Here is a 52,816-nt window from a genome sequence, read left to right on the forward strand (position 1 = left end):
TCTCATAAAAGGAGTTCCTGATTCTACAATGTCTTTTTTAGAATAGCCTTTCCCTTTCGAAAAATTCACCATTTCATGTAACTCTCGCTGCTCCCAATCTTCACTGAATCCTTTGAATCTTAGCTTAGGCACTAGTCTCTGCTCGTTTTGTTTTTTCATTATTTGAACATCTCCCTTGTCGCCTCGATGATTTCTCTTGATTCATCTGTCACTTCTAACTCATCAAGCATTGCAAGGAATTCTTTTTCCGCTTCAGCGATTTCTTTATTTATCTCCTGCATTTCTTTTGATAATTCTTTAATATCGATTGGTTCTGGCTCTTCGAATGTATCGACGTATCTCGGGATGTTTAAGTTAAAGTCGTTTTCTTTTATTTCTTCAAATTCTGCAACGTAAGCATATTTGTCTACGAATTCTCTGTTTCTATATGTTTCTAGAATTTTTTCGATATTTTCTTCTGTTAAATGGTTCTGATTCCTCTTCTTCTCGAATTCCGCTGACGCATCTATGAATAGAACGTCACGGTTCGGACGGTCTTTTTTCAGGATTACGATTGTCGTTGGAATAGATGTGTTAAAGAATAGGTTCGAAGGTAATCCAATTACCGCGTCTATTGATCCATCTTCTAATAATTTTTTACGGATTGCTTCTTCTGCACCACCACGGAATAGTACACCGTGTGGGAGTACGATTGCCATCGTTCCTGTATCTTTTAAGTGATAGAATCCGTGTAATAGAAATGCGAAATCCGCTTTTGATTTTGGCGCAAGTCGGCCATATCTAGAATATCTGTTATCCATTAGGAAGCCTTTTTCTGCAGACCATTTTGCTGAATATGGTGGGTTCATAAGTACCATATCAAAGTTTGTAGGTTCTTCTGTTGGCCAGTCAGCATCTAACGTATCTGCGTTATGTAGGTGTTGCTGCGCAATTGGTACACCGTGTAAAATCATATTCATTCGTGCTAAGTTATATGTCGTATTGTTTAGTTCTTGACCGAAATATGAGATTTTTCCTGGATGATTTGAATATTTTTTCGCGTTTAGCATTAAAGAACCCGACCCCATCGTTGGGTCATATACAGTAAGCCCTTCTTTATCTTCCTTACCTTCAATAGCGATACGAGTCATTAATTCTGATACAGGTTGAGGTGTATAGAACTCCCCTGCTTTTTTACCAGATTCAGACGCAAATTGTCCGATTAAGTATTCATAAGCATCACCAAGCACATCACCGGCGTGACCTGTTAAGTTTAATGTAGACAGTTCTTTCATCACTGATGCGATTAATTCGTTTTTCTTATGATCTGTTGTTCCAAGTCGACGTGCATATAAATCAATGTCTTCAAACAGATCTTCAAATGCTTCAGATGACTGCTCGATATCTTTAAACCCTCTCGCAAGAGATTCTAATTCAAACGTACCATCGTTAATTTGTGACATTAGTTTTGTGAAAGTTAACTCAGGTTTAATTGTATATGAGAATGTATCTTGTACATCATATAATAAGTCTTCACGGTCTTCATCGTCACCGTATATTTCTTCATAAATTTGCTGTGCTTCATTTAAATCTTGAGTTGGTGACTCCATTAATTCAGATATGTAATATAACATTTTGTCAGATAAGTATTTGTAGAAAACAAGTCCTAGAAGATAGTCTTTATATTCGTTCGCATCCATTCTAGAACGTAAAATATCAGCTGAATTCCATAATGTTTGGTACAACGTTTTTGTATTTATTTTTTCTGCCATTGTAAGATCTCCCTATATTAAATTTTAATAGAAAAATAGCCCCTCCTAAGCAATAGTCATATTTACTTAAGAAAGGCTAATAAACAAACGAAAACAAGTCAATTTTTAGTATAATATATTTAATTATGTCTAGATATAAAAAAAGCCCTGCCATAAATGACAAGGTCAGTCTGCTATCTATATTATATAATATAGATATAGTTTGTCAAATCTGGTTATTTTACTTTTACACTTTTTAGGTTAGGAGTGAGGTGTTGATTAAGCAAGACAAAGTTTTTAAAACTTATGCGCAACAATTAAAATTACTTAAGTCCAGAGGACTAGATGTTTTTCCGATTTATTATAATTTAAACATAATTAAAAGAGTAATTATTATAATTTAATCAATGGATATTCCGACTTGTTTTTATCAAACAAAAGTAAGGGAACCTATATAAAAGGTAGCTCTTTGCAAGAAATATACGCATTATATATGTTCGATAAAAGACTACGAAGTCTTTATCTTAATGAAGTTTTACGAATAGAAGAACTAGTTAAATCATCTATTGCTTATAATTTCTCTATGAATTTTGGTTATAAAGACTATGAATATTTACATAGGAATAACTTCACACCCTATAGTGATGGCATCAAAAATACAGATGTAAACTATTTAATCAGCAAACTAACAAATAATATTTGGAAATCTAAGAATGTACAACCATATATTAAACATTATAGAGAAGAACATAACTATGTACCGTTATGGGTCTTGGTTAATTCGATGACTTTTGGAGAAACAAGTAAGTTCTACTCACATATGAAACATCGTGAAAGAAAGTCTGTGTCAGATAATTTTGACCATAATCATCCTATATCACCGAAAAACTTTAATAATTATTTAAAGACATTAGGTATTTTTAGAAACATACTTGCTCATGACGAGAGATTCTATAACTTTAAGAAAAGAAATAGATATGGAAAACCCTATGTCATTAAGTTTGATGGGTATTTGAACTTAACTGAGATTGACTCTTCTGTTGCAAGTTTAACTTTTATTCTGAAATTATTATTAGAACCAAAAGATTTTAATACTTTTGCAGATCAACTTACGAAAGAATTTATGAACTTGAGCGAAGAATTAGTAACTATAGATTTCCAAGCAGTTTTAAATCAAATGGGATTCATATGTCCATCTTCAAACATCAATAATTTAGATGATATTGTACGTATATTAAAAATCTGACCTATTTTAGATTGATATTAGTTATAAAAATATTCGAGCGCCCTATCGTCGGCGAACTGAAATCTTCACCGTCGCGTACAGGGATATCGTCGGCGAGTTTTTAAAATACCGACGGTAAATCGAGTATCGTCGGTGAAAAAGTGGTTCCCTGAGAATTCGCCGACGATTCGATGATTCCCGTCGGTGAATAGAAATTTGGCCGACGATAAGTCTCATAGCGTCGGCGGGAAGTTCGTTTCACCGACGATTCGCGACGGACAATTGTTTTTCATCGAGTTATCAAGCATTGATCCTAATTTTTTCGATTTACTTTCACAAAATGAAATACCCGTTTAATGATATACGGCCCTCTACTTTTTCAAATAAAAAAGACGATAGAATTTTCATTTCTATCGTCTCGCATTATATTTTCGTTTAGAACCAGTGATTGTGCATTTTCTCTAATGATTCTTTTGTAAGTGGATATCCAACCGATTCTCCTATGACAGCGTCGATACCACAGTATGGACAAATGGCTGTCTTATCTCGATAATCTATGCTCCATTCAGTTATTTCTCTCGGTGAGAAGATACTAACACAATGGAAACATCCACATCGTTCTTCACTTTCTAGCATCGTTTTATTGGCAGTACTATACTTATGAGCGGTTATATGATCCATAATATCTCCTTACAGTACATAGTTTTTATTATTATATCACTAAGTTTAAACCTAGAGAAGGAAGACTTTTAGTCATTTCATTAAGGTTACTTCCAGAGATATCCTCTAGAATTTTTTTCATATCTACTGTAAAATTAAGTTGAGTCATTTGTATTCTCTCCCTGTTAATTTTTGTTGGTAACTAAATTATAACAGAGAATACGATGGCTCTTTTTTCTATTTTACACAATTATATGAACGTAACTTGTAAATCCCCCTATCGTCGGCGAACTGAGATCTTCACCGTCGCTAACGGGGTTATCGTCGGCGAGTTTTTAAAATACCGACGGTAAACCGAGTATCGTCGGCGAAAAAGTGGTTTCTCGATAATTCGCCGACGATTCGGCAATTCCCGTCGGCGAATAGAAATTTGGCCGACGGTAAGTCTCATAGCGTCGGCGGGAAGTTCGTTTCACCGACGATTCGCGCCAGCCCCGTAGGTTTTCATCGATTTGCGATAGTTTGTCCCATATTGTCATGCAACCCTAGTTTTTCATCGATTTAAAAAGAATAAAAGCCCGCTCCCCCACTCATCAATCGCCTAAACACACTCAAAAATTCTAACTTCTCACAAAATCGCCGAATTTTTTCTTCTTATTATGCATAATAATGAACGTTCACTTGGTATAATAGATATATAAATATAAAAGGAGTGTTTTTGAAGAAAGCAGTAGTTTACTATGACACGAAAGACGTCCGTATTGAAGAGGTCGAAGAGCCTAAGGTTCAAGATGGTCTTGTGAAAGTTAAGGTTGCTTGGACGGGTATTTGTGGTACGGACTTACACGAATATCTTGGTGGCCCGATCTTCATCCCTGGTGATGAACCGAACCCAATCACTGGTCAAGAGCGTCCGGTCGTTATGGGGCACGAGTTTTCTGGTGTCATTGAGGAGTTAGGTGAAGGTGTTGAAGGGTTAAACGTTGGAGATAAAGTATGTGTAAACCCAGCGTTAACGAATAACTTACACCCGAATCCGTTATATGACTTCTATAAAGAAGGTACTTTCATCGGTCTTGGTTGTGATGGTGCGTTCGCTGATTATGTCGTTGTTCCAAAAGAGAATATCGTTAAATTACAAGATTCAACTTCACTTAAAATCGGTGCACTTGTAACGCAACAGCTGTTGCGTTACAAGCGATTCGCGAATCTGAAATGGAATTTGCAGAGTCTGTTGCGATTTACGGTGCAGGCCCTATTGGTTTAGTGACTGTACTTGCTGCACGTGCGGCTGGTGCGAGAGATATCTTCGTATTCGACTTATCAGACGAGCGTTTAGAAAAGGCGAAAGAATTCGGTGCAACTCACACATTAAATAGTGGTAAAGAAGACCCTATCGAGTATATCCACCAGTTCTATCCAGACGGCGTAGATCGTACATTTGAAGTTGCTGGTGTACCGATTACGTTAGAACAATCTATTAAATCAACTCGCCCAAGAGGTATGGTAACAATCGTTTCTATCTTTGAAAGAGCAATCGACTTCAACCCAATGTTACTCACAACAAGTGGTGTAAGAATTTCTTCTACACTTGGATACGAGCCAGACATTTTTGAAGCAACTGTGAAAATGATTGAATCAGGTCAAATCGACCCAAGCCCAATGATCACAAGTGAAATCGAGCTTGATGAAATTATCGACAAAGGTTTCAACACTCTAATTGAAGATAAAAGCCAAGCGAAAATCTTAGTCAAACTTAGCGGCGAAGAATAAGATTAGTTTCAAACATCGTATCCGAATCGGATACGGTGTTTTTTTGTATGCAATTTGGAGGAGTTCATATAAAATCAAATTAGAGATAAAGTTGGGAGGATTTTAATGGAACAGTTAGAAATGCTAAATTTTACTAAAGATGAATTACAAAAACTCGCGGACAACAAGCAGTTAATCGATGTGCGTTCAAAAGAAGAATACGATGAAGTACACATTCCAGGTGCGCTTCTATATCCACTTGACGAAATCGAGACGTTTGATTTACCGAAAGACCGCGAATATTATGCATATTGCCGCTCTGGAAAACGCAGTGAAATGGCATCACAGTACTTAGAACAACTCGGTTACGAATTTAAAAACTTAAACGGCGGAATAATCGCATACGTCAATGAAGTGAAATAAAGATGAGGAGACTCATCTTTTTTTATTTTGCAAACAGATTTTAAAAATCTGCTCTAGGAATTACTTAAAAACCGCGAATGTTTTTTTAAATACTACGTATTTTAAGAACGGAAACTAGAAAATTGCTTTTAGACTGATTGTACTTTATCAGCTAATATAAGCGTAAAACAGCTGGAGGTTTTATATGTTGGAAAGAAGTTTTGCGCATCAGCAGTTGCGTGCGTTAAAGTGGCGCTTGCCGCTCAATGATGATGCTAAATATTACTTAGAGCGATTAGAGCGTGGGTTTGAAGGTGAAAATGAGTTTTCTGAGATTTTAGCTTCGTATAATACGTGTACAAGTATCCATGATTTTACGTTTGAAATTGATGGCTCTACACGTCAAATCGATACTGTTTTTTTATCTAATAATGAATGTATACTGTTTGAAGTGAAAAACTACATTGGTGATTTTATTTATAAAGAAGATGAGTTTTATGTATATCATAATATGCAAAAAATCCCGTCACCTGTTCGTCAACTGGATGATGCGACGGAAAAATTTCGTGAATTACTTTATAGATTAGATATAAGACGATCGGTTCGTAAGTTTGTCGTGTTTATAAACGAAGAATTCCATTTGTATAATGCACCGGATCACCTATCGATTATTACGCGTGCACAGCTGAGGCGCGTTCTAGACAATTTGGCTAGAAACCGAGATGCTGTGAGTGATACCACTCTTCAGTTAAAGGAAAAGTTACTCGCGCATAATATAAAAGACACTCGCCCCGCACAAGTCATCTATCAATATGATAATTTAAAGAAAAATGTATTTTGCTTTAACGACGGTTCTCCGCTTCACCTATCTGGGCGAAATTCTTTTACTTGCGAGACATGCGATTTGAAAACCTCAGTAAAAGAAATAGTTCTTGAAACCGCTCGGGACTTCTCTGTCCTTTTTCCGACAGAGAAAATTACTGTACCCGCACTCATCGACTTCTCAGGCGGGGTTCTCACAAAACACAATTTACAAAAAGTATTAACTGAAGAATGCGTGCGTCACAACAAAGGTCGCGGTACGCATTATACATTACGATGAAGAAGAAAAGCCCCGTAGTATTTTATCTTGTAAAGTAGCGGTGCGTGCGGACGGTGAATTTGAATGAGAGTGCTCGGCTAGCGGCTGGAAATTGGTTCGAATCGTCGGTGAATAGGATTATTCGCCGGCGACTCTTTGATTTCGGCCGAATCGTCGGTGAAATGAGATTTCCACCGACGCTATGGGACTTATCGTCGGCCAAATTTCTATTCGCCGTCGGAAATTGCCGAATCGTCGGCGAATTATTGAGAAGCCCATTTTTCGCCGACGATACTGTTGTTACCGTCGGTGAAATAAAAACTCGCCGACGATAATGCTGGCTGCGTCGGTGAGAGTTCATTTTCGCAGGCGATAACCAGAATCGGCGGCGAATCCGGCACTCCACCGACGATTCTCAGTTAAATTACTCCCCTCCCCACAAAAAAAGATTCCCCCGAACTACCCTATATCTTTAGGGGGAATCTAGGAATAGTTCAGGGGAATCTGCGGGAGTTCAATAAATAAATTTATTTCTATGCGCTTTCTTTATCTTGTATTTTTTCTTCTTGTAACTTGCCGCCTTTTAAGACGTATAGGCGATCTGCGTATTTAAAGATGCGCTGGTCGTGAGTAATCATGATGCATGCTGCGCCGTTTTCTTTGACGCGCTGTTGGATAACTTCGACGACTTGTACTGCGCGCTCGAAGTCGAGTGATGCGGTTGGTTCGTCTGCCAATATGAGTGACGGGTTGTTCATAAACGCGCGAGCAATCGCGACGCGTTGTTGTTCACCACCAGATAGTGATTTTTGGTAATGGTCGAGGCGGTGATCGAGTCCAAATAATTTAAGGATTTCTTCGGCACGTGCTTTTGCTTCTTTTTTACTCATACCCGCTTCACGTCCGACAAACTCGAGTTGCTCGCGGACTTTTAAGTACGGCAGTAAGTGAGACTCTTGAAATATAAATCCAATTTCTCCGAGTCGTAAGTCTGTCATTTCGCTATCTTTATAAGACGTCCAGTCGTCTCCATCCATAATAATCTTTCCATCTGTTGGGGATAAAAGAGCACCGATAATCGATAGTAGCGTACTTTTCCCTGAACCGGACGGTCCATATAATACGACGAGTTCTCCACTGTCGACTTTTAAGTTGATATCTTCTAGCACTTCAGTTTGAGTATCACCTTTACCGTAAGTTTTTGATATATTCTCTAGCTTTAACACATTAATCTCCTCCTATCGCAGTTAACGGATCGATTTTTACGACTTTTATTACTGATAATAGTGCGCCAATTAATGACACGACCATAAATAATCCAAATAATAACACGACTAATTTATTGTTTACGAAAAACGGCATCGTTACTGGTAATAAAGTACTCAGTAAGTACGTGAGGCCAATCGCAATTAGTGTACTTAATATAACGATGACGAACACTTCAGTGACGATCATCGATACCATGCGCATGTTTTTTGTGCCGATTGCTTTTAAAATACCGTATTCTTTCGTTTTTTGTATCGTTATAACGTAGAAGAATGCACTAATCACAATCGCAGAAATGACGAATAAAAACACGATCATTAAATTGAGTGGTAACTGCTCTGCTTGATAGCTCGGGATGCCGTTCATTAAATCTTTTTTCGTAATCGTCGTGACACCTTCTGCTTTAAACTCATCGCTACCGACCATAATATTTACGTCCGCTTCTTTAATTTTTTCAAAGCCATTTTTTGTTGTAAAAGCGATTGGTGTGTGCGCGTACATTTGACGCTTAACAAATCCACTAATCTTATACGTGATATCTGAGTCCTTTACTTCTACTGTATCGCCAACGTTATAGCTTTCTGCCATCGTACTGTCAACGAGTATTTCATCTTGTCCGTTTGGCTTACTTCCTTCAACAATATTTAAATTCACAGCATTTGTATAAACGAGCTGTACGCTATCGTTGTTTTCAAATCTTAGAGGTGTCATCGACAGACTTTTATAGCCATTGTCGCGTGCGTCATTTACGACATCTTCACTTAACACCGACTGCTGAATCTCGTTGTTTGAATCGTCTTCAATTAGAATTTCTTCACCAGACAATGACTCGATCATTGATATATTATCTTTTCCAAGCCCTTGTGCTAAACTTGAAACAAACATGACTAAAAATGCGAGTAAAAATAAAATTATGCCGATCATTAAGTATTTGAATTTATAGTATTTGAGTTCTTTAAAAGCGATTTTCATTGGCTATCCCTTCCTTCACTGTGTATATTACACCGCTACTATGAACTCAATATGAACAAATTATTTTAGGAGGAAATTATGGTTAACATTTTAATTGTAGACGACGAAGCGTCCCTTCGTGATATGGTCGCATCAAAGTTACAGCCTGACTACACACCTTTTCTAGCTGAAGACGCTATGCAAGCTTTCGATATTTTACAAGATGAAAACATACACCTCGCTGTTGTCGACGTTATGATGCCGTATATGAACGGATTTGAACTATGTAAACATATAAAAAATGATTACGATATACCGGTCATTATGCTTACAGCGAGAAGTGAATTATACGATAAACGTGAAGCGTATCAAGCGGGAACGGATGATTATATGACGAAACCATTTGAACCAGAAGAGTTAAAATTTAGAATTGAAGCGGTCCTTTCAAGATACGGTCAATCATCAAGTACGACGATTGGGAATGTCACTTTAGATAGTAATGCGTACTTAATTGAAGTCGATTCTGAAACACTATATTTCCCGAGAAAAGAATTCGAGTTGCTCGAGAAGCTTTTCATCAATTATCCGAATGTATGTAGTAGAGATATGCTCATTGAAGAAATTTGGGGATATGACTTTGAAGGTGACGAACGTACAGTAGACGTGCATATTAAACGTGTGAGAAAACGACTCAGTGCTGTAAACTCTCGTATTGAGATTAAAACAGTGCGCGGGATTGGATATCAAGTCCATGAACTTTAAACATTTGTCGACACGTTTTATCGTCATTACACTCGTTGTTATGGCAATAAGCAGCATACTCGCATTCCTACTCTCAAACGTCTACTACCATTTTTATGAGAAAGAAAAAAACGACGCGCGCATTACTGAAACGTTATTAAAACAAAAAGAGTTTATAGAAAATGATAAGAGACCTGCTGAAGAAATTTTTAATCAAATCGCGAGTTTAGACTTTCAACTCGTCGTGATTAAAAACGGAGAAAAACAATTTTACGGCGATCCGTTTCGACTCGATAACTTACCAGAAGATGCACTGCAAGATGACATCTATCACGGAATTAAAAATCGACCGTTCAACATTTTAATTACAGGATTCTTTGACAATGAAACGAAAAACACAGTCGGTACAAATGTCACGATTCACGGTGAGACGTATTCCGTATTTATGCGCCCGAACGTCGGAGAAAGTATGGGAGAGTTTCGTATATTTTTAGCGATTCTACTGAGTCTTTTAATCGTATTCTCGATTATATTTGTTGCTTTATCGTCTAACTTTATAATCGCACCGGTCATTCGGTTAAAGAATTTCGCCAGTGACATAAGGTTAGGAAAATATACGACAGAAAACATTGTCACTAGACGCGATGAAATCGGAACACTGCAACGTGAGATGGCGCATATGAGTCAAGCGATTCGTGATCAACAAAAAACGAACGAACGATTCGTTGCTAACGTCTCACACGAAATCCAGTCCCCGATCGCGAACTTACTCATGCAACTTGAATCATTAAAACGAGAATACAATAAAGACACGATTCAAAATATGGAACACCAGGCGAAGCGACTGAGCGGGTTAACAAAGCAACTGTTACTCCTCGCTTCAATTGAACAGAGTGAATCACAGCTAAAGAAAACGCACTTCGGTGCACGACCATTTATTAACGAAATCGTCCAAAGTCAGTCATACATGCTCGACCAAAAAGAAATCTTTTTAATGACGCACGTTGAAGATATCGAAATATATGGAAGCAGCCATCTCTTATATCAGGCGATTACGAACCTACTCACTAACGCAATTAAATACACGAATCATTACGGTGAAATCAATATCTATGTCAGAAAAAACAATGAGCGCGTAGCAATCATCGTAGAAGATGACGGCATCGGTATGAACGAAGACACAAAATCGCATCTCTTTGAGAGATTCCATAAAGACCATCGCGCCGAAGACAACATCCCATCAAACGGTCTTGGAATGGCAATCGTTAAAGAAATCATCGACCTACACGGCGGTGAAATAGAAGTAGAGTCTGAAGAAGGAAAAGGTACGAAAATAACGGTGACGGTTTAAATAGACCGAATTTACTGCGTAAATTCGATTATTATACTATCTCTTAGATTGATGCATTTTAATTTATTTTAAATACTTTATCACTATATGTTGATAAAAGATTTCATAAGTAATAGTTGTATATTGCACTATTACTTATGATTTTTTATACAATAGTCCATATTTAAAACCATCAGTTTTGCTAAGGTTTTTAATTATATTCTTCTAAGAATTTTACTGAAGATAAATATTGTTGATAATCTAAAATTGCTTTAATAATTTTTTGGAAATTTATTACTAAATCTTCAGTAATTAGACTCTCATTTTCTATATTTTTGGAGAATGAGTAAAATTCATCGATTTCTTCTTTAGTATTAAGGACTAAATTATCTTCAGGCCCATGATATATCATTCGGTTATGATAATATAAATCATAGAGCTCTGTGATTAACTCTTTAGCACTTCTAACATTGAGTTCTTGGCGCAAATATCTTGGATTTGTTATAAGCTCATATTCATGCGACGATATATTTCCTTCCCCACCTCCACCGCCGGTATCTAATCCACCTCTATTTTCTTCAAGTTTCTGTTGCAATAATCTGTTTTTATCATAAATTAGCTCTAATTGCTTCTTAATGCTATTCTCTCTGTTAGCTAGCTCTAAAATAATGTTTGAAGATTCTAGTTTAATATCATCAGCTTCTCTTATTTTATTAATTAACACATCGAAAAGTTTCTTAAATTCTTTATAAAATATTAATATTACTAACAAAATTAAAATAGGAAAAGTAAAATGCATATATAACATTTCAAATGTACTATATATTTTATTCATCTAACACACCTTCTATCAACAATAATTTGTTTCTATTGACTATTATTAAATATTATTATATTATGACTCTAATAGGACTCCCCGCACCTCTCATCTATGATGATGTGTCCCAGTGGGAGACATTTTTTTATAAAGGTGAAGACGTTTGAAAGACTTAAAGCCTCCAATAACTTATGATGAGCAAATCGCTAAATTAGAGCAAAGAGGTTGTTCAATTACTGATAAAGAACAAACTAAAAAGATTCTTTCTCAAATTAACTACTATAAAATTTCAGCTTACTTACTTCCTTTTAAGACTCAGAACGATAAATATCAAAATATCGATTTTAATCGACTTTATAATATTTACCTTTTCGATAGAGAACTTAGAAATTTAATTCTCGAAATGATAGAACCTATTGAAACAGACTTGAAGACTAAGTTAGCATATTATTGTGCACATAAATATGGTTCAGAAGGTTATTTAAATAAGAATAATTTTAATGCTATGCACAATCATACAAAATTCCTTGAAACAATCGAAAAGCTAAAAAGAAAGCAAAAGGATAAACTGTATGTTAAACACCATAAGAAAAACTATAATTCTCGTTTCCCAATATGGGTTATGGTAGAAATGTTTTCTCTTACAACTACTTCAATTTTTTATAGTGACTTAAAAATAAGTGATCAAAAGCAAATCGCTCATTTATATAGAATAAATTATGCAAAGTTAAAAAGTTGGTTCCATTGTATAACTATTCTACGTAATATATGCGCGCACACTGATCGTATTTACTATAATACATTTACACAAATACCAAAAGGGTTTAACAACAATTCGCGCAATAGAAGTTTGTGGCCATTATTTGTAATTATAAAGGAATTATATCCTGATAAAAATACATGGAATAATGAAATTCTTTCACGATTTAAAAATCTTATTAAAAAGTACGAAAGTCATATTGATCTCCATCACTTAGGCTTTGAGATAGACTTTCAAAATGATTTAAAGAAATAGCTGAGATATTAAATATCTCAGCTATTTCTATTCTATCTCTAAATTCTCTTTATACTTTCTCTCTGCTTCTTTTAGACTGTCTTCGTCAGGTAAGAAATACCATAATCCGTCTTCCATAGTTTCTCCAGTACCCTCTAATTGAATACGTTCAACATTACGGCGTGCACCATTATATTTAGTACCGATATCTTGAATATCTGCCATCGTTAAGTCTGTTTTTACATTGTAGCCAAGTGTGTCTACAATCGAGTTAATTCTCGTAATTGAACCAACGGATAATAACTTTTGACCTAATGCCTCAACGACGAGTTGTTGACGATCCTGACGACCAAAGTCACCACCAGAACCTTCTTCATAACGACTTCTCGTAAACGCGAGAGCCTCTGTACCATCCATGTCATAAGGTAATCCCTTTACATACGAATTCCCTTTTACAGTAAACGTAGCATTACTTGTAACAGTAACACCACCAACGATATCTATTAGATCCTTAAGGCCATCCATATTAATGCTTACATAGTGGTCTATCGGTACATCCATTAAATTCTCAAGGGAATCCTTAGCCATACTTGGTCCACCATATGCATATGCGTGGTTAATTTTCTCAACCGTACCATTCCCTACAATTTCAGCACGCGTATCTCTCGGGACACTCACCATTACTGTTTTGTCAGTATTTGGATTCACTGATAAAAGAATAATCGAATCCGAACGTTCTCCAAGTCCATCTCGAGATTCATCAGAGTCAATACCGAATAAAGCGATCGAAATCGGGTCTTTTTTATCAACATTTACATCTTCTCTTCTAAGTTTAGAAGCTTGTCTCTCTTCCGTACCTTCATTAATACTCGTACTCAATTGGTTTAACTTATAAAAAGTAAACCCTGCAAAAGCTGCACCTGCGATAATAAATAAAAGAAAACATGTGATTAGTACTTTTAGCCATACAGGCATTTTCTTTTTACGACGTCTACGTTTTCTTATCTTTTTTGGTTGCTCTTCCATAATCATGAGACACCCTTTCTAATGTTTCACACCATGTGAAGTTACAATATTCTTCAAAACTTTAAATATAATATACTCACTCACCTTTTCTATGCATGGGATTTTGAGTTATTAGCATAATTAATTATCTTCTCTTTTGTGAAAGATTCCTTTAAATCTTCAAGAAAAACATTAACTTCATCAGTCGTTACAGTTCCTACTTTCCCTCTATATATACCCTCATACACTTGTTCTGGATGTATCTCGTCTTCATTTAACAACTCTTCAAACAGTTTCTCACCCGGTCTAATACCAGTGAACTCTATACCAATCTCCTCTTGACTATAACCACTTAAACGGATCATTTTTCTCGCGAGATCTACTATTTTAACTGGTTCACCCATATCTAGAACGAACACTTCTCCACCTTCTGCAAGTGCACCTGCTTGTAGTACAAGTCGTGATGCTTCTGGTATTGTCATGAAGTATCTCGTCATTTCTGGATGTGTCACTGTTACTGGTCCACCCGCTTCTATTTGTTTTTTAAATAGTGGGATTACTGATCCTCTTGAACCAAGTACGTTTCCAAATCTTACTGCGACAAAGTCTGTCGTACTGTCTTCATCATTTAAGCTTTGAACAATCATTTCTGCGACACGTTTTGTTGCACCCATGACGTTTGGTGGGTTTACTGCTTTGTCTGTTGAAACCATCACGAATTTTCTTACGCCTGCTTTTTTGGCCGCTTCTGCGGTATATTTCGTTCCGAAGATGTTGTTTTGTACCGCTTCTTCTGGGTTGTATTCCATAAGTGGTACGTGTTTATGGGCTGCTGCATGGTAAACTGCAAATGGTTTATATTTCTCCATAACTTTTTCCATTCGCTCTTTGTCTTTAATGTCAGCAATTATTGGCACGATGTCGATTGCTTCTCCATATTGCTCAGTGAGTTCTCTATGTATTAAGTATATACTGTTCTCACCGTGTCCTAAAAGGATAATTCTTTCCGGTCCAAACTTGCATATTTGTCTGCAAATCTCTGAACCAATAGACCCACCTGCGCCTGTGATGAGTACTACCTTCCCTGTTAATTGTTTTGAAATCATTGCTGTGTCTAGTTCTACCGGTTCTCTTCCGAGTAAGTCTTCCACTTCTACTTTCTTTAGTTGACTAACTTCTAGCTGACCAGACATTACTTCCTCGATATTCGGCATTCTTAATACTTCTACACCCATACCTTCACATTTTTTTGCAATTTCATTATATCGATTATTTTTTAATGAAGGTATCGCAATAATCACTTTTTTAATTTTATATTTTGATATAAGCGAAGGAATATCTTCTCCTGTCCCTTGTACTTTAATCCCTGTCGTTATAGACATTCCTTGCTTATTTAAATCATCATCTACTACCGTTACTGGCTCCATTCCCATATAAGGAGTTGTAAGCATTTGACGTATGAGTAAGGATCCACCTCTACCTGCACCTACGATAAGTGTTGGTATTTTCTCAATATCTTTATCTGATAAAAATTGCTTTCTTATGATTCTCCATGAAAGTCTTGAGCCTCCAATTAATAGAAGGTGCATCATCCATGTTATAAAATATAATCTAAAAAATGGGGGACTCTGTGTAAATAATGATACTAATATCATCGTCGATATCATAGAAGCTGAAACAGCTTTTACAATGAGTAGCAATTCGTTTACACTTGCATATTCCCATGCTCGATGATACAAATTAAACACAGCAGAGAATACATGATGACTGACTAGTAAAATTCCGGCGGTTAATAAAAGTTTGCTAAGCAAGTAACCTTCAAAATAAGGCTCTAGTATGTAATAACTTAAGTAAATTGAAAATGTCACTATTAATGAATCTATAAGCATTAATAGAAAAATTCTAAATTTAATAGATGGTGGCTTCATGAGAATCTCCTTTCACGTTAAAAAATGCCTAAAAACTTTTTACGTTGTGTAGGCTCTTCTGGTCGGTTCGTATAAACTCTTTCTTTATTTAAAAGACTTTCAGCATTTTTGATCATTTGATTCAATTCATCATGATATGCTTTTAGTTTCTTATTTCTAAATAGACTATCCATTATAAACGGACGACTGTCTACGTTATGTGCATCGGATGCTATAAAATGAACTAAATTATAATCAATCATTTGTAAGCTCACTTGTTGAAGCTTCTTCCCTAAGCCACCGTTTAATGATGTTGTCGTCAGTTGAGCGAGTGCTCCACTGTTAACGAGTTCATATAATAGTTTCAAATCATTTGCGATCGCCTTATTTCTTTCTGGATGAGCGATGATTGGTGTATATCCTCTTTTTTGTAATTCGAATATTATCTGCTTCGTTGAAGACGGTACATGACCTGATGGTAATTCAATTAAGATATATTGAGAGTTCGCTAAAGCAATCGCCTGATTCGAATCTAACTCTTTAAACAATTCATCTTTAATTCTTATTTCTTGTCCAGGATGTAAATTTATACCGATATCTTGAACTTCTTTTTGAGCTTTAAGAAATTCGAGTCCTTCATAAACATTTTTTGCTTCATTATCCCAATTCGGATGTAAATGATGAGGTGTAACGATAATATCAGTTACACCTTCATTTTTTGCTTGCTTTAAAAGTTCAATCGCATCTTCTAAATTTTTAGGTCCATCATCAATACCAACTAAAACATGTGAATGTATATCTATCATTATTCTTCTCCATAATAATAGTAGTAACTGCTTGTAGACTGATCTAACGTCGCTTTATTTAAAATGACGCCAAGTATTTTTGCTCCTGATTTCTCAATTAATTCCTTAGCTCGAATAACTTCATTACGGTTATTTTGAGACGCATCTATAACAAGTACGGCATTATTAGCTAGTTTAGTAAATAGTTGAGCATCTGTTACTGTGAGAATCGGCGGTGTATCTATAATAATCATGTCGTACTGTGTCTTTAACTCTTCAAATATTTCTTTAAAACGTTCTGAAGCAATTAACTCTGACGGGTTCGGTGGTATTGGACCCGCCGTAAGTAAACTTAAGTTATTTACACGAGTCGGGATGACGTAGTGTTCAATAGGTTCTCCTTCAACGATTGCTGTAGATAGTCCACGTGCATTCGGCTCTTGGAACAGATAATGTTGAGTAGGCTTCCTCATATCTCCGTCAATAATTAATGTTTTCATGCCTGATTGTGCATATGTAATTGCTACATTTGAAGTAATTGTTGACTTTCCTGCATCTGGTCGTTCTGCTGTGATTACGAGAGCATTCACGTTACCATCTGGCGTTGAAAACGTGATATTAGTACGTATTCCTCTAAACTTCTCACTTAAAACAGACTTCGGATTTTCATATGTTTCTAATGGGTTTATTGTCTTCTTTTTCTTAGCCATATAACTATTTCACCTTTTCTATACTACCGAGCACTGGTAAATCTAAGTATTCTGCAACGTCATCTTCATTTTTAATACGTTTATCGAGTACCTCTTTTAAAAAGATGATAAGCGCAGCAAGTATAAATCCTACAAACATACCAACCGCGACATTAACTAGTGTTCTCGGTTCTACTTGTTCTCCATTTCCTTCTGCAACAGAAAGAATTGACACGTTGTCGACATTCATAATGTTTTCTACATCTTCACTGAAGACTTCTGCGACTGTGTTTGCGATCGTGTTTGATAATTCACTGTGTTCACTCTTAACACTGATGTTTAACACTTGAGAGTCCGACTGACTTGAAATATTTAGCATATTTTGAATTTCTGTAGTCGTATACCTATTATCTAGACGATTTGAAACTTCATCTAAAATACGTGGACTTTTAATAATCTCTGAATACGTTTGAATCAGCTTCAAGTTTGATTGAACTTGCTGACTTAATATCAAGTTCTCATTCTCTTTTTGGTTGACCAGTAATTGAGTCGTCGACTCATATTTTGGTGTAATTAAATACATAGAAATCAGTAACGCAATGATTCCAAATAATAATGGTAAAGCTACAATTGAAAAAAAGTTTTTCTTAATAATTTTAAATAAATCTTCTAAATCTATTGTCTGTTCCATTTCTTCCTCCGAGTATGTTTATATATCGTTATTATATATATATATCTATTATGTATCAATATGTAATAACGTTCCTTTTTTCGCTTGAAGATAGTTATCCTAATTTATTCTAATAAAGTACGGAACATTCTACCTATAGTCATCCACACATGACATAAAGCCAGCTCTCCATCTAAATTGAGCTGGCTTTACATCCCCTACGCTTTCTCTACAGTTTTACGGCGCTCTCTGAGTATCATGATCGTTAGAACAATTATTATACATGTCACATTTTTAAGAATAAAGAAATCGGTAACGCATGTACAGCTAGTCCGAGTGCGAGCGCGAATATTCCGTATAGCGGGAATTTCATCGCAAATTGTGCGAGTACTGCACCGAATATTGCCGGTAATACAAACGGGAATATATTCTGCACGCTTTCTGGGATTATCGTTAATAACCATAATCCAAATAGTATTACAGGTATTAAAATGATTTTGTTAACGAGGCTCGCCATACTAATACCGAGCGTTGCGACGATTTCTCCTTTGTCTGTCCCAGGTTTAACACCGACCGCATCTTGAGATGCCGCTGCGGCTGGCAAACACATGTTAGAGATATTTGCTGAGAAAAACGCGATATATGTCCCCGGCACACCAAGTACTGCTGTCATATCCATCTACCTCCTATATAAGAAATGCCCAGGGAAAACCTGAGCATTCATAATTACGCCTCTAAACGATCTACGGTTATTTCTCCGATAGACTTTGCACATATGAGTAACGCTTGTTCATTAATCTCAAATTTCGGATGATGGTTTTGATATGCATGTTCAACGTCTTCTGGTTTTGCACCGACGTTAATATATGTGCCAGGTGCTTTTTGTAAATAATACGCAAAGTCTTCAGACCCTGTAAGTGGTTCTGTCACTTGTACGTCTGTTAAATAGTCTCCAATACTATTTTTCAGTAACTCTCTAACGTGTTCAGATTCTTTTGGATGGTTATATAACACTGGGAAATGGAAGTCGTAATTCAGGTCACATTGTACGTCAAATGCTTTCTCTAATCCTTCGACCATATCTTTAAAACGTTCATAGACGAATTCTTTATTTTCTTCTTGTAAATAACGCACTGTTCCGCGGAGTGTTACTTTGTCTTGTACGACGTTATAACCACCAGTAGCGTCCTCGAAAGAAGTAATTGAAATAACCGTCATATCTAACGGGTTCATATTTCTAGATACAATCGTTTGAATGTTTGTAATAAAATAACTCGCTGCTACGAGTGCGTCTCTCGTTTTATGCGGAAGCCCACCGTGACCGCCACTTCCTTGAATGACTAAATCAAAGTTTGAGCATCCTGCCATCGCATTACCTGTCGCAAATTGGATGACCCCTGTGTCGAACATTGGGAAAACGTGCGCGCCGTATACTTCATCTAAATCGTCTAAAATACCAGATTCTACAATAGACTTCGCACCACCTGGCGGAACCTCTTCAGCGTGCTGATGAATAACTTTAATCGTACCGTCCCATTCATCTCTTAACTCATAAAGAGATTCTGCAAGGATCAACATATACGCAGTATGCGCATCGTGACCACACGCGTGCATGACACCTTCATTTTTAGATTTAAACGGCAAGTCCGTTTCTTCAGTCACTGGTAGTGCGTCGAAATCTGCACGAAGTCCAATCGTCTTTCCTTTATTTTTACCGTTAATTTCAGCGATAATACCGTAACCATTTCCTACATGTGTCGTCACTTTTACGTCTTTATCTTTATAGAAATCCGCTATAAATTGCGCTGTTTTTTCTTCTTTAAAAGATAATTCTGGATACTGGTGTAAATGACGACGAATGTCGATCATCTTATTTTCTTTTTCTTCAAGCTTTTTAAACAATTTCTCTTTAAGACTCATAACAAGCCCTCCGTTTTTTCTAATTTGCATTTTTTAAAATATCATAAATCGACGCGTTAATAATCGCAATTCCTGGTTGATATGGCATCACGAGTCCAGAAATCATCACTTCTTCCCACGTATACTCTTCCATCGTAAATAGAATTTCACCCGCTTCGATTTTTTGTAAAAATGCGTGACGTTCTTTTTCTTCCATCGTTTCTAATATTAATTTTAAGACATCTCTATTTGTTAAGTGTTTACTGATCATATTAATTAATTGTGATCGTGTTGTTGTTTCTTCGAATTCTATATTCAAATAACTCGCGATCATATATAGCTGCTCTTCTCGAGTGAGCATGTTGTAATATTCGATAATTGGATATTCAAATAAGTTCACCGCTGTCGTATACTCCGCATGATTTAAATCGACATTGTTTAGGTGGATATCTTCTCTTACTGTTGGTAATTCAATTTGTCTACCAAAACTTCGTAATATACCGTCGATGACCTCTTCATGAATGACACCTTCATCTTCACCAATAAACAATAGATGATGGTTAAAAGTAAGATACGGATATTTGTCTAAATCAAATGGCACAACTTGTACATTTGACTCATGGTGAAAGTTTGAAAATCGTGTAATCAACTCAATTTCGTCTGGTGTGAGTGATTCTGATAGTATCGATAAGTATTGATAACTCATTGCCTCTTCGATTTTTTCATCGATTAATTTATATAAATTCGTCCCTTGTTCACCTGTCTTTTTAAGATGAACATCTGTTAAATACATGTTGTAAAACGTTGCGAGATCCATGTTAGTCTTTCCTCTTTTCGTAATACGGTCGTTCCTGGTGTATGATTTTTGCGATATGTGCGTTTATTGCTGTAATCGGATAACGCTCTCGATAATTCCTTGTACGCGCGCGTTCGTACACGACTTTATAGTCGATATGGTCTGGACGTGAAAGTATTTCTAGCATCGATTTTACTTTATCGATATCTCCAACGTTATCTATCGGAGTCTCACCTGAATGAGAAATCACGCGCGGTGCGTAATGTTCTGTCGTCACGGTTTTAATGAGTGATACATTCACTTTATATAGTTCTTCACTTTTATAATGGAACGTAAACATTGGATGTGCTTTTAACATAGCATCAACTTGTATAAACGATGCATCTATACCGTCACCATTTTCGTAAAACTTTTGCCCGTTAAACGAAATGTAACTTCCATGATTATTCCAAATAAAGCTCTCTTTTATAATTTCAATCAATTCTCGACCGCTTAAACGCGTCGGAATAATGACATTTCTCGTAATCGATGGTATTTGATCGATAACTAATAATAATTCATAGCCGTTAAAATATTTACTTTCGTCGACCGACGTGATACTGCTAATATCAACGTCTTTTAGAGTATTTAAGACGCCTTCATGCATGACTAAATAATCGCGGTGGACTTGTACCAAAATTCCAAGTGACTTTGCCTCGTGCCACATCGTTTTATTGTCATACACGTGAATGTTCTTCTCTACGTTTTCTTTTAACTGAAGCACTGTTTCGTTTGGCAAAAGACTGAGTGCGTGCGATATATATTCTTTCGTCTTTAAATAGTTCACGACTGTTTCAATAAAACTGTCTTTATACGATCCATAATGTGTGATATTTAATTTTCGAATTATGTCTCGTAAATGTCGACTCGTTAAATTATCATACAACCATAAAATATTACCCGTATAAATCGGTGTTAATTTATAAATATCACTCGGCGCCTCAATATCGCTATCATCTAACATCATCTTTACATCACTAATTAAATCTTCACTGAGCAATGTGTCATAAATTTTCTTTATGATATCAAAATGAGTAACAGAGCCTTCAGATGTATCGATGATATACTGAAACTCTTTTAACGGAAGAAGTTCTTCACTCTCTTCAACATAAATGACGTCCTGACCTTCATTCTCCATTTTTAAACGTTCTACCAGCTTAACTTCAGCCATAGATAGCGAGTGAACGAGTGTCTGAATCTCTTCACCATTATTTAGTTTCTGTAATTTAAATTCGACAAAATCATCGACCGTAGAAAACTCCGTATTGTACCAAATGAGTGCACGGTACAGCATATCATCTTTATAATATGTTTTAAAAAACGCACGTAGATCCATATCATCACCACCATTATCATTACATTCATTTTATCATTGTTTCACTTAAAAGATAAAAGAACCGATTACACTTAAACGAATAGAAAAAAGAGCTTGAACACAACAGATTGTTGTTTCAAGCTCTTCATTTTAAATACGATTATTTTTTATTTGTTTTCCATTCGTTAAACGTTTCAATTTCACCTGTTTTATTTAGACGCTCTGGGTAATCATGTTGCCAGAATACTGCGTTTGGTATTTCTTCTTTAGAAGGTGAATATAACGCGTAGTTTCCAGACCCTTTTTCTTTCATCTGTGACTCGTAGTCTTTTAGTGCCCGTACGGCTGGTTTAAACAGTATCCATATTGCGACTAAGTTTAGCCAAGCCATCATACCAACACCTAAGTCCCCGAAGTCCCACGCGAGTGCTGCCGTACGAATTGTACCGAACACTGTCGCGAAGATGAGTAATGCACGTACAAAGTTGATCGCAACTTTTGTAGCATTATCACTCAAGTTCCGAGTTAGGTAGGAGATGTTTGTCTCTCCCATATATGAGTAAGCTAAAATCGTTGTGAATGCAAAGAAGAATAATGCGACCGCAACGAATTTAGAGCCTAATCCTGCAAATGTTGGATCAAAGACATATGATGCGCCTTCAAATGCTTTGTCTACCCCTGCTTGAACGTACATCGCTGTTCCTGAGTAATCCTTTGTACCATCTGCTGATTGAACGTAAACTTCACCATCAAATAGTAAGCTAGGACGTCCGTCTGCTAACGTTTGACCGTCTGTTGTGTTATACGTTCCTGAGAGTAAAATGATTAACGCTGTTGCTGTACATACGAATAACGTATCGATATATACTGAGAATGATTGTACTAACCCTTGCTTTGCAGGGTGAGAAACTTCTGCAGCAGCTGCAGCGTGTGGTCCTGTTCCTTGTCCTGCTTCGTTAGAATAAAGACCACGTTTTACACCAATTTCAATCATCGCACCTAAAATACCACCGAACGTTGCTTCTAAGTTAAATGCTGATTTAAAAATTAGTGCGAACATCGCAGGTACGTCTGCAATGTTAATTACGATAATGACAATTGCCATTAAAATATAAATAATTGCCATGAATGGCACGATTGCTGTTGCAACGTTTGCGATAGATTTTAATCCGCCGAATACGATTAAAGCGAGTAAAATCGCAAGAACTGCTCCGACAATCCAGTGTGGGATGCCCCATGCGTTATGTAATCCTGACGCGATTGCGTTTGATTGTACCCCTGGTAGTAACAGTCCTGTTGCAATTACCGTTACAATCGCAAAGGTAATCCCTAAAATCTTACCGAACTTATTGTTAATACCGTACTCCATGTAGTACGCAGGTCCCCCGCGGTATTCTCCGCGTTCTTCACGTTTATAGATTTGTCCGAGTGTCGATTCAATGAATGCTGTACTCGCACCTAAAAATGCTGTCGCCCACATCCAAAATACCGCACCAGGTCCACCGATGAAAATAGCTGTAGATACTCCGACGATGTTACCAGTACCAACACGTCCCGCTAGTGATAGAGAAAGTGCTTGGAAACTCGTAATCCCTTTCGGTGAGTTTTCTCCTCTAAACATTAAACGAATCATCTCTTTAAAGTGTCTCAGCTGGAACACCTTTAACATAAGCGTAAATAAAATCCCCGTTAGTAAAAGCCCATAAACGAGAGGTTTACTCCATACGAGATCTAATAAAAACGCTACCAAATTATCAAGAAAATCCATGTGAATTCCCCCTAACATAAGTTTTATAAATATATTGCTATTATAATATTTAATGTAAGCCTTTACAACTATTTTTAGGAAATAAAATGACAAGGCCTAATTTATTTAGACCTTGCCATATTTTTGTATTACTTATATATATTTGATCGATGACCTACCGAGATAATATTAATAATAATTTTATTATCATCAATAATAGATATTATTCTGTATTTTCCTACACGATATCTCCAGTACTCATTTAGAACACCTTTTAGATTTTTACCATGCTTTCTAGGATTTTCAGTGTTTTTTAAATTTTTCTCTATCCAACTAATTAAAAGCTTACTTTGAGATTTATCTAATTTTTTCAGTTCTTTAACTGCTCTTTTACTGTATATAACTTGGTATTTCATTAGAAACCTAAGATATCTTTAACTTCATCATGTGTATACGTGACTTCAGAAGTGTTATCATTTTGCTCATATTCTTTGATTAAAGCCATATCGTAGTCGTCTTCCATCTTCTCTTTAAGAGTTTCTTTTAATATTGTTGATAGAGGCATATCATGAATCTCTGCATATTCATTGAATAGCTTGTTTTCTTCATTGTTAAGTCTAACAGTAACTGTAGGCATTTAAAACACTCCCCCTTCGTGTATCACATTGTAACACATTTTGAGTGTTAAGTCATCTTATACAATTGAATATAACATTCCCCTATGCTTCTGGTAATTCTGATATACCGATATTTGTCATTTCGTAAGGGTTGAGTACGTGATCGAGCTGATTTTTTGTGAGGATGCTGTGCTCGAGTATAAGTTCACGCACACCTTTTCCTGTTAATAGTGCTTCTTTTACGAGTTCTGATGACTGCTTGTAACCGATATGTGGTACGAGCGCCGTGATGACTCCGAGTGATTCGTTGACGTAGTTTTCCATGATTTCTTTGTTTGGCGTAATTCCGACAACACAGTAATCTGTGAATGCTTTAAATCCGTTATGCATAATGTCGATAGACTGTAATAAGTTATAGACGAGCACTGGTCCCATAACGTTTAACTCGAACTGTCCCGCTTCTGACGCGAGTGATACAGTTAAGTCATTTCCGTATACTTGGAACGACACTTGGTTGATCATCTCAGGCATTACCGGGTTCACTTTACCTGGCATAATCGATGAACCTGGTTGACGTCCTGGTAATTTAATTTCATATAAACCAGCTTTTGGTCCAGACGCCATCATACGAATGTCGTTTGCAATTTTTGACATGTTCGTCATCATAATTTTTAAGCTTGCAGACACTTGTACATAACTATCTGTAAACTGCGTTGCGTCGACTAAGTTATCTGCAGAAACTAAGTCATATCCTGAAATTTCGCTTAACTCTTTAACGACGTGCTCGATATATTCAACACTCGCATTAAGACCAGTACCGACAGCTGTCGCACCGATATTTACTTCTTTTAAATCTTCAAGCGTATGACGAATACGTTTTTTATCGCGTCCAATCGCACGAGCATATGCACCAAACTCTTGGCCGAGACGAATTGGAATCGCATCTTGTAAATGCGTACGCCCCATTTTAATGTAGCCATCAAACTCAATTGATTTTTCTTTAAACGCTTCTTCCATATGTTCGATTACGTCGAGCAGTCGCTCCGCGCGCATCATAATCGCTAAGTGAATTGCTGTAGGTACAGCGTCGTTTGTCGACTGTGCCATATTTACGTGGTTGTTTGGAGAAATATAATCATAATCTCCTTTTTCTCTACCGAGAATTTCAAGCGCGCGGTTTGCGATCACTTCGTTTGCGTTCATATTCATTGACGTACCAGCGCCACCTTGAATCGAATCGACGATAAAGTGATCGATATGTTCACCGTTAATAATCTCTTCAGACGCTTCAACAATCGCGTTCTTTTTATCTTCTTCTAATTGGCCTGTTTTATAGTTTGCAATCGCTGCAGCTTTTTTAACCATCGCTAATGCACGAATTAAATCGATATTTAACGTATGTCCTGTAATTGGAAAGTTCTCTTTTGCACGTAGCGACTGACATCCGTAATATGCATCGTTTGATATTTCTTTTTCACCAAGGAAATCAGATTCTATTCTTGTATTCTGAGCCATAATTTACCCTCACTCTATTTTAAAATCATTGAATCTATATCTTTTTTAAATTCGTTTATGACGATTGGTCCTTCTTCTGATGCAAATATCGCGTCTTCAATACGGACTCCGCCGTATCCTTCGATGTAAATACCTGGTTCAATCGTAATAACATTACCTTCTTTTAGTTCGTCGTGGTTATTGTCGTCTACAGATGGTCTTTCATGTAAGTCATGACCGAGTCCGTGACCGACTCTATGCGTAAAGTACTCTCCGTAGCCGTCGTTTTCAATAACGTCTCTCGATGCTTTGTCGATGTCACTAAACTTCGTACCGACTGTACTTGCTTTAATACCTGCTAAGTTTGAGTTTAACACTGAGTTGTAAATTTCTCGTTGTTTTTCATCTGGTTCTCCGATGAAAAACGTACGTGTCATGTCTGAAACGTAATTCTCTTTTGTGACGATACCGAAGTCGATGAGTAAAAAGTCTCCTTTTTTAATGACACGGTCTCCTGAATCACCATGTGGTAACGCTGATTTACTACCTGCAAGTACCGTTGGTCCGAATGATGGTCCAACTGCACCGCGCTTTTTAAATTCCGCAACTAAAAAGTCAGCAATTTCCATTTCAGTTTTACCTTCAACAGTAATATTGTATAACTCTTTGAGTGTGTCTTCTGTAATTTTTACAGCGTCTTGTAGATGTACTAAGTCTTCGTCATTTTTGATACCACGTAGTTCGCTTAACGTATTTGAAATATCTTTGATGTTTTCATCATCATACTTTTCAAGTAGACGTTTATATCGGTCATACGTTAAATGATCGCCCTCAACACCAATCGTTTTACCTTCAGGAATGCTTTCAAATATATATTGAAATGCATCTTCACCGTCTTTATGTGGTTTTAACACATCTACTGTAGCATCTCTCTTCACTGTTTCTTCATCGAGTTTTGGATAGACAATCGTCGATTGTTTATTTTCTTTATCGATGATGAGTGCGAGTAGACGCTCGTGTGGGCTAAGGTTAGCCTCTGAAAAGTAAAATACGTTCATCGGATTTGTAATAATCGCGTAATCCGTTTCTAGTGTTTCTGTAAGACTATGTGCTTTTTGATTCATTAATGATTCTCCTCATTTAAATATTTTTTAAACCAATCTGTCATATATTCAAGACGTTTAACTCTTAAATGTGGAAGACCCGTTCTTGAAAGGTTATGGTCCGCATCAGGGAAGCGAACAAATTCCGCTGTCTTTTTACGATATTTAAGTTCGATATATAACTGCTCCGCTTGCTCGATTGGACATCTAAAGTCATACTCACTGTGTAAAATGAGTAATGGCGTTTCTACATTGTCGACATATTTAAGCGGTGAATGGTGCCATAACGTGTCGATGTCATCGACGCCTGCTTGAATTTGCCAATCTGTAAAGTAGTATCCGATATCTGATACGCCTCTAAAGCTAATCCAGTTTGAAATCGAACGCTGTGTCACGGCAGCTTTGAAGCGGTTCGTATGCCCGACGATCCAGTTCGTCATAAATCCGCCGTAACTTCCACCAGTTACACCGAGTCTATCTTCATCGATAAAATCATACGTGTCTAATACGTAATCGACTGACGCCATCACATCTTTATAATCTGTGTTACCGTAGTCTCCGCGTACGTGATCGACAAACTTCTGAGAGTAACTATGAGAACCGCGTGGATTTGTAAATAATACTGCGTATCCAAGTCCTGCTAACACTTGCATTTCATGGAAGAATGTATGTGCGTAAAACGCATGTGGTCCACCGTGCACGTTCACAACGAGCGGATATTTTCCTCCATCTTTAAATCCAGCTGGCTTCATAAACCAACCGTGAATTTCTTCATCGTCAAAACTGTTAAAGCGAATCGATTCTGGCTCAACGATTTCCTTTGAGTCGACGAATTCTTTGTTTACTTCAGTGAGTTGCGTCAGTGTTTCATTGTCTAAATCGAACTGATATAACTCACTCGGTGATACTGGTGTAGAAATCGTTAAATATACCGTATCATCACTAGCATCCATTCCGAAAATGTTGTGCTCACTTTGAAGTAACGGTCGAACTTCTCCGTCGATGTTCCCTTTATAAAGATTCACTGCACCATCTTCAGAAAGTAAGAACACAAAATCATGATTCGATACAAACTTAACGACGCGTGACTCTTCAGATTGTTGAACGTCTTGAACGACTGCTGACCCAGTTGGTCGGTCGAGTTTACCAGTGACGTCTGTCAACGTAAAGTCGTCAAGTGATAATAACTCAATAGTTAAGTGTGCTGCGTTTTTATAGTTATAATCTGTCGTTAAAAGTAATGCGTGTTTTTCATCTTTTGATACTTCAACGCCGTAAACTGATTTGTCTTGAAGCGTTACGACTTTGTCTTCGCCGTTACGACGAACGTATAGCGTGTTCGTAAAATTGAAGTCCGGGTCGTCACTTTCATTCGTCGTGTAAATGATGCCGTCAGATAACTCTGCCATAAACAAATAATCCGCTTCACCAGAGCAAACGGTTTCAACTTCACGTGTGTCGATATCTATTTTCTTAACGACTTGCTTCTTTTCAGGTACATAACCAAACGGTCCTGGTGCACCGTCGATTTTGTATTTCATGTTCGTAATATGTACGGGTTGCTTTTTGTCGTCTTTCTTATCATCGTCTTCTTTTTTGTCGTCTTCTTCTTTAACATTTACATGATAAAATACTGCCGTGCCGTCGTTAGAAAAACGCGGCTCTGATACGCCCTCGTCTTCAGACGTTAACTGCTCTCTTTCCCCACCAGTACGTCTTAATAAAAAGATTTGTGGCTTATCGTTATCTCCTTTAGCGACAAATAACGTTAAGTTCCCGTCGTTAGAATGATCGACTTGCGAGATGCGCCCTTTATCGAACGTCAGCTGCTTTAAGCCGAGCTCTGTCGCTTCGTGTAGATGCGTGACGTAATTGTTATCTTTTTCGTTTATCGTTGTGACGTAATACGTCACACCATGTCCAGGAATCGCCTTTGGCGCACTCACGGATTTGATGTTAAAAATATCTTCGATTGAAATGTGCTTCATAAGATTCTCCCCTTTTAAAATAATTTTATCATGTTTTATATCGTCTTTTGAAGAAATCTCTTATACATTAAAAATAATATAAGTGGCACACTAAAAATACTAAGTAAGACGCCGGTTGGAAGTTGAATCGGTGACAAAATCGTTCGCGCGATTGTGTCGACCACACCGAGTAAAATCGCACCGTAAAATCCAGATAATATAAACAGCTCTTTTGCTTTTCTTGGTCTAATGTACTGAATCATTTGTGGCACGATGATTCCTATAAAGCCGATAATGCCTGTAAAACTAAGTAGTACGAGTGACGGAATCGCCATGACTATCAGTAACTTTAGCCGTAATTTAGAAACGTCTACACCAAGACTAAACGCACGTAATTCACCAAGCGTCAGTAAGTCGAGGTCTCGTGATGATTTAAATAACACAACAAGGCTGACGATAAAACAAACGAAAACGAGGCTTATAAATTCATATCGACTGCCTGAAAAACTACCGAACATAAATTGTACAATTGATTTCGTTTTCGTCGGATCGAGCATAATGATGATGTATAACACACCACTTAACAACGTCGAAAATAATACACCTGTAATGACGAGTGTTTCTGGTCTCAACATTGAATCGATTTGCTTTGCGATAAAAAGCACTAAAAATAGTGAGATGAGTCCCGCGACGACACCAAATAACGGGATGAAGTAAAACGATGCACTAATATAAATCGCGATTGCCGCACCGATGACTGCACCGTTTGCCATACCGAGCGTAAAACTATCTGCCATACGGTTATTTAGTAAAATTTGAAATACCGCACCACAAATAGACAGTACCGCGCCTCCAAGCACCGCAAATAAAATTCTCGGAAGCCGAATACTATACACGATATTAAAATGCCCCTCAAATACGTTAATTGTCCCGATAACTAAAGATGCGAGTATAACTCCAATGAGTATACTCGCAAGCGCTACATATTGTTTATTCATGGACACATTCCGCAATGTCTTTCATCGCTGAAAGAATACGTGGACCTGGTCGAGAGATTTCATCGACATTTGGTACACATAATTTTTCTTCATCTGTAAACGGCATGTCTTTAAATGCTTTCTCATCGTTTACGACATGACTCACCTGTTCTTTGGAAATACCTGTTGCAGAAATGAGGTACTCTGGACTTCTTTCAACGACCGCTTCAACATCGACCATCGGGAAGTCTTGTAAGTCGTCGAACACGTTTACGATGTTAATGTCATTTAACACACTACTCATAAACGTATCATTGGCTGCGACGTAAATGTCAGGTGGCGTAGTGATTAACACAAACGCTGTTTTTTCATCGGTATTTTTATATTGTTCAATGAGTTGTTCACGCTCATCTTTCATTTTTTCAACGAGTGCATCACTTTTATCTGATACATTTAAAAACTCACCAATCTGTTTAATTGACGTAAATACGTCGTCGAGCGTTTTCGCATCGTTAATGACGAGTAATTCTGCATTCGTTGCTTCAACGATTTGGTCAATTTCAGCTTTCGCACTTTCACTTATAGATTCGTGTGAAATAATATGTGTCGGTTTTAACTGAATTACTTCTTCAGGGTTGATGTTAAAAGTATCGATTTTTGCGATGTCGCTGTCATTTAGAGACTCTGGATAGTTGTCTACTGATGAAATACCGACAAAGTAATCCGTACCGACAAGCTCATTTACGATTTCCGTGTTACTCGGGATAAGTGATACGATACGTAAACTCGAATCATCTTCTTGGCTACATGCAGATAACATAAAAATTGCTATTAGTAATAAAACACGCTTCATAGACAAATACCTCACTTATATTTAGTTTTACATCGATTTTGGTGCGCTCACGCCGATGATTGTCAGTGCGTTTTCAATCGTTTGACGTACCGCTTCAATCATTAATAAATACGCGTATGTTTTTTCTTTGTCTTCGCCGAGCACTTTTTCTTGGTTGTAGAATTTGTGGAATTCTGATGCAAGTGTTTCGACATAATTTGTAATTCTATGGTTTGCGCGGGCTTCAGCCGCACTTTCGATCGTACGCTTAAAGTTACCGACTTGCTTTAATAACTCAAGTGCTTGAGGGTGCGTGATCACGTCTAGTGATTTGCTTCTATCTAAGTTAAATCCTGCTTCTTCTGCTTGTTTTAAAATGCTACAAATTCTCGCGTGTGCATACTGAACGTAATAGACCGGGTTTTCGCTCGACTCTGATAAAGCTAAATCTAAGTCAAAATCAAACGGCGTGTCTGCACTACGCATCGCTAAGAAGTAACGTGCAGCATCGACACCAATTAAGTCCATTAACTCTCTTAACGTCACCGCATTTCCTGTACGTTTACTCATCTTAACTTCTTCGCCATCTTGAATTAAACGGACCATCTGCATAATTTCTACTTGTAATTTCTCAGGGTCTTCACCGAGCGCACCAATCGACGCTTTAATACGGTTAATGTAACCGTGGTGATCTGCACCAAATAAGTCGATTAATAAATCATAACCACGTCTTAATTTGTCGTAATGGTACGCAATGTCTGGCATGAAGTACGTGTATGTCCCGTCCGTTTTTCTAAGGACGCGGTCTTTATCGTCTTTCCAGTCCGTCGTTCTTAACCAGATCGCTTGATCTGCTTCATACGTATGACCGTTTTTCGTCATAATTTCTAACGCTTCTTCGACTTCACCTTTTTCGTATAGTGACGTTTCACTAAACCAGTTATCAAATGATACACGGTAGTCTTGTAAGTCTTGTTTTAATTGCGCCATTTCATATTCGACACCGAGCGCTCTAAATTTAGAGATACGTGTTTTTTCATCTAAATCTTTATATTCAGGATGTTCGTTTTTTAAACGTTCTCCGATCGCTTTAATATCTTTACCACGGTAGCCGTCTTCAGGCATTTCTAACGGCTCTCCGAACGCTTCAAAGTATCTTGCGTTAATAGATAATGCTAAATTATGAATTTGGTTCCCCGCGTCGTTTATATAGTATTCACGCGTGACATCGTATCCCGCGTAGTCTAAAATATTCGCTAACGTATCACCGACTGCTGCGTTTCTTGCGTGACCGACGTGGAGTGACCCTGTTGGGTTCGCAGAAACGAATTCTAATAATACTTTTACGTCTTTTTTCTCACTACGTCCGTAGTTTTCTTTTTTATCGAGGACTTCATCGATAATTTTAGTGAGGGAGCCTTCGTTCATTTTAAAGTTAATGAACCCTGGTCCAGCGATGTCGATTTCACGGATATCGCCTTTTTCTTTATCGATATGTTGAACGATTTCCTCTGCGATTTCACGTGGATTACGCTTTAACGTACGCGTGAGTGCCATTGCGATATTCGTTGAGAAATCTCCGTTTGATTTATCTTTTGGGATTTCAATTTTAATGTGTGGAATTTCTTCTACTAATTCAGATTGTTTGAGTGCGTCTTCAATAACCGTTACTAAATGCGCTTTTAAGTCCATATTATGCCTCTTTCTTTAAATGATATTTATAATGTCCTAGTATTTCATCGTTTTCAAATAACTTATACGAGATAAGGACCTCGTCCTCAGCCGTTTTAACTTCAGTAGTATACACTTTAAATCGGTGGCGCCCTGCGACTGTTTCATAGACAGTGTCCGTCAGCTTGCCTTTTACGAATTGGAACTTCATCGTCACTGGACCGCTTCTCATAATACGCACGACGTCGTCTTCTATACTTAAAATAACTGGAACAGTCTCTCCGTTCAGCATTTCATCGTATTTTAAAAACGTGCGATTCCCTTTTAAAATCTTTTCGACTTTAACTGTTTGTGAAAAGTTTTCGCGTCCACTCTTTTGTTTAATTGTCTGTTTTAATCGATACACAATTCGTCACCACCATAATGAGTAATTATAACATAATTTAGTGTCGATTCTTTTTAAAACGACTGTTACATAAAAGAAAAAAAGGCAGAGCAATCGCTCCACCTTTAGTGTCTTAGTTATCTGATATAACTAAAGATTATTGTACCTTTTCTTTTTGAATTAATCAAATGAAAATTAATATTTATACACCGAGGTACTCGTGGAGTTCTGTTGAGTTTTCCCACGCGACTGGATCGCGTTCTTTTAAAAATTCGATTAACGTTTGTTTTGTTTTGTCGTCTAACTCTTCGAGACGATAACGTCCTTTCATTGCGTGGTCTAAACTATTCACGTGTTCGTGCATCATTTTATACCCGCGGCGTCTACGTCCGACTTTATTCGTCATAAAGTAACACGACGTCACTCCGCTATAATACACACCTCGTTCGTCTTTATCTAAAGCCATCCATATTAAATTATAATCATTACGCTCGCCTTCTTCTTCTAACGCTTCACTCATATCTGTGAACCATTTGACGCCCTTTTCCGGTTTTGCACGCCCGTGAAGCCCACCCATGTCGACGAACGGTCGTTGCTCGGTGAGATCGATATACACTGGCGCAACGTCTTCAATAATCATTGCACCTTTATGACCATCTAACTCGTCATTTTTTATAATGTTAAATTGAAATCCTGGTTTTTTTGACACAGTTAATCCTCCTAAACATCATTTACGATAACTCATTTAATAAGTTTAAGATCTTCTTTTTAATTGTATCATCTTTAATACGCATAACTTTCTCTTTTGGATAATATAACTTCGCATTCGACCGGTCGAGCCCTGTAATCGCTTGTATGACTACAGATTCGGCACTAATTTCTCGAATGCTTCCGGATTCTTTTAATATGTGAATCGGCTGACGCGAAGACCCTGGTCGGTCGTAGTCATACGGCATATCAGAATATTTATCTGTAAGTAAAAAGTATTTAGGATCGATACCCGCTGCTTCAAATAAGCTTTCTAATTCCGAATACGTAATAAACCCATCGTAAAACGGTACGTAATTAAATAATTTTCGGTTCACGAACCGATCAGCAAGTTCATTGAGTATTTCATCGACCTCTTCCACCCACTCTTGTAGATAAAAATTCATAACAGTCTCGTCGAGTATTAAATAATCATGAACAGTTTCACGCTTCTCGAAGAACGGGATTAAATACTTCGGAGGCTGTTTAAAGACGTAGCCTCTTTCATATAATTCTTTTGCACGGTTAAAAATTAGTGTCAGCAACACTTCCCCCCCACGTGATACCGGGTGGAAATATATTTGCCAGTACATTTGATAGCGACTCATTAAATAATCTTCGACTGCGTGCATACCGCTATCTTTGATGAGTACTTCATCTTTTGAAGGGACCATCACTCGAAGCAGACGGTCGATATCGAATTTACCATATTCAACGCCTGTCACATACGAGTCACGCTGCAAGTAATCCATCCGGTCTGCGTCGATTTGACTCGATATCATCGAGATAATCAGTTTGTTTTCGTGAGTATGTGAAATAACGCTCGCAACTGCTTCAGGAAACGACTCGTCAACACGTTTTAATACGCGGTTCACTTCTGTGTCCCCGAGTATTATTTTTTTAGTATACGTTTCGTGGTCTGTTCCGAAAATCTTTTCAAACGAATGTGAAAACGGTCCGTGCCCGATATCATGTAATAACGCAGCACATAAAGCTAGTAGCCGGTCGTCTTTTGTCCATTTTTTATACCGAGAAAAGCTTTCGACCATTTTACGAACGATTTCATACACGCCTAAACTATGTGTAAACCGTGAATGCTCAGCTGACGGAAATGCGAAATATAACGTACCGAGCTGTTTAATTCGGCGAAGCCTTTGGAATTCTTTTGTCTTTATAAGATCCCAAATAACACGATCTGTCACGTGAATATAACTATGGACTGGGTCTTTAAACACTTTTTCTGATTCGAGTTGCTCGTATTTATAATCGGTCATTATCGATATCACCTCAATCGTTTAAACGTTCGTTTCTCTCCACCATGCGCTCACGTTGTTTATTAAATAACTCGAGAGCGTCGTTAGTTAAATGCTCACTTTTTTGAATGACACCAAAGAGCGTTTCTACCGTTTTTAATATTCTCTCTTCAGCTTCTGTCACTGTAAGTCCGTCTATCAGTTCTGATAGAGAAATCATGACATCCGGGTTCATGTCTAATCTTGGTGGATTGGAAGAGACGTCATAAAAGTCTTTCATTACTTCAGCGCGTTTACTTCCGGATCCTTCTACGGCTAAATAAATTTGTACAGCAACCGCTTCTTTAATACGTCGCTGTGAAATGCCTGCAAATTTTTTACCATCGACAGATAAGTCATAACTTCCCGGGCAATAACTTCCGACAATTTCATACGCTTTAATTTCTAATTCCGGAAAACTTTTTTGAATGATTTCAAGCATCTTATCATATCCGTCATCGATCGACGGAGCGTCTTTTTTCGGAATGACGAGCGATACATTTAGCACACCACCATCTAGCACAACTCCAAGTCCACCACTATTTCTAACGATGTAGTGATAGTCTTTTTCACGGAGTACTTTTAATCCTTCGTCGAGATGTTCTAAACGCATATCTTGAAGACCGAGTATTATAAAGTTGTCATGCACCCAGCTTCTGACGCGGGGTGTTTCATCTTCTGATACGAGGTGTTGAAGCACGTCGTCATATGCAAACGAATCAAACGGATGTTCAGTATACTCTTTTGGATAAAATAATACGGTGTTTTGCAATGGCTTGTCTCCTAAAGTTCTTTACATAGGAATATTATACTGCTTTTGTCACAAATTTTCGATATTTGGTGTTTGAATTCAGCCGAACAGACTGTACACTAAAATTAGGTAAATATTTTAAGGAGAGATATAAATGAGCGAAGCAGTTAAAACTTTAGACGGCTGGTGGAGTTTACATCTTTTATATAACGTAGACTGGCCAGCGTTAAGAATGCTTACTGATGAAGAAAGAGAGGAAATCGTTCGCGAGTTTGAAACGTTCTTAGAAAAGAGCGAAGCAGTCAGCGAGAAAAAAGAAGGCGACCACACGATGTACAACATTACTGGTCAAAAAGCAGACATCTTACTTTGGTTCCTACGCCCGACAGTTGAAGAGTTAAACGCGCTTGAAAACGAACTGAACAAGTTAAAAATTAGCGACTTCTTAATTCCTGAGTATTCGTACTTCTCAGCGATTGAAATGTCTAGCTATCTCGCGAAAGATTCAGACGAAGATCCGTACGAAAACCCATATGTAAGAAGCAGATTATATCCAGAATTAATGGACGCACAGTACTGCTGTTTCTATCCGATGGATAAAAAACGTGACCTCGACGATAACTGGTACATGTTACCAATCGAACGTCGCCGTGATTTAATGAGAGACCACGGGATGATCGGTCGTAAATACGCAGGTAAAATTAAACAGTACATTTTAGGGTCACAAGGACTCGACTTATATGAGTGGGGCGTCATGCTATTATCTGACGATATGCTCGAATTCAAAAACATTATTTACGAAATGAGATTCGACGAAACAAGTGCACGCTACGGTGTGTTCGGCGACTTCTACGTCGGTGTACGTTTAAGAAAAGAAGGATTACAAGAGTTCTTCCAAATTTAAAACGTTTGAAAATCCTTGAAAACGAGTATAGTATAGTATCTCGGTCAGGAGGAGAAACGAATGAATAAATTAATCAAACGTGCAATTGTATTTTTAGCACCGATCGTCGTCGCAAAAGTTGTCGACAAAGTACTCGGTGAAGACGATACAAAGAAGAAAAAACGCAAAAAATAAATAAAACAGCCTGTACTCACGTTGGGAGGATTTCCTTAACGAGTACAGGCTATTTTTATCTTTAAATGGTAATGTTGAAAATTATTTTTTGTTTTTGCTGCATCCTGCAGTGAGTCCGCTACTTTGTCCTTCATCTCCCCAGTAATCATTGCTCGCTTTGAATATCTTTTTACTTAAAAGAAGCATAACGATTAAGTTTACGAACATGACAAGTCCTAAGAAGACGTCTGTTAAATCCCAAATGGCTTTTAATCCGCCGATTCCACCAATGTATACTGCAACTAAAAAGATATAGCGGTAGATGCGCGCTTTCTTAGTTGAAGTAATTGTCGAAAGTTGCGATTCACCGACGTAGCCAAGTCCGATTACAGTACTATATGCAAATAAAATCGTCGCGATACCAACTGCGATACCTAATATCGGAGAAATATCTCCGAATACTTGTGCAACGATAGTCCCCGCGTCTTGTCCTTCTAGTTCAACTCCACTCGTCAGTAGCGCGAGCGCTGTAAATGTACAGACGACAGTGACTAAAAATACTTCTGTTACACCAAACACTGCTTGTTCGACTGGATTTTTAACACGAGCTGGTGCGTGAGATACTGTGAATACTGCTTGCCCTGCTCCTGAAACGAAAAATCCACGCGCGATACCATACTGCATAGCTTTCATAATTCCGTAACCTGCAAATCCTGCACCTGCTTCAGCCGGACTAAATGCCGATGAAAACACAAGCTGGACTGCAGGGATAATATCTTTATAGTGAATAATAATCACAATCGTCGCGACGATAATGTAAAAAAGCGACATAAACGGAATGAGTTTTTCTGCGACACTTCCGATACGTTTAACACCACCGACAATGACAATCCCAACAATCACGACGTTAACTGCTGCTAAGATATACAGGTAGTTCGATAAGTGCGGCGCGATATTTGTCATGTTCGACACCGTCACGTTAGACTGAATCATCGCACTCGCGAGACAGACAAGTACCATAAGTACAACGATTACTTCACCTAAATATTTTAGGCCAAGACCTTTACGCACGTATAACGCAGGTCCTCCGACATATGTACCGTCGCTTTTTTGCTCACGGAACATGACGATTAAAATAATCTCAGAGTATTTAATCACCATTCCGATAAAGGCAGCGATCCACATCCAAAGAAGTGCACCAGGCCCTCCGCTAATTAACGCGCTCGCAACACCAACGACACTTCCCATACCGATGACAGATGATAACGATACAAACATTGACTGTAACGATGTTAAGTCGCCATCTTGTTTTTCATCTTTATCGTCATTTAACCCACTAAACGACTGTTTAATAATTTTAAAGAAATTTTTAATATGTACGAACTTCGTACCAACGGTTAAGTAAATCCCGACGAGACCTAAAAACACTAAGGCCGCCGGCCCCCATATGACGCCGTTCACCTTATCAACGAACACCAAAAATTGATCTAACATACAGTTCACCCCTTAAGTTATATGTACTTTAGCACTAAACGTTTATTTTTAAACATTGGAGTGGGTTGGTGTACGGACCTGGGAGCGTCTTTTTAACTTTAAAAGGAGAAAAAGCACTTCTGTGCGTGTTTATCTAACAAAAATATCATGATTTTGTTAATTATCCGGGTTTATTTAACATATTTCGGCTGCTTGGTACGGTTTTTGTTAATTATAATTTTTTATCTAACAAAAAGGGATGAAAAACCCGAGATTCTGTTAATTATCTCGATATATTTAACAGATTTGACTATTTTTTGTTAATAAGATCGGGCCGGTAGTGGTTTTTTCATCTTTAAATGGTAAAAATACAACATCATCCAAATATATTTAACAAGAATTTCGCATTTTTGTTAATTATCCGGGTTTATTTAACATATTTCGGCTGCTTGGTACGGTTTTTGTTAATTATAATTTTTTATCTAACAAATACTGATGAAAAACCTGAGATTCTGTTAATTATCCGAATATATCTAACAAATTCAACTAATTTTTGTAAATAAAAAGATGAAAAGCCCGATACCCGGCGAACCAAGCAACCAGCTTTTCATCACCCGCAAAAAAGCACCTCACAAAAGAGGTGCTTATCATTACATCTTCACTTTTAAAATTTGGACGATTACCATGACCCATGACGCGATAAACATCACGCCTCCGATTGGTGTAATCGCGCCGAGGATACCAATGCCTGTCGTCGATAAAACAAATAGCGATCCTGCAAATAATAGAATTCCGATGAACATTACGATTCCTGCTGCATTAAACATTGTAGTTCCTGTCACACCATTTAATACACCGAGTAAAATCAACCCGAGCGCATGATACATTTGATATCTACACGCTGTCTCCCACACTTCTAAATAATGTTCGGATAACTTTCCTTCTAAACCGTGTGCGCCAAACGCACCTGCAGCGACACTGATGAGTGCGTTCACTGCACCGAGTATAATTAACATTCTCATTTTCTAATCTCCTTAAAAATCAAAAATCGACGTATTCGATTCGCCCGCAATATACGTGTTATCGAGCGTACATTTTTTTAACGGACGCGCCTCTTTTTTCACGTCGAGTGTAGGCTCATCGTCAACGGGTGGTTTATCTTTTAATAATTGTACCAATTTTTCAACTGTATATAAATGCTTTTCGTCGTTTGACGTTTCATATAAATCAAGTTCGTTTTTAATTGAGTTAATGACCTTTTTTCTCAAATTGTTCACTCCAATCTATTGGCGATTTTCCTTGTTCGATTAAGTACGCGTTCGCCCTACTATACGGATTCGTCCCGAAAAATCCACCTCTATTTGCAGCGAGCGGACTCGGGTGCACACCGGTAATAACTTTATGTTTTGACGTATCGATTAACTTTATTTTTTTCTTTGCGGGATTCCCCCATAAAATAAACACGAGTCCGTCACGTTCGTTACTTAGCGTTTCGATAATTGAGTCAGTGAAGCACTCCCAGCCGATACCTCGGTGTGAGTTTGCTTTATGTGCGTCGACGGTTAACACAGTGTTTAACAGTAGCACCCCTTCACGCGCCCAATCTGAAAGGTCACCGTCAGTACGTTTTACACCGAGATCATTTTCAAGTTCTTTATACATATTTCGTAAACTCGGCGGTACCGTCACATCAGGACGTACACTAAACGCAAGTCCATACGCTTGGTTCTCACCGTGGTACGGATCTTGACCAAGTATGACGACTTTCACGTCTTGAAACGGTGTTAACTGAAACGCACGATATATTTCATCTCGCTTTGGATAAACAACACCGTCACGATATTTATCTTCGAGCACTGTTTCAAGCTCGGTAAAATCACATTTTTGTTTAATTATTTTAAAACACTCTGACCAATTCATAGCAGGCCTCCTACATTCACAGTATACCATTTAAGTTAAGCATCAATGTAGATAAAGAGCACTTTATATAGTAAAATATAATCATTATTGTCTAGGATAGGAGAATGAGTAATATGACGCAGAAAAAAGTACTTACAATTGCGGGAACAGACGTCTCAGGAGGCGCTGGTTACGCAGCAGATATAAAGACATTTGAAGATCATGATTTATACGGTTTTTGTGCACTCACTACAATCGTGTCAATGGACCCAAATACGTGGTCTCACCGCGTACACCATGTTCCATTAGAAGTGTTAGATGAACAACTCGAAACAGCACTTTCTCTAAGCCCAAATACTGTTAAAACAGGAATGCTCCCAAATGAGGATGTCATTTCACGCGCAAGCGAAGCAATCAAAAAAAGTGACGCGGAGTTTTTCATCTTCGACCCAGTGATGGTATGTAAAGGTGACGACACAGTATTAAACCCAGGCGTTGTTGACAGCATGCAAAAAGAATTACTACCGATTTCAACAATCGTAACGCCGAACTTAGTTGAAGCGGGTAACTTAGCTGGTATAAAAACACCAAAAACAGTTGAAGAAGTAAAAGAAGCGGCTAAAAAGATTTACGAATACGGCCCTAAATACGTCGTAATTAAAGGTGGTACAGACCTTCAAGTCGATGAAGCACTAGACATCTTCTACGACGGTGAAAGCTTCTACGGATTATATGCAGATAAATTAGAAAAAGCATATAACCACGGTGCAGGATGTACATTCGCTGCAGCAGTCGCATCGAACTTTACGAATGGTTTAGAACCACTTGAAGCGGTTAAAGCAGCAAAAGCATTTGTCGCATCGGCAATTAAGCACGGTTCACAAATGAACGAACACGTTGGAGTTGTGAGACACAACGCATACAATAAAGTTGGTACAGTAGACGTACAAGTGAAACCACTATAACGGTAAGAGAGATTTTTATCTCTCTTATTATATTATGGAGGATTATAATGGGATTAAAACGAATTGATGAAGCTGAAGTACAGCGCCTACTCGATGCACATAAAAACGAACCTGTTTACTTATACGTTGAAGTAACGAGTGGCGTGTATGCAAGCCATAACGATGATACTAAATTTAATACAGGCACGTTTGTCCGAAACGTCCAAATCAAGTACACTGAGGGGACGCTTAAAGGTGGCGGTAATTTTGAATACCGCGTTGGCCTTAAACTCGACAATGACGGATGGGTATACGTGACTGGTCTGTCTCATTACACTGTTGAGGACGGGGTCTTTATCCTACATGGTATTGACCACGACGGAAAACTTGCTGCTGCATTAGAAATTAGTCGAGAGAAACTGAAAAAATAAGATTGAACGAGGGATATTATGTCACTTGAAAAAGAAAATCATGTACTAATTATTTACCCTCACCCAGACGACGAAGCGTTTGGTGTTGCAGGAACGATAATGACGTACCGAGATATGGGCGTGCCGGTGACGTATGCGTGCTTAACGTATGGTGATATGGGGCGCAACATCGGTAACCCACCAGTGACGCGTGAAACACTGTCTAAATTACGTAAACAAGAACAACTAGAAGCGGCACGACTCATGGATTTAGACGTGAGATTTTTAGATTATAGAGATAAGACACTCGAGTTTGAAGATCAAGAATTACTTGAAAATGATATACGAAAAGTAATTGAAGACACAGAGCCAACGCGTTTAATTACATTTTACCCGGGATACAGCGTACACCCGGATCACGAAGCGACTGCTGAAGCAGTATTGAACGTCGTCGCTGAAATGGAAGAAAGTAAGCGCCCAACGCTAACGCTCGTCGCATTTGATAAGCGTACGTTTGCTGATTTAGGCGAACCAACACTTCAAACGGATATTAAAAAGTATGCTGAACGTAAAAAAGAAGTACTCGCTGCACATAAATCTCAAACTGAAAAGCTGTTAATCGAGTTATGCAAAGATACTCAATTTAGTAAAGAGGCACGCGAGCGTTGGTTTGAAAAAGAAAACTTCTATTATTACGATATTAATGATTGGAAAAATAAGGAGTAGCTAAGCATGACGAATATAGATCTTTCAAATCGCGAAGCGCGATATAAACACTTTGGTTCGGTCGATCCAATTAAAGGGACAAAGCCAAAAACGAAAGAAGAAATGGCCGACTTACAGAATACGAAAAAAGACTTCCTCTTTGACGTACAATCTGTCGGTATCAATAACCTGACGTACCCTGTTCGAGTTGGAGATTACCAATCTGTTGGGAAATTCGAACTCGCAACGAGTTTACGACGTGACGAAAAAGGGATCAACATGAGCCGAATTTTAGAGTCGTTACAAACTCAAAATGACGGCGGAATTCTACTTGAATTTGATACGCTAGAAAAAGTACTCGCAGTACTAAAAGAACGTATGAACCAAGAATCATCTGAACTCACTGTCGAGTCCACATGGTTCTTTAACAAACCGTCACCTGGCACTGAACTTGATGCGGTAGCACACGCGGACGTACGTTATCATATGGAATACACGGATGACGCTGTGACAAAAACACAGTTTGGTATGACAGCAAGCGTCACGACGCTATGCCCATGTTCAAAAGAAATCAGTGAGTACAGCGCGCACAACCAGCGCGGATTTATAACGGTGCTTCTAGATATCGATGAAAACGAAGAAGTACCTGCTGATTACAAAGAAATCGTCTACCGAGCGTTAGAAATTAACGCATCGAGTCAGCTGTACCCGATTTTAAAAAGAACAGATGAAAAAATGGTCACAGAACGCGCGTATGAAAATCCACGTTTCGTTGAAGACCTCATTCGCCTCGTCGCATACGATATTCATGATCTACCATGGGTTAAGGCATTTGAAATCGAGTGCCGCAACGAAGAAAGCATACACCAACACGATGCATTCAGCCGTATGAGATTTGAGAAATAATAAATGTGAGCTAGACCTAGGCGGGTCTAGCTTTTTTGTTTGGAGTTGTTCGTGATGTGTGTGTATGATGGGATTTATTTAACAACAAATAGTCAATTCTGTTAGATATATTGATTTAATTAACAGATTCGCGAGTTTTACATCAGTTTTTGTTAGATAAAAAATTATATTTAACAAAAATTACGCTCGGCGACCAGAATTTGTTAAATATATCCGGATAATTAACACAATCACGATATTTTTGTTAGATAAATTTTGGAAAGGTTGTGCTTTTACTCTTAAAAGATGAAAAGATACTGTGAGCCTGATTTTATTTACAAAAATTAGTTGAATCTGTTAGATATATTGATTTAATTAACAGATTCGCGAGTTTTTCATCAATTTTTGTTAGATAAAAAATTATATTTAACAAAAATTACGCTCGGCGACCAGAATTTGTTAAATATATCCGGATAATTAACAAAATCACGATATTTTTGTTAGATAAATCCAGACGAAAAAGTATTATTACACTTTATATCCATCACTCTACTATTTAAAAGAATAAAAACCTGCTCTCTACTTTGTTTGACCAGCTCCTCGCCTTTTTTCGCTCACTTCGTTATAGTTAAGACATATAAACCGTTAAGGAGACGCTATTTTATGAACAAAACTCGAATTTTCTACGCACTGCGCGTCATGTTGATCGCGTTTTTAGTGTTTAATACGATTAATAACCTTGTCGAATCTCCGTCTGGTAGTATTTCGAGTATTTTAATGTACTCGATTATGTGTGCAGTACTCGTCGTTGCTGTTTCTTTATTACTTCTCGGAAAACCAGACGAATTCAAATAAAAAACGCCTTTAAGTGTGGGCTTGAAATATCATCATTTCAAGCCCGCGTTTCACTTAAGGCGTTTTCGTTTTTTATTCGCTCTCAACTCTTTAAAAAAGTCTGTGAGCATCTGTCCACATTCATCTGCTAAAACACCAGCAACTACTTCTGCTTGGTGATTGAACCGCTTCTCATTCAGTAAATGCATTAAACTGTCGACTGTGCCGCCTTTTTTGTCAGACGCTCCGTAAACGACAGTTGGGATACGGCTCATTATAATCACCCCGCTGCACATAACGCACGGCTCGAGTGTCACATAAAGTGTACACTCTTCGAGCCTGAATGTGCCGAGCGCTTCACATGCGGATTCTATCGCAAGAAGTTCCGCGTGGGCTGTCGGTTGCTGTGATGTTTCACGTAAGTTATGTGCGCGAGCGATGATTTCGTCATCTTTTACGATGACTGCTCCGATCGGTACTTCACCAATCTCCGCTGCTTTTTTAGCTTCTATAATTGCGTGTTGCATATATTTTTCGTGGTTCATTAGACGATAAACTTCCCACCGTTAAATAATTCATGCACACCGTCAACAATATGATCTGCGTCACTTAAAAACTCTCGAGTCGACGTGCCACTTAGTACTCCAATTGTCGTGACACCATCATCTTTTCCAAGTTGCGTATCCGTATAATTATCTCCGACAACTGCGATTTCATCATACGTATAACCCGCTTCAATGATCGTATCCAAAACTTCAACGTCTGGCTTAGAATAGATTGAATCATCTCCAGCAATCACAAAATCGACGAGTTCGTTTAAATTAAATTTCTTTAAAAATGCTTCTGTACTTAGTCTCGAGTCAGACGTCACAATCGCATTTTTATAGCCGAGTCGCTGTCCTTCTCTTAACGCTTCGACAGCACCAGGAAGTAGCTCCATGTTATTTAAGTATTTATGAACGTGTTTTAAATAATACTCTTCTGCCCAATCGCCACCACCATATGCGCGTCTATCATACGCATTTTGAATGTCTCGCCCTGTTCCAGAAGCAAGCATCGAGTTCGGCTGAATTTTTTCATCAACAAACCCGACCTCACGTCTAAACGCCTCGTCATATCCAAGGTCAAAATGTGCTTCAAACGCGTCTAAACTCGCCTTCGCGAACGGCGTCCATATTTTTTCGTAATTTAGTAATGTGCCGTCTTTGTCATAAGCGATCACTTTTACCAAAAAATCACCTACTGCTCTGTCACTTTTACTTTGATGTTTTTAAGCATCACTTCTGTCATTTTATCTAAATCATATTTCGGATTAAAATCCCACTGCTCTTTTGCTTCACTACAATCGAGTGAGTTTGGCCATGACTCTGCAATCCCTTGGCGCACAGGGTCAACATCATAATTCAGTTTAAAATCTGGAATGTGTTTACGAATCGACTCTGCAACCATTTCAGGTTCAATACTCATCGCTGAAACGTTAAACGCGTTACGCGTTTTTAATTTTTCTGGATCTGCATGTAATAAGTCGATAATCGCATCGATTGCATCATCCATAAACATCATATCCATGTAAGTCCCTTTGTCGATAAAGGACGTGTACTCGCCCTTACGAATCGCATCGAAATAAATTTCGACCGCGTAGTCTGTCGTTCCGCCACCCGGCTCTTGCATAAAGCTAATTAAACCAGGGAAACGTACAGAACGTGTATCGACGCCGAACTTCGTGTAGTAATAATCTAAAAGAAGTTCTCCTGCCACTTTGTTCACACCGTACATCGTCGTCGGACGCATCAGTGTGTGCTGTGGTGTATTATCTTTAGGCGTGCTCGGACCAAAACTTCCGATCGAGCTTGGTGTAAAGTACTGCGTACCATAAATACGAGCCGCTTCAATCGTGTTAAATAAGCCACCCATATTAATATGCCAAGCGAGCTCTGGATTTTCTTCAGCAGTCGCACTGAGTAACGCCGCTAAATGGAGAATCGAATCCGGCTGGAACGCTTCAACGACCTCCATAACGCGTTCTTTATCTGTCACATCTAAAATCTCAAACGATTTGCCGACCATCGGTCCACGTTCTGGCATACGAATATCCGTTGGTAACACATTTTCTTCGCCGTAAATTTCTCTTAAACGTACGACGAGTTCGGTCCCAATTTGTCCTAAAGCTCCAGTCACTAAAAACTTTTCCACGATGAAAATCCTCCTTAAATGATGCCGAGTTCTTTACCGACTTCTGTGTAAATTTCGATTGCTTGATCGAGCATTTCTTTAGTGTGTGCTGCTGTTGGCATGTTTCTCACACGCCCTGTACCTCTTGGTACTGTTGGGAATACAATCGATTTCGCGTATACGCCTTTTTCTTGTAGGCGACGTGAAAACTCTTGTGCTTTCTTTTCTTCACCAATAATAACTGGAGTAATCGGTGTTTCAGAGTTTCCGATGTCAAATCCAGCATCTTTTAAGCCTTGTTTTAAGTAGTTTCCATTTTCCCAAAGTTTGTCATGAAGTTCAGTTGATGCCATTAATTTTTCTACCGCTTTTGTAATTGCTGCAGTATCTGCTGGCGTTAGCGCTGTTGAGAATAAGAACGGGCGCGCTGCAACTTTTAAGTAGTCGACTAAATCTTTAGATCCCGCAACGTATCCTCCTACGACACCAATTGCTTTAGATAAAGTACCCATTTGTAAGTCGACTTCTTTTTCTAAGCCAAAGTGTTTTACTGTTCCGGCACCTTTACCCATAACACCTGACCCGTGCGCGTCGTCGACGTACGTAATAAGATCGAATTCTTTTGCGACCTTAATCATTTCAGGTAAGTTTACGACGTCTCCGTCCATTGAGAATACACCGTCCGTGATGTACATCACTTTATTGTATTCGCCAGACTCTGTCGCTTCTTTTGCTTTTTTACGTAAATCTTCTGGGTCGTTATGATTTACACGAATAATTTTCGCACCAGATAAACGACATCCATCGATAATGCTCGCATGGTTTAATTCGTCAGAAAGAATTGCGTCCCCTTTTTTCATAATTGCAGGAATTGCACCTTGGTTTGCGTTAAAACCTGACGTTAACGCAATAACCGCTTCTGTACCTTTAAACTTCGCAAGTTTTTCTTCTAAATCTCTATGAAGATCCATCGTACCGTTAATCGTACGTACAGCTCCTGCACCGACACCGTGTGAGTCGATTGCTTCTTTTGCAACTGCTTTCATTTCTTCATCTGTTGCAAGACCGAGATAGTTATTTGACGATAAGTTAATTAATTCTTTTCCATCGATATTGATAATTGGACCGTTCGCACCTTCTACAACGTCGATTTCGTTGTATAGACCGTTATCCTTTAATTCAGTTAAATTCTGATTTAAATACTCTTGTAAAGTCTTTGACATAATTTAAACGTCCTCCTTAAAGTTCTTAACTTATATTTTAACAGAATACAAAGTTACTTAAAATCAAATGATATTTATAATGTATTTGAAATTTTCGGACTATTTTAACCCACTCTCCAATTGATTCTGTTAAACTATTAATATTAAAGATAGGAGTGATGTTACGATGACGATTGAAAAACTCGTTTCTAACTATGAAAGTGACATGGTCGAGACTAGACGCTATCTCCACCAACATCCCGAACTTTCATTTCAAGAAGAAAAAACATATCAATTTATATTAGATCGTTTAAAGTCGTATGATGGCATTGAAATTAAAGAGCGTGTCGGTGAAAACGACGACAACGACGGTAAAGGTATCTTTGCAAGTTTTGGTAGCGGGCGTCCGCACATTGCGTTTCGTGCCGATTTTGACGCGTTACCAATACAAGATAAAAAAGACGTGCCGTACAAATCTACTGTGGACGGAGTGATGCACGCATGTGGACATGACGCGCATACTACGACGCTACTCACACTCGTCGACGCTGTCTCAAAATTTAAAGATAAATTAAATGGTAAGGTGAGTTTTATCTTCCAATATGGTGAAGAAGAACCACCAGGTGGCGCTGAAGCGATGATTAAAGATCGTATTTTAGATGACGTCGATTTTGTCTACGGCCAACATTACTGGAGTCAGTTCGATACACATGAAATTCACTCTACGAGTGGTGCATTAATTGCGAGCCCTGATAAATTTAGAATTACGATTCAAGGCCGTGGTGGGCATGCAGCGTATCCACAAAGAAACATCGACGCGATTTTAATTGCGAGCGAGTTAATAGTGAATTTACAGTCGGTCGTATCCCGTCAAATTTCACCGATTGACCGTGCAGTTGTGACGTTTGGTCATATTAAAGCTGGGGACACATTCAACGTCATGCCAGACCGCGTCGTATTAGAAGGAACAGTACGCACGTTTGACCACGACGTCAGAGAAGAAATCGTAAAAATTTTCGAGCGTGAAATTGAGGCTGCAACTAAAAAACGTGGTGCTGAAGCTGATTTCTTTTACCATAGAGGATTCCCACCAGTAATCAACCACGAAAGAGAAGTTGGTATCGTAGAGGAAGCAGCAAAATCACTCGGCTTAAATTACACAGACACAAAACCTTTAATGATCGGTGAAGACTTCTCGTTTTACATTCAAGATACTCCGGGTGCGTTCTTCTTAACAGGTTCAGGTAATGAAAGTAAAAATTCAACGTACGCGCACCATCATGAAATGTTTGACTTAGATGAAGACGCGATGTTGTCCGCTTTAAAAATGTTTATGAAAATTATTGAACTAGAAAATATCATTACGTGGGACGAGTAAGGAGGAGATTCTATGAACATTCGTGAAGCGATACTCGAACATTTTGAAGACGCTGTGAAAAGACGTAGACATTTACATATGTACCCAGAGCCTTCATTTCAAGAGTTTAAAACAAAACAATATATTTATGATGAATTAAAAGATTTACCTTTAGAAATTGAAAGAGACGTCGGTGGAAATGGTGTCGTCGCGCGTTTAATCGTCGATGAGTCATACGATACACTCGCATTTCGTGCAGACTTCGACGCGCTTTTAATCCAAGAAGAAAATGACGTGCCGTATAAATCTAAAAACGACGGTGTGATGCACGCTTGTGGGCACGACGCGCATACAGCTGCACTGATTACATTTGCGCATATTTTATCAGAACATAAAGATGAACTACCGGTAAACGTGGTCTTTATCTTCCAACACGCTGAGGAACTCGTTCCAGGTGGTGCAAAATCGATGATCGAAGACGGCTGTTTAGATGGCGTCGATTATTTCTTTGGTACGCACGTGGCGTCTTTAAAGCCTGTCCATGAATTTGGCTGGAACTACGAATCGATGTACGCAAATGCCGATACATTCACGATTACAGCGACAGGTAAAGGTGGACACGGTGCTGCACCTCATACGACGCACGATCCAGTCGTCGCTTCCGCGTATTTAATCGAGCAGTTACAGTCTATTGTGTCGAGAAATGTCGATCCGTTAGAATCTGCAGTCCTTTCAGTCACTGCATTTAACGCTGGAAAAGCATTTAACGTAATTCCACAATACGTCGAGATAAAAGGAACTGTCCGCACATATGAAAGTGACGTCCGCGAACTCGTACTATCACGCATTGAAGAAATCGCTAAAGGCGTAGGACTCGCACAAAACGTCGACTTCGACGTTGAAATTCACCGCGGTTACCCTGCGCTTAAAAACGACGTCAAAATGACAGATTACGTGCGCGGTCTAGCTGAAAAAGACGTCGACTTCGTCGAAAGCGTCGTGAAACTCCCACCATCAATGGGTGGAGAAGATGCAGCGTACTATTTACAAAAAGTACCAGGTTGCTACTTCTCAACAGGTGTAGGAAATGTCGAGAAAGGAATTACACATCCGCACCACCATCCAAAATTCGATATCGACGAGGACGGCATGAAATCCGTACTCGAACTCTTCTTAAAAATCGTCATGAACTTTGGCGAGTTAGAGAAGTAAATATTAGATAGTCTCCTCTTTGGTTAGAGGGGACTTTTTGTGTGAATGTAGATGAGTTTCCCAGTAGTTGAGCGTCTCAGTAGGCTTTTGTTCTTTTGGTAGGTTAAAGAGGACGTTAATTAACAGAAAAAACGCTAATCTGTTAAATATATCAAGATAATTAACAAAAACTTAGGATTTCAACATGTTTTTGTTAGATAAAAAAATATATTTAACAAAAAGTCTGTCTCACACCCGAAATTTGTTAAATATATCCGGATATCTAACAGAATCATGATATTTTTGTTAATTATAATTTTAAGAAAGTGTATTTTTATCATTATAGAAGATAAATAACCTTCTGAGCAGCGCTTATTTACAAAAATCTCGCTAATTTGTTAAATATATCAAGATAATTAACAAAAACTTAGGATTTCAACATGTTTTTGTTAGATAAAAAAATATATTTAACAAAAAGTTGGTCTCGGCGACGAAATCTGTTAAATATATCCGGATATCTAACAGAATCACACTTTTTTTGTTAATTATAATTTTAAGAAAGTGTATTATCTCCCTTTAACGTATAATGTCGTCCTTTCTTGTCTCCATGACTGTGACAAATCACATTTAATAGTCGTCGCAGCTTGCTCGGTGTATACGCGTGCCCAATCCATTCACTTAAACGACTCAATGTAATTGCATCATTTGGAAATAACGTCTTCATCTCGGTAATACTTCTTCTAATTGCGTTCTCGATTTTTTCATCAGCACCACACGATTGGCATTTCAAACTATTATACGTCTCGACCTCAAGCCATCCCGAACAACTTTGACACGTTAGACCTTTTCTCGCCTGACTAAAATCTAATTTCAATTCAAGATTATATCGAGACTCCTTCAGTCGAGCAGACTCTAATTTCTTCAACGTATAGCTATGATTCTTATCGTATGCCTCTTCATTTAGTGATTCTAAAAATCGATTCAGTTGACTCGCCATCACAATCGGCTTATCACGCGTTAACTGATAAAGCGAACATTGATCATTTACAAACACCACATAGTATCGAACATCTAAATTTAAATTTAGCCGTTTCAACTGATTTTTTAACATAATCTCTGCACGTTCTGTTTGAGACAATGGATTTTTAATTTTACGCAAAGGATTTAAACGATAAAAACCATCATCTCGCAATTCAAAATCACCATAGAAGTTTTTAATCTCAATGATAATGCATGTATTATTCAACACGATTAAAAAATCAATCTGGCATTCACTTCCGCCACTTTCAAAACGATAATCAGTGATCACCGCGATATTATCATTTAACTTATTGTCCATTAAACTTTTAAAATAAAATTCTCCAACCTTGCCTTTTCTCTCTAACTCGAGTTCAAGCTGTTGCTCTCGGTCCAAATCATATCTTCTTTCCAAAAACTCTAATTCACTTATTGTCATTTTTATCCCTCCTAAACACATATGCTAGGAAAGTGCGATTTATCTTTTAAAACTTTCAGTGAACACGCGATTTCCTAGAAAATAAACGCTTCAGAGGGTTTTTATTCTTTTAAATTACAAAAATTCTGCTGATTTGTTAAATATATCCGGATATCTAACAAAACTAGGATATTTTTGTTAGATAAAATCCCACGAAAGAGTTTTTTTATCCTTTAGAAGATAAAACACTCCAAGACACCTACCAATGCATCCGTATATAGAAAAATCTAACCCACGTCTTACGAGGGTTAGATTCCATTCATCTCTATGCTTTTTTATATTTCGTATAAATCGATATTACTAAAAGTCCGAGTCCTATAATCGCGAAACTCGCAAACATCCATACTGTACCACCGCTTCCAAGCGATCCACCTGTATATAGTATTTCTTTTAATGTTGTTGCATATTTTACAAATGGGTTCCATGGTACAACGTAATTTTGATAGAACGTTGGTAACATTTGTTTTGGTAGCATAATTGCTGGCATCGTAAAGAATACGAATAAGATGAAGATTGGAATTGTCGCGAATCCAATCCACGCGAAGAATCCAACAATCAATGATGTGAATCCTAGTATTGCAATAGATATATATGTCGCAGTTAATAGAGTGTTATTAAAATTGAATCCCATCACCCAGTCCATGTAGTAAACATAAGTAAATCCACCAACTATACTAGTAATTACAATCATCGTCGGTAATGCTATCGCTAGTTTATGTCGGTTTTCACCTTCTAGATTATCCTTGTTATTTCTAATAATCAGATAAGATAATACTGAAATTATCATAGGAGTTAGCCAAATTGGAAAAAACATGACTCCATGCGCATTTCCGTTTGCTTGATGGTCTTTCACTTCATTCAATATCGTTTGCTCTACTTTAACTCGATGTGTTAACTGATCAATTTTTGAAGCAGATACATTTACATCATTCTCTGATAAAATCGATACACTTTGTTTACTAATTTGATCATTCATAGTATCCGTAATTTTACTTAGAATTTGAGTTGCCATTTGTGATAATTGTGCTTCTGCACCTTGGTTAATGATAATCTCTAAATTCGCTTGTTCTGGTTTAATTTCGTCCATCTCAGACGGGTCTGGTTGATTTTTCATCATTTTCGCAATTTCTTCTTTGCTTAATTTTCCAGATTCAATCAACTTTTTCATTTCTGCTTGTTTATGATTGATTAAAATACTTTGAGCACTACTCATCGCATTTTTAGAGAAATTTTTATCGATAACTAATGCACCAATAAAATCCTTGTTTTCTAAACCTTCTTTTAGCTCTTCTTCACTCTTTACCTCGTGCCACTCTATTTCATCTCCATCATTCGATTTTACCTTCTTCACGAACTCTTCACCGATGTTTACCTCTTCACCTTGCTGCTCGATTCCTTCATCTTGTGTAAAAATTGCGAGAGGAATATTTTTCGGCTGTGGATTGTATGCCGGATAAAAAGCTGTCGCTAAAATCACTAATAAAAGCACAGCAACGACTGGTATCATGCCTAACTTAATCTTTTTCACTGTATATAACCTCCTGAAATTTGTTAT

Annotated in this window: 51 protein-coding genes and 2 pseudogenes; 16 read left to right on the top strand and 37 right to left on the bottom strand. The window is 37.9% G+C overall.

Going from position 1 to position 52,816, the window contains the following annotated elements; translation table 11 throughout:
• Window positions 1-158: 158 nt before the first annotated feature.
• The gene (locus BBS29_RS04475) at window positions 159-1,751 is read right to left on the bottom strand and encodes a type I restriction-modification system subunit M (RefSeq protein ID WP_068129405.1); all 1,593 of its coding nucleotides are present in this window, start codon (window positions 1,749-1,751) and stop codon (window positions 159-161) included.
• Window positions 1,752-2,127: 376 nt separating this feature from the next.
• On the opposite strand from BBS29_RS04475, the pseudogene BBS29_RS04480 reads away from it, so the two are divergent.
• Window positions 2,128-2,976, top strand: a pseudogene (locus BBS29_RS04480) (Abi family protein); the annotation flags it as partial.
• Window positions 2,977-3,159: 183 nt separating this feature from the next.
• A complete protein-coding gene (locus BBS29_RS08430; protein ID WP_218836837.1) occupies window positions 3,160-3,312 on the top strand; it encodes a hypothetical protein in 153 nt (50 codons plus the stop codon).
• 78 nt (window positions 3,313-3,390) lie between these two features.
• Here BBS29_RS08430 and BBS29_RS04485 read toward each other — a convergent pair whose 3' ends face one another.
• Window positions 3,391-3,636 carry a cytoplasmic protein gene (locus BBS29_RS04485; RefSeq protein ID WP_068129410.1) on the bottom strand — a complete coding sequence of 82 codons (246 nt, stop codon included), beginning with the start codon at window positions 3,634-3,636 and terminating at the stop codon, window positions 3,391-3,393.
• Between the two features lie 697 nt (window positions 3,637-4,333).
• On the opposite strand from BBS29_RS04485, the pseudogene BBS29_RS04490 reads away from it, so the two are divergent.
• The 3 genes and pseudogenes from BBS29_RS04490 to BBS29_RS04500 all read left to right on the top strand — a co-directional run bounded on the left by BBS29_RS04490 (window position 4,334) and on the right by BBS29_RS04500 (window position 6,871).
• Window positions 4,334-5,388 (top strand): annotated as a pseudogene (locus BBS29_RS04490) (2,3-butanediol dehydrogenase).
• A 105-nt stretch (window positions 5,389-5,493) separates the two neighbouring features.
• Window positions 5,494-5,790 (top strand): rhodanese-like domain-containing protein, encoded by a 297-nt coding sequence (locus BBS29_RS04495; protein WP_068129412.1) that lies wholly within the window; start codon window positions 5,494-5,496, stop codon window positions 5,788-5,790.
• 184 nt (window positions 5,791-5,974) lie between these two features.
• The gene (locus BBS29_RS04500) at window positions 5,975-6,871 is read left to right on the top strand and encodes a nuclease-related domain-containing protein (protein ID WP_068129415.1); all 897 of its coding nucleotides are present in this window, start codon (window positions 5,975-5,977) and stop codon (window positions 6,869-6,871) included.
• A 512-nt stretch (window positions 6,872-7,383) separates the two neighbouring features.
• Here the strand turns inward: BBS29_RS04500 and BBS29_RS04505 are convergent.
• Window positions 7,384-8,076, bottom strand: a complete 693-nt coding sequence (locus BBS29_RS04505) for an ABC transporter ATP-binding protein (protein ID WP_068129416.1) — start codon at window positions 8,074-8,076, stop codon at window positions 7,384-7,386.
• Window position 8,077: 1 nt separating this feature from the next.
• Window positions 8,078-9,088, bottom strand: coding sequence for an ABC transporter permease (locus BBS29_RS04510; RefSeq protein WP_068129418.1), 1,011 nt, complete (start codon window positions 9,086-9,088; stop codon window positions 8,078-8,080).
• Window positions 9,089-9,166: 78 nt separating this feature from the next.
• Between BBS29_RS04510 and BBS29_RS04515 the strand changes: the two genes are divergently transcribed.
• Window positions 9,167-9,829, top strand: a complete 663-nt coding sequence (locus BBS29_RS04515; protein WP_068129419.1) for a response regulator transcription factor — start codon at window positions 9,167-9,169, stop codon at window positions 9,827-9,829.
• Entirely contained in the window at window positions 9,819-11,159 is a 1,341-nt protein-coding gene (locus tag BBS29_RS04520; RefSeq protein ID WP_068129420.1) for a sensor histidine kinase, read from the top strand. The genes BBS29_RS04515 and BBS29_RS04520 overlap by 11 nt, the downstream gene beginning before the upstream one ends.
• 190 nt (window positions 11,160-11,349) lie before the next feature.
• On the opposite strand, the gene BBS29_RS04525 is transcribed toward BBS29_RS04520, so the two are convergent.
• Window positions 11,350-11,973, bottom strand: a complete 624-nt coding sequence (locus BBS29_RS04525; protein WP_068129421.1) for a hypothetical protein — start codon at window positions 11,971-11,973, stop codon at window positions 11,350-11,352.
• 145 nt (window positions 11,974-12,118) lie between these two features.
• Between BBS29_RS04525 and BBS29_RS04530 the strand changes: the two genes are divergently transcribed.
• Window positions 12,119-12,970: an Abi family protein gene (locus BBS29_RS04530; protein ID WP_068129423.1), complete on the top strand. Its 852-nt coding sequence runs from the start codon at window positions 12,119-12,121 to the stop codon at window positions 12,968-12,970.
• A 27-nt stretch (window positions 12,971-12,997) separates the two neighbouring features.
• On the opposite strand, the gene BBS29_RS04535 is transcribed toward BBS29_RS04530, so the two are convergent.
• The 22 genes from BBS29_RS04535 to BBS29_RS04640 all read right to left on the bottom strand — a co-directional run bounded on the left by BBS29_RS04535 (window position 12,998) and on the right by BBS29_RS04640 (window position 35,658).
• Entirely contained in the window at window positions 12,998-13,975 is a 978-nt protein-coding gene (locus tag BBS29_RS04535) for an LCP family glycopolymer transferase (RefSeq protein WP_068129424.1), read from the bottom strand.
• 89 nt (window positions 13,976-14,064) lie between these two features.
• Complete coding sequence (locus BBS29_RS04540) at window positions 14,065-15,882, bottom strand: polysaccharide biosynthesis protein (protein ID WP_068129426.1); 1,818 nt, start codon at window positions 15,880-15,882, stop codon at window positions 14,065-14,067.
• 17 nt (window positions 15,883-15,899) lie between these two features.
• Window positions 15,900-16,667: a tyrosine-protein phosphatase gene (locus tag BBS29_RS04545; protein WP_068129427.1), complete on the bottom strand. Its 768-nt coding sequence runs from the start codon at window positions 16,665-16,667 to the stop codon at window positions 15,900-15,902.
• Entirely contained in the window at window positions 16,667-17,356 is a 690-nt protein-coding gene (locus BBS29_RS04550) for a CpsD/CapB family tyrosine-protein kinase (RefSeq protein WP_068129429.1), read from the bottom strand. The genes BBS29_RS04545 and BBS29_RS04550 overlap by 1 nt, the downstream gene beginning before the upstream one ends.
• 4 nt (window positions 17,357-17,360) lie before the next feature.
• The gene (locus tag BBS29_RS04555; RefSeq protein ID WP_068129431.1) at window positions 17,361-18,026 is read right to left on the bottom strand and encodes a YveK family protein; all 666 of its coding nucleotides are present in this window, start codon (window positions 18,024-18,026) and stop codon (window positions 17,361-17,363) included.
• A 265-nt stretch (window positions 18,027-18,291) separates the two neighbouring features.
• Window positions 18,292-18,678, bottom strand: a complete 387-nt coding sequence (locus BBS29_RS04560; protein WP_179853830.1) for a hypothetical protein — start codon at window positions 18,676-18,678, stop codon at window positions 18,292-18,294.
• 53 nt (window positions 18,679-18,731) lie between these two features.
• A complete protein-coding gene (locus BBS29_RS04565) occupies window positions 18,732-19,925 on the bottom strand; it encodes an amidohydrolase (protein ID WP_068129434.1) in 1,194 nt (397 codons plus the stop codon).
• A 19-nt stretch (window positions 19,926-19,944) separates the two neighbouring features.
• Window positions 19,945-20,721: a hypothetical protein gene (locus BBS29_RS04570; RefSeq protein ID WP_068129436.1), complete on the bottom strand. Its 777-nt coding sequence runs from the start codon at window positions 20,719-20,721 to the stop codon at window positions 19,945-19,947.
• Window position 20,722: 1 nt separating this feature from the next.
• Window positions 20,723-22,075: an IS1096 element passenger TnpR family protein gene (locus tag BBS29_RS04575; RefSeq protein ID WP_068129438.1), complete on the bottom strand. Its 1,353-nt coding sequence runs from the start codon at window positions 22,073-22,075 to the stop codon at window positions 20,723-20,725.
• A 139-nt stretch (window positions 22,076-22,214) separates the two neighbouring features.
• Complete coding sequence (locus BBS29_RS04580) at window positions 22,215-23,822, bottom strand: alanine/glycine:cation symporter family protein (protein ID WP_068129441.1); 1,608 nt, start codon at window positions 23,820-23,822, stop codon at window positions 22,215-22,217.
• Window positions 23,823-23,950: 128 nt separating this feature from the next.
• Window positions 23,951-24,217 (bottom strand): type II toxin-antitoxin system RelE family toxin, encoded by a 267-nt coding sequence (locus BBS29_RS04585; protein WP_068129443.1) that lies wholly within the window; start codon window positions 24,215-24,217, stop codon window positions 23,951-23,953.
• Window positions 24,217-24,438 (bottom strand): type II toxin-antitoxin system RelB family antitoxin, encoded by a 222-nt coding sequence (relB, locus tag BBS29_RS04590; protein WP_068129445.1) that lies wholly within the window; start codon window positions 24,436-24,438, stop codon window positions 24,217-24,219. Before relB ends, BBS29_RS04585 begins: the two co-directional genes overlap by 1 nt.
• Before the next feature lie 82 nt (window positions 24,439-24,520).
• The gene (aspA, locus tag BBS29_RS04595; protein WP_068129447.1) at window positions 24,521-25,933 is read right to left on the bottom strand and encodes an aspartate ammonia-lyase; all 1,413 of its coding nucleotides are present in this window, start codon (window positions 25,931-25,933) and stop codon (window positions 24,521-24,523) included.
• A gap of 14 nt (window positions 25,934-25,947) precedes the next feature.
• The gene (locus tag BBS29_RS04600) at window positions 25,948-27,036 is read right to left on the bottom strand and encodes a M24 family metallopeptidase (RefSeq protein WP_068129449.1); all 1,089 of its coding nucleotides are present in this window, start codon (window positions 27,034-27,036) and stop codon (window positions 25,948-25,950) included.
• Window positions 27,036-29,003: a S9 family peptidase gene (locus tag BBS29_RS04605; RefSeq protein WP_068129451.1), complete on the bottom strand. Its 1,968-nt coding sequence runs from the start codon at window positions 29,001-29,003 to the stop codon at window positions 27,036-27,038. Before BBS29_RS04605 ends, BBS29_RS04600 begins: the two co-directional genes overlap by 1 nt.
• A 35-nt stretch (window positions 29,004-29,038) precedes the next feature.
• Complete coding sequence (locus BBS29_RS04610) at window positions 29,039-29,980, bottom strand: FecCD family ABC transporter permease (protein WP_068129453.1); 942 nt, start codon at window positions 29,978-29,980, stop codon at window positions 29,039-29,041.
• The gene (locus BBS29_RS04615; protein WP_068129455.1) at window positions 29,973-30,812 is read right to left on the bottom strand and encodes an ABC transporter substrate-binding protein; all 840 of its coding nucleotides are present in this window, start codon (window positions 30,810-30,812) and stop codon (window positions 29,973-29,975) included. The genes BBS29_RS04610 and BBS29_RS04615 overlap by 8 nt, the downstream gene beginning before the upstream one ends.
• 27 nt (window positions 30,813-30,839) lie before the next feature.
• Complete coding sequence (argS, locus tag BBS29_RS04620) at window positions 30,840-32,483, bottom strand: arginine--tRNA ligase (RefSeq protein WP_068129456.1); 1,644 nt, start codon at window positions 32,481-32,483, stop codon at window positions 30,840-30,842.
• Window position 32,484: 1 nt separating this feature from the next.
• Complete coding sequence (locus BBS29_RS04625; protein WP_068129459.1) at window positions 32,485-32,868, bottom strand: DUF1934 domain-containing protein; 384 nt, start codon at window positions 32,866-32,868, stop codon at window positions 32,485-32,487.
• A gap of 181 nt (window positions 32,869-33,049) precedes the next feature.
• Window positions 33,050-33,556, bottom strand: a complete 507-nt coding sequence (locus BBS29_RS04630) for a YwhD family protein (RefSeq protein WP_068129460.1) — start codon at window positions 33,554-33,556, stop codon at window positions 33,050-33,052.
• 22 nt (window positions 33,557-33,578) lie between these two features.
• Window positions 33,579-34,868, bottom strand: a complete 1,290-nt coding sequence (locus tag BBS29_RS04635; RefSeq protein ID WP_068129461.1) for an HD domain-containing protein — start codon at window positions 34,866-34,868, stop codon at window positions 33,579-33,581.
• Window positions 34,869-34,881: 13 nt separating this feature from the next.
• A complete protein-coding gene (locus BBS29_RS04640; RefSeq protein WP_068129462.1) occupies window positions 34,882-35,658 on the bottom strand; it encodes a lipoate--protein ligase family protein in 777 nt (258 codons plus the stop codon).
• A 133-nt stretch (window positions 35,659-35,791) separates the two neighbouring features.
• Here BBS29_RS04640 and hemQ point away from each other — a divergent pair, with 133 nt between their 5' ends.
• Entirely contained in the window at window positions 35,792-36,541 is a 750-nt protein-coding gene (gene hemQ / locus BBS29_RS04645; protein ID WP_040928620.1) for a hydrogen peroxide-dependent heme synthase, read from the top strand.
• Between the two features lie 255 nt (window positions 36,542-36,796).
• Here the strand turns inward: hemQ and BBS29_RS04650 are convergent, their stop codons facing one another.
• The 4 genes from BBS29_RS04650 to BBS29_RS04665 all read right to left on the bottom strand — a co-directional run bounded on the left by BBS29_RS04650 (window position 36,797) and on the right by BBS29_RS04665 (window position 40,087).
• Entirely contained in the window at window positions 36,797-38,188 is a 1,392-nt protein-coding gene (locus BBS29_RS04650) for an alanine/glycine:cation symporter family protein (protein WP_068129463.1), read from the bottom strand.
• Window positions 38,189-38,817: 629 nt separating this feature from the next.
• Window positions 38,818-39,189 carry a DUF423 domain-containing protein gene (locus BBS29_RS04655; RefSeq protein ID WP_068129468.1) on the bottom strand — a complete coding sequence of 124 codons (372 nt, stop codon included), beginning with the start codon at window positions 39,187-39,189 and terminating at the stop codon, window positions 38,818-38,820.
• 12 nt (window positions 39,190-39,201) lie between these two features.
• Window positions 39,202-39,435: a hypothetical protein gene (locus BBS29_RS04660; RefSeq protein ID WP_068129470.1), complete on the bottom strand. Its 234-nt coding sequence runs from the start codon at window positions 39,433-39,435 to the stop codon at window positions 39,202-39,204.
• Window positions 39,416-40,087, bottom strand: coding sequence for a uracil-DNA glycosylase (locus BBS29_RS04665; RefSeq protein WP_068129472.1), 672 nt, complete (start codon window positions 40,085-40,087; stop codon window positions 39,416-39,418). Before BBS29_RS04665 ends, BBS29_RS04660 begins: the two co-directional genes overlap by 20 nt.
• Before the next feature lie 113 nt (window positions 40,088-40,200).
• On the opposite strand from BBS29_RS04665, the gene thiD reads away from it, so the two are divergent.
• From thiD to BBS29_RS04690, 5 genes are all read left to right on the top strand, one after another.
• Window positions 40,201-41,031, top strand: coding sequence for a bifunctional hydroxymethylpyrimidine kinase/phosphomethylpyrimidine kinase (gene thiD, locus BBS29_RS04670; RefSeq protein WP_068129473.1), 831 nt, complete (start codon window positions 40,201-40,203; stop codon window positions 41,029-41,031).
• Between the two features lie 47 nt (window positions 41,032-41,078).
• Window positions 41,079-41,441, top strand: a complete 363-nt coding sequence (locus BBS29_RS04675) for a DUF1806 family protein (RefSeq protein WP_068129474.1) — start codon at window positions 41,079-41,081, stop codon at window positions 41,439-41,441.
• Window positions 41,442-41,459: 18 nt separating this feature from the next.
• Window positions 41,460-42,146 (top strand): bacillithiol biosynthesis deacetylase BshB2, encoded by a 687-nt coding sequence (gene bshB2 / locus BBS29_RS04680; protein ID WP_068129475.1) that lies wholly within the window; start codon window positions 41,460-41,462, stop codon window positions 42,144-42,146.
• A 6-nt stretch (window positions 42,147-42,152) separates the two neighbouring features.
• Window positions 42,153-43,031 (top strand): GTP cyclohydrolase FolE2, encoded by an 879-nt coding sequence (gene folE2 / locus BBS29_RS04685; RefSeq protein WP_068129476.1) that lies wholly within the window; start codon window positions 42,153-42,155, stop codon window positions 43,029-43,031.
• Window positions 43,032-43,673: 642 nt separating this feature from the next.
• Window positions 43,674-43,865, top strand: coding sequence for a hypothetical protein (locus tag BBS29_RS04690; RefSeq protein WP_068129477.1), 192 nt, complete (start codon window positions 43,674-43,676; stop codon window positions 43,863-43,865).
• Between the two features lie 50 nt (window positions 43,866-43,915).
• Here the strand turns inward: BBS29_RS04690 and tadA are convergent, their stop codons facing one another.
• The 4 genes from tadA to BBS29_RS04710 are packed head-to-tail and all read right to left on the bottom strand — an operon-like array spanning window position 43,916 to window position 47,239.
• Window positions 43,916-44,389 (bottom strand): tRNA adenosine(34) deaminase TadA, encoded by a 474-nt coding sequence (gene tadA / locus BBS29_RS04695; RefSeq protein ID WP_068129478.1) that lies wholly within the window; start codon window positions 44,387-44,389, stop codon window positions 43,916-43,918.
• Entirely contained in the window at window positions 44,389-45,066 is a 678-nt protein-coding gene (locus BBS29_RS04700) for an HAD family hydrolase (RefSeq protein ID WP_257009086.1), read from the bottom strand. Before BBS29_RS04700 ends, tadA begins: the two co-directional genes overlap by 1 nt.
• Before the next feature lie 17 nt (window positions 45,067-45,083).
• Window positions 45,084-46,037, bottom strand: a complete 954-nt coding sequence (locus BBS29_RS04705; RefSeq protein WP_068129480.1) for an NAD-dependent epimerase/dehydratase family protein — start codon at window positions 46,035-46,037, stop codon at window positions 45,084-45,086.
• Window positions 46,038-46,051: 14 nt separating this feature from the next.
• A complete protein-coding gene (locus tag BBS29_RS04710) occupies window positions 46,052-47,239 on the bottom strand; it encodes a glycine C-acetyltransferase (RefSeq protein WP_068129481.1) in 1,188 nt (395 codons plus the stop codon).
• Between the two features lie 166 nt (window positions 47,240-47,405).
• On the opposite strand from BBS29_RS04710, the gene BBS29_RS04715 reads away from it, so the two are divergent.
• Window positions 47,406-48,596, top strand: coding sequence for a M20 metallopeptidase family protein (locus BBS29_RS04715; protein ID WP_068129483.1), 1,191 nt, complete (start codon window positions 47,406-47,408; stop codon window positions 48,594-48,596).
• A 12-nt stretch (window positions 48,597-48,608) separates the two neighbouring features.
• Entirely contained in the window at window positions 48,609-49,787 is a 1,179-nt protein-coding gene (locus BBS29_RS04720) for a M20 metallopeptidase family protein (RefSeq protein WP_068129485.1), read from the top strand.
• A 532-nt stretch (window positions 49,788-50,319) separates the two neighbouring features.
• Here the strand turns inward: BBS29_RS04720 and BBS29_RS04725 are convergent.
• Together BBS29_RS04725 and BBS29_RS04730 are read right to left on the bottom strand one after the other, a co-directional pair.
• Window positions 50,320-51,222, bottom strand: a complete 903-nt coding sequence (locus BBS29_RS04725) for a nuclease-related domain-containing protein (protein WP_068129488.1) — start codon at window positions 51,220-51,222, stop codon at window positions 50,320-50,322.
• A gap of 304 nt (window positions 51,223-51,526) precedes the next feature.
• Complete coding sequence (locus BBS29_RS04730; protein WP_143861260.1) at window positions 51,527-52,789, bottom strand: ABC transporter permease; 1,263 nt, start codon at window positions 52,787-52,789, stop codon at window positions 51,527-51,529.
• Window positions 52,790-52,816 lie beyond the last annotated feature (27 nt).

The sequence above is a fragment of the Nosocomiicoccus ampullae genome (assembly GCF_001696685.1).
GTDB lineage: Bacteria > Bacillota > Bacilli > Staphylococcales > Salinicoccaceae > Nosocomiicoccus > Nosocomiicoccus ampullae_A.

Excerpts from the sequence above, each read along its gene's own strand:
- BBS29_RS04485 (WP_068129410.1), bottom strand. The coding sequence starts at position 3,636 with ATGGATCATATAACCGCTCATAAGTATAGTACTGCCAATAAAACGATG.
- aspA (WP_068129447.1), bottom strand. The coding sequence starts at position 25,933 with ATGGCTCAGAATACAAGAATAGAATCTGATTTCCTTGGTGAAAAAGAA.
- BBS29_RS04525 (WP_068129421.1), bottom strand. The coding sequence starts at position 11,973 with ATGAATAAAATATATAGTACATTTGAAATGTTATATATGCATTTTACT.
- BBS29_RS04635 (WP_068129461.1), bottom strand. The coding sequence starts at position 34,868 with ATGACCGATTATAAATACGAGCAACTCGAATCAGAAAAAGTGTTTAAA.
- BBS29_RS04655 (WP_068129468.1), bottom strand. The coding sequence starts at position 39,189 with ATGAGAATGTTAATTATACTCGGTGCAGTGAACGCACTCATCAGTGTC.
- BBS29_RS04615 (WP_068129455.1), bottom strand. The coding sequence starts at position 30,812 with ATGAAGCGTGTTTTATTACTAATAGCAATTTTTATGTTATCTGCATGT.
- folE2 (WP_068129476.1), top strand. The coding sequence starts at position 42,153 with ATGACGAATATAGATCTTTCAAATCGCGAAGCGCGATATAAACACTTT.
- BBS29_RS04515 (WP_068129419.1), top strand. The coding sequence starts at position 9,167 with ATGGTTAACATTTTAATTGTAGACGACGAAGCGTCCCTTCGTGATATG.
- BBS29_RS04710 (WP_068129481.1), bottom strand. The coding sequence starts at position 47,239 with ATGTCAAAGACTTTACAAGAGTATTTAAATCAGAATTTAACTGAATTA.
- relB (WP_068129445.1), bottom strand. The coding sequence starts at position 24,438 with ATGCCTACAGTTACTGTTAGACTTAACAATGAAGAAAACAAGCTATTC.
- BBS29_RS04605 (WP_068129451.1), bottom strand. The coding sequence starts at position 29,003 with ATGAAGCACATTTCAATCGAAGATATTTTTAACATCAAATCCGTGAGT.
- BBS29_RS04715 (WP_068129483.1), top strand. The coding sequence starts at position 47,406 with ATGACGATTGAAAAACTCGTTTCTAACTATGAAAGTGACATGGTCGAG.
- BBS29_RS04520 (WP_068129420.1), top strand. The coding sequence starts at position 9,819 with ATGAACTTTAAACATTTGTCGACACGTTTTATCGTCATTACACTCGTT.
- BBS29_RS04600 (WP_068129449.1), bottom strand. The coding sequence starts at position 27,036 with ATGAATCAAAAAGCACATAGTCTTACAGAAACACTAGAAACGGATTAC.
- BBS29_RS04535 (WP_068129424.1), bottom strand. The coding sequence starts at position 13,975 with ATGGAAGAGCAACCAAAAAAGATAAGAAAACGTAGACGTCGTAAAAAG.
- BBS29_RS04545 (WP_068129427.1), bottom strand. The coding sequence starts at position 16,667 with ATGATAGATATACATTCACATGTTTTAGTTGGTATTGATGATGGACCT.
- thiD (WP_068129473.1), top strand. The coding sequence starts at position 40,201 with ATGACGCAGAAAAAAGTACTTACAATTGCGGGAACAGACGTCTCAGGA.
- BBS29_RS04610 (WP_068129453.1), bottom strand. The coding sequence starts at position 29,980 with ATGAATAAACAATATGTAGCGCTTGCGAGTATACTCATTGGAGTTATA.
- BBS29_RS04675 (WP_068129474.1), top strand. The coding sequence starts at position 41,079 with ATGGGATTAAAACGAATTGATGAAGCTGAAGTACAGCGCCTACTCGAT.
- BBS29_RS04540 (WP_068129426.1), bottom strand. The coding sequence starts at position 15,882 with ATGAAGCCACCATCTATTAAATTTAGAATTTTTCTATTAATGCTTATA.
- BBS29_RS04585 (WP_068129443.1), bottom strand. The coding sequence starts at position 24,217 with ATGAAATACCAAGTTATATACAGTAAAAGAGCAGTTAAAGAACTGAAA.
- BBS29_RS04500 (WP_068129415.1), top strand. The coding sequence starts at position 5,975 with ATGTTGGAAAGAAGTTTTGCGCATCAGCAGTTGCGTGCGTTAAAGTGG.
- BBS29_RS04475 (WP_068129405.1), bottom strand. The coding sequence starts at position 1,751 with ATGGCAGAAAAAATAAATACAAAAACGTTGTACCAAACATTATGGAAT.
- BBS29_RS04690 (WP_068129477.1), top strand. The coding sequence starts at position 43,674 with ATGAACAAAACTCGAATTTTCTACGCACTGCGCGTCATGTTGATCGCG.
- BBS29_RS04665 (WP_068129472.1), bottom strand. The coding sequence starts at position 40,087 with ATGAATTGGTCAGAGTGTTTTAAAATAATTAAACAAAAATGTGATTTT.
- BBS29_RS04720 (WP_068129485.1), top strand. The coding sequence starts at position 48,609 with ATGAACATTCGTGAAGCGATACTCGAACATTTTGAAGACGCTGTGAAA.
- bshB2 (WP_068129475.1), top strand. The coding sequence starts at position 41,460 with ATGTCACTTGAAAAAGAAAATCATGTACTAATTATTTACCCTCACCCA.
- BBS29_RS04560 (WP_179853830.1), bottom strand. The coding sequence starts at position 18,678 with ATGACAGCAGTACTTGGTGTGCCGGGGACATATATCGCGTTTTTCTCA.
- argS (WP_068129456.1), bottom strand. The coding sequence starts at position 32,483 with ATGGACTTAAAAGCGCATTTAGTAACGGTTATTGAAGACGCACTCAAA.
- BBS29_RS04580 (WP_068129441.1), bottom strand. The coding sequence starts at position 23,822 with ATGGATTTTCTTGATAATTTGGTAGCGTTTTTATTAGATCTCGTATGG.
- BBS29_RS04565 (WP_068129434.1), bottom strand. The coding sequence starts at position 19,925 with ATGAGTCTTAAAGAGAAATTGTTTAAAAAGCTTGAAGAAAAAGAAAAT.
- BBS29_RS04575 (WP_068129438.1), bottom strand. The coding sequence starts at position 22,075 with ATGGATCTACGTGCGTTTTTTAAAACATATTATAAAGATGATATGCTG.
- BBS29_RS04510 (WP_068129418.1), bottom strand. The coding sequence starts at position 9,088 with ATGAAAATCGCTTTTAAAGAACTCAAATACTATAAATTCAAATACTTA.
- BBS29_RS04555 (WP_068129431.1), bottom strand. The coding sequence starts at position 18,026 with ATGGAACAGACAATAGATTTAGAAGATTTATTTAAAATTATTAAGAAA.
- BBS29_RS04550 (WP_068129429.1), bottom strand. The coding sequence starts at position 17,356 with ATGGCTAAGAAAAAGAAGACAATAAACCCATTAGAAACATATGAAAAT.
- hemQ (WP_040928620.1), top strand. The coding sequence starts at position 35,792 with ATGAGCGAAGCAGTTAAAACTTTAGACGGCTGGTGGAGTTTACATCTT.
- BBS29_RS04725 (WP_068129488.1), bottom strand. The coding sequence starts at position 51,222 with ATGACAATAAGTGAATTAGAGTTTTTGGAAAGAAGATATGATTTGGAC.
- BBS29_RS04495 (WP_068129412.1), top strand. The coding sequence starts at position 5,494 with ATGGAACAGTTAGAAATGCTAAATTTTACTAAAGATGAATTACAAAAA.
- BBS29_RS04570 (WP_068129436.1), bottom strand. The coding sequence starts at position 20,721 with ATGGATCTCGCAACGTTTTACAACATGTATTTAACAGATGTTCATCTT.
- tadA (WP_068129478.1), bottom strand. The coding sequence starts at position 44,389 with ATGAACCACGAAAAATATATGCAACACGCAATTATAGAAGCTAAAAAA.
- BBS29_RS04650 (WP_068129463.1), bottom strand. The coding sequence starts at position 38,188 with ATGTTAGATCAATTTTTGGTGTTCGTTGATAAGGTGAACGGCGTCATA.